At 68.3% G+C, this 57,164-nt stretch carries 51 protein-coding genes and 1 pseudogene; 19 read left to right on the plus strand and 33 right to left on the minus strand.

Annotated elements, in window-relative coordinates; translation table 11 throughout:
• Positions 1-203: 203 nt before the first annotated feature.
• On the minus strand, positions 204-950 hold the full coding sequence (locus AWB94_RS09040; protein ID WP_062658036.1) for a class I SAM-dependent methyltransferase: 747 nt from the start codon (positions 948-950) through the stop codon (positions 204-206).
• Between the two features lie 137 nt (positions 951-1,087).
• Here AWB94_RS09040 and AWB94_RS09045 point away from each other — a divergent pair, with 137 nt between their 5' ends.
• The gene (locus tag AWB94_RS09045) at positions 1,088-1,756 is read left to right on the plus strand and encodes a class I SAM-dependent DNA methyltransferase (RefSeq protein ID WP_165605355.1); all 669 of its coding nucleotides are present in this window, start codon (positions 1,088-1,090) and stop codon (positions 1,754-1,756) included.
• Positions 1,757-1,822: 66 nt separating this feature from the next.
• Here AWB94_RS09045 and AWB94_RS09050 read toward each other — a convergent pair whose 3' ends face one another.
• Both AWB94_RS09050 and AWB94_RS09055 read right to left on the minus strand, forming a co-directional pair.
• Positions 1,823-2,443 (minus strand): nucleotidyltransferase domain-containing protein, encoded by a 621-nt coding sequence (locus AWB94_RS09050; RefSeq protein WP_084395310.1) that lies wholly within the window; start codon positions 2,441-2,443, stop codon positions 1,823-1,825.
• 196 nt (positions 2,444-2,639) lie between these two features.
• Positions 2,640-2,846: a hypothetical protein gene (locus AWB94_RS09055; RefSeq protein WP_062658034.1), complete on the minus strand. Its 207-nt coding sequence runs from the start codon at positions 2,844-2,846 to the stop codon at positions 2,640-2,642.
• Positions 2,847-3,550: 704 nt separating this feature from the next.
• Between AWB94_RS09055 and AWB94_RS09060 the strand changes: the two genes are divergently transcribed.
• Both AWB94_RS09060 and AWB94_RS09065 read left to right on the plus strand, forming a co-directional pair.
• Positions 3,551-4,681, plus strand: a complete 1,131-nt coding sequence (locus AWB94_RS09060; RefSeq protein ID WP_109762406.1) for a glycosyltransferase family 4 protein — start codon at positions 3,551-3,553, stop codon at positions 4,679-4,681.
• Positions 4,678-6,789, plus strand: a complete 2,112-nt coding sequence (locus tag AWB94_RS09065) for an amylo-alpha-1,6-glucosidase (protein WP_062658032.1) — start codon at positions 4,678-4,680, stop codon at positions 6,787-6,789. Before AWB94_RS09060 ends, AWB94_RS09065 begins: the two co-directional genes overlap by 4 nt.
• Positions 6,790-6,847: 58 nt before the next feature.
• Here the strand turns inward: AWB94_RS09065 and AWB94_RS09070 are convergent, their stop codons facing one another.
• From AWB94_RS09070 to AWB94_RS09075, 3 genes are all read right to left on the minus strand, one after another.
• A complete protein-coding gene (locus AWB94_RS09070) occupies positions 6,848-7,645 on the minus strand; it encodes an adenylate/guanylate cyclase domain-containing protein (protein WP_062658048.1) in 798 nt (265 codons plus the stop codon).
• A 70-nt stretch (positions 7,646-7,715) separates the two neighbouring features.
• Positions 7,716-7,850, minus strand: a complete 135-nt coding sequence (locus AWB94_RS36085) for a hypothetical protein (protein ID WP_264022778.1) — start codon at positions 7,848-7,850, stop codon at positions 7,716-7,718.
• 28 nt (positions 7,851-7,878) lie between these two features.
• Positions 7,879-8,466 carry a TetR/AcrR family transcriptional regulator gene (locus AWB94_RS09075; RefSeq protein ID WP_062658047.1) on the minus strand — a complete coding sequence of 196 codons (588 nt, stop codon included), beginning with the start codon at positions 8,464-8,466 and terminating at the stop codon, positions 7,879-7,881.
• Positions 8,467-8,577: 111 nt separating this feature from the next.
• Between AWB94_RS09075 and AWB94_RS09080 the strand changes: the two genes are divergently transcribed.
• Together AWB94_RS09080 and AWB94_RS09085 are read left to right on the plus strand one after the other, a co-directional pair.
• Positions 8,578-9,417 carry an alpha/beta hydrolase gene (locus AWB94_RS09080; protein ID WP_062658031.1) on the plus strand — a complete coding sequence of 280 codons (840 nt, stop codon included), beginning with the start codon at positions 8,578-8,580 and terminating at the stop codon, positions 9,415-9,417.
• A gap of 67 nt (positions 9,418-9,484) precedes the next feature.
• Positions 9,485-10,378 (plus strand): manganese catalase family protein, encoded by an 894-nt coding sequence (locus AWB94_RS09085; RefSeq protein ID WP_062658030.1) that lies wholly within the window; start codon positions 9,485-9,487, stop codon positions 10,376-10,378.
• A gap of 58 nt (positions 10,379-10,436) precedes the next feature.
• Here the strand turns inward: AWB94_RS09085 and AWB94_RS09090 are convergent, their stop codons facing one another.
• Complete coding sequence (locus AWB94_RS09090; RefSeq protein WP_062658029.1) at positions 10,437-11,021, minus strand: hemerythrin domain-containing protein; 585 nt, start codon at positions 11,019-11,021, stop codon at positions 10,437-10,439.
• A gap of 249 nt (positions 11,022-11,270) precedes the next feature.
• Between AWB94_RS09090 and AWB94_RS09095 the strand changes: the two genes are divergently transcribed.
• Positions 11,271-12,182, plus strand: a complete 912-nt coding sequence (locus AWB94_RS09095; RefSeq protein ID WP_062658028.1) for a hypothetical protein — start codon at positions 11,271-11,273, stop codon at positions 12,180-12,182.
• Here AWB94_RS09095 and AWB94_RS09100 read toward each other — a convergent pair.
• The 4 genes from AWB94_RS09100 to AWB94_RS09115 form a co-directional block, all read right to left on the minus strand.
• Positions 12,157-12,429: a hypothetical protein gene (locus AWB94_RS09100; RefSeq protein ID WP_062658046.1), complete on the minus strand. Its 273-nt coding sequence runs from the start codon at positions 12,427-12,429 to the stop codon at positions 12,157-12,159. The genes AWB94_RS09095 and AWB94_RS09100 overlap by 26 nt on opposite strands.
• Positions 12,430-12,533: 104 nt before the next feature.
• Positions 12,534-15,419, minus strand: a complete 2,886-nt coding sequence (locus AWB94_RS09105) for an MMPL/RND family transporter (RefSeq protein ID WP_062658027.1) — start codon at positions 15,417-15,419, stop codon at positions 12,534-12,536.
• A gap of 132 nt (positions 15,420-15,551) precedes the next feature.
• Positions 15,552-17,006, minus strand: coding sequence for an FAD-dependent oxidoreductase (locus AWB94_RS09110; RefSeq protein ID WP_062658026.1), 1,455 nt, complete (start codon positions 17,004-17,006; stop codon positions 15,552-15,554).
• Positions 17,003-17,410 carry a hypothetical protein gene (locus tag AWB94_RS09115; protein ID WP_062658025.1) on the minus strand — a complete coding sequence of 136 codons (408 nt, stop codon included), beginning with the start codon at positions 17,408-17,410 and terminating at the stop codon, positions 17,003-17,005. The genes AWB94_RS09110 and AWB94_RS09115 overlap by 4 nt, the downstream gene beginning before the upstream one ends.
• A 98-nt stretch (positions 17,411-17,508) precedes the next feature.
• Here AWB94_RS09115 and AWB94_RS09120 point away from each other — a divergent pair, with 98 nt between their 5' ends.
• On the plus strand, positions 17,509-18,105 hold the full coding sequence (locus tag AWB94_RS09120) for a TetR/AcrR family transcriptional regulator (RefSeq protein ID WP_062658024.1): 597 nt from the start codon (positions 17,509-17,511) through the stop codon (positions 18,103-18,105).
• Here the strand turns inward: AWB94_RS09120 and AWB94_RS09125 are convergent.
• Together AWB94_RS09125 and AWB94_RS09130 are read right to left on the minus strand one after the other, a co-directional pair.
• The gene (locus AWB94_RS09125; RefSeq protein ID WP_062658045.1) at positions 18,078-21,218 is read right to left on the minus strand and encodes a bifunctional cytochrome P450/NADPH--P450 reductase; all 3,141 of its coding nucleotides are present in this window, start codon (positions 21,216-21,218) and stop codon (positions 18,078-18,080) included. The two genes, AWB94_RS09120 and AWB94_RS09125, sit on opposite strands and share 28 nt — an antisense overlap.
• 255 nt (positions 21,219-21,473) lie before the next feature.
• Positions 21,474-22,886, minus strand: coding sequence for an NCS2 family permease (locus AWB94_RS09130; RefSeq protein WP_062658023.1), 1,413 nt, complete (start codon positions 22,884-22,886; stop codon positions 21,474-21,476).
• 186 nt (positions 22,887-23,072) lie between these two features.
• Between AWB94_RS09130 and AWB94_RS09135 the strand changes: the two genes are divergently transcribed.
• Complete coding sequence (locus tag AWB94_RS09135) at positions 23,073-24,770, plus strand: hypothetical protein (protein WP_064961336.1); 1,698 nt, start codon at positions 23,073-23,075, stop codon at positions 24,768-24,770.
• A gap of 3 nt (positions 24,771-24,773) precedes the next feature.
• Here the strand turns inward: AWB94_RS09135 and AWB94_RS09140 are convergent, their stop codons facing one another.
• On the minus strand, positions 24,774-25,202 hold the full coding sequence (locus tag AWB94_RS09140) for a hypothetical protein (protein ID WP_062658021.1): 429 nt from the start codon (positions 25,200-25,202) through the stop codon (positions 24,774-24,776).
• A complete protein-coding gene (locus AWB94_RS09145; protein ID WP_062658020.1) occupies positions 25,202-25,942 on the minus strand; it encodes an SDR family NAD(P)-dependent oxidoreductase in 741 nt (246 codons plus the stop codon). Before AWB94_RS09145 ends, AWB94_RS09140 begins: the two co-directional genes overlap by 1 nt.
• A 63-nt stretch (positions 25,943-26,005) precedes the next feature.
• On the opposite strand from AWB94_RS09145, the gene AWB94_RS09150 reads away from it, so the two are divergent.
• The 5 genes from AWB94_RS09150 to AWB94_RS09170 are packed head-to-tail and all read left to right on the plus strand — an operon-like array spanning position 26,006 to position 31,597.
• Entirely contained in the window at positions 26,006-26,539 is a 534-nt protein-coding gene (locus AWB94_RS09150; RefSeq protein WP_062658019.1) for a hypothetical protein, read from the plus strand.
• A 28-nt stretch (positions 26,540-26,567) separates the two neighbouring features.
• A complete protein-coding gene (locus AWB94_RS09155; protein ID WP_062658018.1) occupies positions 26,568-27,293 on the plus strand; it encodes a potassium channel family protein in 726 nt (241 codons plus the stop codon).
• Positions 27,290-28,360: an NAD(P)H-dependent amine dehydrogenase family protein gene (locus AWB94_RS09160; RefSeq protein WP_062658017.1), complete on the plus strand. Its 1,071-nt coding sequence runs from the start codon at positions 27,290-27,292 to the stop codon at positions 28,358-28,360. The genes AWB94_RS09155 and AWB94_RS09160 overlap by 4 nt, the downstream gene beginning before the upstream one ends.
• Before the next feature lie 59 nt (positions 28,361-28,419).
• A complete protein-coding gene (locus AWB94_RS09165; RefSeq protein WP_085122416.1) occupies positions 28,420-30,045 on the plus strand; it encodes an Hsp70 family protein in 1,626 nt (541 codons plus the stop codon).
• A gap of 10 nt (positions 30,046-30,055) precedes the next feature.
• Positions 30,056-31,597, plus strand: a complete 1,542-nt coding sequence (locus tag AWB94_RS09170) for an acetolactate synthase large subunit (RefSeq protein WP_085122413.1) — start codon at positions 30,056-30,058, stop codon at positions 31,595-31,597.
• Here AWB94_RS09170 and AWB94_RS09175 read toward each other — a convergent pair.
• The 4 genes and pseudogenes from AWB94_RS09175 to AWB94_RS09190 form a co-directional block, all read right to left on the minus strand.
• Positions 31,594-32,694 carry a class I SAM-dependent methyltransferase gene (locus tag AWB94_RS09175; RefSeq protein ID WP_062658016.1) on the minus strand — a complete coding sequence of 367 codons (1,101 nt, stop codon included), beginning with the start codon at positions 32,692-32,694 and terminating at the stop codon, positions 31,594-31,596. The genes AWB94_RS09170 and AWB94_RS09175 overlap by 4 nt on opposite strands.
• Positions 32,695-32,764: 70 nt before the next feature.
• A complete protein-coding gene (locus tag AWB94_RS09180; protein ID WP_062658015.1) occupies positions 32,765-33,445 on the minus strand; it encodes an anti-sigma factor in 681 nt (226 codons plus the stop codon).
• A complete protein-coding gene (locus tag AWB94_RS09185) occupies positions 33,442-33,978 on the minus strand; it encodes a sigma-70 family RNA polymerase sigma factor (RefSeq protein ID WP_062658014.1) in 537 nt (178 codons plus the stop codon). The genes AWB94_RS09180 and AWB94_RS09185 overlap by 4 nt, the downstream gene beginning before the upstream one ends.
• Before the next feature lie 304 nt (positions 33,979-34,282).
• Positions 34,283-34,613 (minus strand): annotated as a pseudogene (locus AWB94_RS09190) (winged helix-turn-helix domain-containing protein); the annotation flags it as partial.
• Positions 34,614-34,773: 160 nt separating this feature from the next.
• Here AWB94_RS09190 and AWB94_RS09195 point away from each other — a divergent pair.
• Positions 34,774-35,490 (plus strand): SHOCT domain-containing protein, encoded by a 717-nt coding sequence (locus tag AWB94_RS09195; RefSeq protein ID WP_409365981.1) that lies wholly within the window; start codon positions 34,774-34,776, stop codon positions 35,488-35,490.
• Positions 35,491-35,602: 112 nt separating this feature from the next.
• On the opposite strand, the gene AWB94_RS09200 is transcribed toward AWB94_RS09195, so the two are convergent.
• Positions 35,603-36,226, minus strand: a complete 624-nt coding sequence (locus AWB94_RS09200) for an MBL fold metallo-hydrolase (protein ID WP_062658012.1) — start codon at positions 36,224-36,226, stop codon at positions 35,603-35,605.
• On the minus strand, positions 36,226-37,311 hold the full coding sequence (locus AWB94_RS09205; RefSeq protein WP_062658011.1) for an S-(hydroxymethyl)mycothiol dehydrogenase: 1,086 nt from the start codon (positions 37,309-37,311) through the stop codon (positions 36,226-36,228). Before AWB94_RS09205 ends, AWB94_RS09200 begins: the two co-directional genes overlap by 1 nt.
• A gap of 41 nt (positions 37,312-37,352) precedes the next feature.
• Here AWB94_RS09205 and AWB94_RS09210 point away from each other — a divergent pair, with 41 nt between their 5' ends.
• From AWB94_RS09210 to AWB94_RS09220, 3 genes are all read left to right on the plus strand, one after another.
• Entirely contained in the window at positions 37,353-38,192 is an 840-nt protein-coding gene (locus AWB94_RS09210) for a hypothetical protein (protein WP_062658010.1), read from the plus strand.
• A gap of 24 nt (positions 38,193-38,216) precedes the next feature.
• Positions 38,217-39,041 (plus strand): serine hydrolase domain-containing protein, encoded by an 825-nt coding sequence (locus AWB94_RS09215; protein ID WP_062658009.1) that lies wholly within the window; start codon positions 38,217-38,219, stop codon positions 39,039-39,041.
• A gap of 110 nt (positions 39,042-39,151) precedes the next feature.
• Positions 39,152-39,664: a DUF3145 domain-containing protein gene (locus tag AWB94_RS09220; RefSeq protein WP_036398559.1), complete on the plus strand. Its 513-nt coding sequence runs from the start codon at positions 39,152-39,154 to the stop codon at positions 39,662-39,664.
• A 13-nt stretch (positions 39,665-39,677) separates the two neighbouring features.
• On the opposite strand, the gene AWB94_RS09225 is transcribed toward AWB94_RS09220, so the two are convergent.
• The 4 genes from AWB94_RS09225 to AWB94_RS09240 form a co-directional block, all read right to left on the minus strand.
• On the minus strand, positions 39,678-40,607 hold the full coding sequence (locus AWB94_RS09225; protein ID WP_062658008.1) for an alpha/beta hydrolase: 930 nt from the start codon (positions 40,605-40,607) through the stop codon (positions 39,678-39,680).
• A gap of 64 nt (positions 40,608-40,671) precedes the next feature.
• Positions 40,672-42,135, minus strand: coding sequence for a flavin-containing monooxygenase (locus tag AWB94_RS09230; protein WP_062658041.1), 1,464 nt, complete (start codon positions 42,133-42,135; stop codon positions 40,672-40,674).
• Between the two features lie 53 nt (positions 42,136-42,188).
• Complete coding sequence (locus AWB94_RS09235; protein WP_062658007.1) at positions 42,189-43,079, minus strand: diacylglycerol kinase; 891 nt, start codon at positions 43,077-43,079, stop codon at positions 42,189-42,191.
• A complete protein-coding gene (locus AWB94_RS09240; protein ID WP_109762398.1) occupies positions 43,076-44,656 on the minus strand; it encodes an FAD-binding oxidoreductase in 1,581 nt (526 codons plus the stop codon). The genes AWB94_RS09235 and AWB94_RS09240 overlap by 4 nt, the downstream gene beginning before the upstream one ends.
• Before the next feature lie 50 nt (positions 44,657-44,706).
• Here AWB94_RS09240 and AWB94_RS09245 point away from each other — a divergent pair, with 50 nt between their 5' ends.
• Positions 44,707-45,282, plus strand: coding sequence for a TetR/AcrR family transcriptional regulator (locus tag AWB94_RS09245; protein ID WP_062658005.1), 576 nt, complete (start codon positions 44,707-44,709; stop codon positions 45,280-45,282).
• Positions 45,279-46,793, plus strand: a complete 1,515-nt coding sequence (locus tag AWB94_RS09250) for a glycerol-3-phosphate dehydrogenase/oxidase (RefSeq protein ID WP_062658004.1) — start codon at positions 45,279-45,281, stop codon at positions 46,791-46,793. Before AWB94_RS09245 ends, AWB94_RS09250 begins: the two co-directional genes overlap by 4 nt.
• A 9-nt stretch (positions 46,794-46,802) precedes the next feature.
• Here AWB94_RS09250 and AWB94_RS09255 read toward each other — a convergent pair whose 3' ends face one another.
• From AWB94_RS09255 to aceE, 8 genes are all read right to left on the minus strand, one after another.
• On the minus strand, positions 46,803-47,447 hold the full coding sequence (locus AWB94_RS09255; RefSeq protein WP_062658003.1) for a dihydrofolate reductase family protein: 645 nt from the start codon (positions 47,445-47,447) through the stop codon (positions 46,803-46,805).
• A gap of 86 nt (positions 47,448-47,533) precedes the next feature.
• Positions 47,534-48,955, minus strand: a complete 1,422-nt coding sequence (locus tag AWB94_RS09260) for an acyl-CoA carboxylase subunit beta (protein ID WP_062658002.1) — start codon at positions 48,953-48,955, stop codon at positions 47,534-47,536.
• A 34-nt stretch (positions 48,956-48,989) separates the two neighbouring features.
• Positions 48,990-50,252 carry a 3-oxoacyl-ACP synthase KasB gene (gene kasB / locus AWB94_RS09265; RefSeq protein ID WP_062658001.1) on the minus strand — a complete coding sequence of 421 codons (1,263 nt, stop codon included), beginning with the start codon at positions 50,250-50,252 and terminating at the stop codon, positions 48,990-48,992.
• Between the two features lie 24 nt (positions 50,253-50,276).
• Positions 50,277-51,527 carry a 3-oxoacyl-ACP synthase KasA gene (kasA, locus tag AWB94_RS09270; RefSeq protein WP_062658000.1) on the minus strand — a complete coding sequence of 417 codons (1,251 nt, stop codon included), beginning with the start codon at positions 51,525-51,527 and terminating at the stop codon, positions 50,277-50,279.
• On the minus strand, positions 51,524-51,817 hold the full coding sequence (gene acpM, locus AWB94_RS09275; RefSeq protein ID WP_036396784.1) for a meromycolate extension acyl carrier protein AcpM: 294 nt from the start codon (positions 51,815-51,817) through the stop codon (positions 51,524-51,526). The genes kasA and acpM overlap by 4 nt, the downstream gene beginning before the upstream one ends.
• An 82-nt stretch (positions 51,818-51,899) precedes the next feature.
• Positions 51,900-52,805, minus strand: coding sequence for an ACP S-malonyltransferase (locus AWB94_RS09280; RefSeq protein ID WP_201029573.1), 906 nt, complete (start codon positions 52,803-52,805; stop codon positions 51,900-51,902).
• A 128-nt stretch (positions 52,806-52,933) separates the two neighbouring features.
• Positions 52,934-54,220, minus strand: a complete 1,287-nt coding sequence (locus AWB94_RS09285; protein WP_084395308.1) for a PucR family transcriptional regulator — start codon at positions 54,218-54,220, stop codon at positions 52,934-52,936.
• 119 nt (positions 54,221-54,339) lie between these two features.
• Positions 54,340-57,129: a pyruvate dehydrogenase (acetyl-transferring), homodimeric type gene (gene aceE / locus AWB94_RS09290; RefSeq protein WP_062657998.1), complete on the minus strand. Its 2,790-nt coding sequence runs from the start codon at positions 57,127-57,129 to the stop codon at positions 54,340-54,342.
• Positions 57,130-57,164: the final 35 nt, after the last annotated feature.

Consider the following 57,164-nt stretch of genomic DNA (forward strand, 5'->3'; position numbering starts at 1 on the left):
GCACCGCCCGCTCACGCAGCTCCGGCGGGTACCTCCTCGACGAACCACCTGACATGACCCCATCCTTCCCAAAAAGGGAAGCATCCGGACACACCGGGGCGACTCAGACGGGTTGTCGATCAGTCAGGTGGCCAGCCCTCTGTTTCCGCCGTGGAGGAGGCTGACATGGTTCCCGCACCGGCCGGCCAGCTTCCACGACCCCGTTACAGATCGATCGTCACAGTGCAATAGCCAACGTCAAGAGCATCGAGCTGCAGTAGCTCTGCATGGGACTGATGCCATCGACCAGCATCGAGATCCTCCCTAAGCCGACCAAGACCAGGTGCCAGCGCTGCCGGATCAGTCTTTGCCAGCATCGATATGCCCGCGCGGACTTGAGGATCCAGATACGCCGCCGGGCGTCGCCAGTAGGCGGCGCCGAACCCGTCGATGCAATCGTGAGGAACCGGCACTGACACAATTCGGGGTTCAGACTCGGGAACTGCGGCAGCGAGAGCTTCGAGCGGCACGGCGACCTGAGCATCCGCGGCAGCTGCCGCCGGCAGGTACTCCCGTAACAACCAGAACTGGGCGATCACCTCGGGGCGCCAGGTAAAGAAGACGATGCGGCGGCGTGCCACCCGCCGCATTTCCCAAACACCTGTCGCGACGTCGGTCCAGTGATGAACCGTCAGCACCGCCAGCGCCGCATCGACGGACTTGTCGCGCAGAGGCAGAGCCTCTGCCACCGCGCGTACCACCGGCGCAGCGCCTGCACGCCGCTGCCCGATCATTACAGCACTTGGCTCGACAGCCACCACCGTGTTTGGCGGCTCGTAGGACCCCGCTCCGGCACCCACATTCACAACGCCTTTCGCGTCACCAAGGGCAGCCTGGATCGCCCGCGCTATCCGCGGGTCCGGCCGCCGCGTCTTCGCGTAGGTTGCACCGATGACGTCGTAGCTCACCACGTGCCGATCATCTCCCGATCATCTAGAGGTATCGAGTTTGGAGCACCGAGCCGCAGAACGCCAAGGCGTGAACCAAGATCGGCAAGTCCAATGTAGGGCTGCCCACTAACGTTGCAGCGATGGGTGGTGGAGCCGGTGTGAGCGATGGTAGCGATGACCTGTCTGCTCAAGTCCGGGTGACGTACGACACCGTGGCACGCGAATACGACAGGCAGCTTGGCGGCGAGTTGGCGAGTAAGCCGTTGGACCGAGCTCTGTTACGGGCGTTCGTGGAGTTGGCGGGCAGCGGAATGATCGCCGATGTGGGTTGCGGCCCGGGGCACGTGACACGCTTCCTGGCAGAACTCCACGCCGATGTTGTCGGCGTGGACCTGTCGCCTGCAATGATCGCAATCGCCCACGAGCGTGCCCCTGGGGTGAGGTTCAGCGTGGGATCGATGCTGCGACTTACCGAGGCCGACGGAGCTTGGACTGGGGCTGTTTCGCTTTACTCGATCATCCACCTGGCTCCGCATGAAAGGCTTACGGCATTTCGGGAATTCGCCAGAGTGATTCAGCCAGGTGGCTGGTTGCTGCTCGCATTCCACGTGGACAGCCCAGACTTCGCAATCGGACAGGTGAACCACATCACTGAGTGGTTCGGACATCACGTCGAACTCGACGGGTACTTCCTTGACCCCGAGGAGGTTGTTAGGCAGGTGACCGCCGCGGGGTTCTCGCTGATCGCCCGAACGGACCGGCTACCCACGTCGGGTGTCGAGTATCCAAGCCGACGCTGTTACCTCCTGCTGCAGCGCAGCAGCTGAACAGAACGGATGCCGTGGGCCACGGGTGAGTGCAGCTGTGATGGAGACGCCTGTTACATCCCGCACCTAGTGGCTGCCAGTTGTGAGTCTGTCGATCCACGGATGCCCCGGATGGAGGTGCGTTAACCAATTGGCGAGACGGTCCCTTCGGGCGTGACCCAGTCTCGGTAGGACTTTGTCGAAATCGAGCTGGTCCTTCCGACGCGAGTGCTTTGCTTTGAAAAGCAGAGCCACCTCTGGGATGACGTACGGAATGCCGGCATCTGTATGGCGGATAAGTTCGTTGTACGGCAGTCTGATTCGTGCGTCGCGTCGACATACCCACTGACTGTCGGAGCTCGGTTCGCGGAAGACATCGAGGCGGTAGATGCCGGTGGTGGGTTCGCGCAGCCAGGTTTGAAAGTGATTGGCGTGTTCTTCGGGGAATGGCCAGATCCGTCCGTCCCCGACGACATCCCATTGAAACTCCGGCAAGGCATCCATGATGTCGCGGAATCGTCGGGCTGGTACGGCGATTTCGATGTCGTCGTGGTCGCGGGAAGCAGCATCGGTGAATAAGTGCAAGGCCCAGCCGGCGGTCACGCACCATGGCGCCGCAACGCCAGCGAGTCGTTGCGCTACCTGCTCTGGGGTCCACGCGCGCCACCGCTGGGCGATTTCGCCGTCTGAAATGGGCTGCCCTGTCATCGTCACGCCGTCGCTCCCTTGTGCAGATAGATATGTGCGGCGCATCGGAGCGGCCGTTCATCGAACTGCTGGAGCCTATCGTCTTACACTTTGATGAGTGGTGAACGCAGATGGCCAAGGTCGAGCGCTGCGGAAGACCATCTGGTGGTCACAGCAGAATTGCGCTGCCCGAACCCTCTCCGCTGCCGCCCGGCCCCTACGCGATGTCCTCCAACTCCGCATACATCGGGTACTCGTCGTCGGGCAACACCACGACATCGCGCTGGTGCCAGTAGTCGGCCGGGTCCACTTCCATCGGGAGCGGGAAAGTGGCGGCGCCGTAGTCGAAGTCGTCGTCGATCACCGGCATCGCCTGCTCGGCGACGTCGGCTGGTTCTGCGTCGAGCGGCAGAGTCGTCACCATGGCTGTCTCCTTGTTGTCGAATGCGTTACCCGATCGGCGTCACCGAACATCGCAGACGCCCGCCCCGCTGACGTTGACGGTCCGGGGGCGGGTCGAGCTGCTATGGCTATGGGTCGTCCTCTGCTATGCCTCCTTTCCTGTTCCCTTGATCGACACCACCCGCACGGTGCGGGGGAGACCCGGCCGGGCGCCTGGGCCAGATGCGCCACCAGGTACCCGGGGTGCCGACGTGTCCGGCGGCGTGTGGGCCCGGGTGTTACGGGCCTGGCGCACAACGAATGGGATGAGGGTCTATGCCGCCGGAAGATCGGCCGTTCAGGTACGGACAGACCGTCTGGCGACACCAGCGATAGCGCCGCATGAGATGGATTGCTGCGTCATGGTCACCTCCACGATGGTTCCGAAGAGCTGATAACCGCATGTCCGACGATCTATGTCGTCTGGGATAGGTCCTATATAGCACGCCCCGCAGTAGGGGGCAAGGGTCTGTGCGGCCCCCCAACGAAACGGAGCGTCGCCGGCCCTGATGTCGAGTGTTCACTGTCGCAACGTGTTTGGCTTGCACACCCGTTCCGGTCGCCGCTAAATTGGCACTCGTCGGTTAAGAGTGCTAATGCTTACTGGTGACGCGGAAGGAGAGAAGTTACGTGAGCGGCTCCGACTTGGTCAGGGACAACACCGTGATCGACCCCCTGCGCATCGCGATGATCGCGCCTCCGTATTTCGACATCCCCCCGAAGGCCTATGGCGGCACCGAGGCGGTGGTTGCCGAGCTGGCCGACGCGCTCACATCCCGGGGGCACCACGTCACCGTGATCGGTGCCGGCGACGGCAGCGGCACGTCTGCCGACTTTCTTCCGGTGTGGGACAAGACGATCCCCGAACGGCTGGGGCAGCCCTACCCGGAGGTGATGCACGCCTTGAAGGTGCGCGACGCGGTGATGAAGCTGGCGGTGGACGAAGGGGTCGACATCGTCCACGACCACACCATGGCCGGTCCGCTCAACGCGTGGCTGTATGGGGCACTGGGCTTGCCGACGGTGGTCACCGTACACGGACCGCTGGATGACGACCTGCTGCCGTTCTACCGGCACCTGAAGAAGGATGCCGGGTTGATCGCCATCAGCGACCGCCAGCGTGAGCTTGCGCCGGATCTCAATTGGGTTGGTCGCGTGCACAACTCGCTGCGCGTCGAGGACTGGCCCTTTCAGCAGGAGAAGCAGGACTACGCGTTGTTCCTCGGGCGGTACGCCCCGTACAAGGGCGCGCACCTGGCCGTCGAAGCCGCCCACCAAGCGGGCATCCCACTGGTGCTGGCGGGCAAGTGCGACGAACCGGCCGAGAAAGCCTACTTCGAAGAACAGGTCGCACCGCTGCTGCGCGAGACCGACACCGTCTTCGGCGAAGCCGACGCCGTCAGCAAGCGCCGACTGCTGGCCAACGCCCGCTGCGTGCTGTTCCCGGTCCAATGGGAAGAGCCCTTCGGCATGGTGATGATCGAGGCGATGGCCTGCGGCACTCCGGTGGTCGCGCTGCGGGGCGGCGCGGTGCCCGAGGTGATCGACGACGGCGTCACGGGCATCATCTGCGACCATCCGGGTGAACTTGCCCCGGCCATCGATGCGGCACAGGCACTGGACCCGGCGGCGTGCCGGCGACATGTGGCCTCCCACTTCACCGTCTCGCAATTCGGTGCGGGGTACGAGGACATCTACTACCAGGTCAGCGGCCGCCGCCGCACCCGGCGCTCGGTGCCGCGCTGGCGGCGCCGTCGACTGGTCCCCGAATCGCCGCGGCGCCTCGATGCCGTGGTGCGATCGCGGGTGCGCGCATGACGCCCGGTGTCCTGAACGCGGGCCAGCCCGCCGACGCCATCGGCGGCGACACGGTGACGTTGGTCGAGGGCGGTACCTTCTGCTTGTCGGATCGTCACGGCGACATCACCCCCGGGCGGTCGCACGGGCTGTTCTTCCGCGACGCCCGCATCTTGTCGCGGTGGGAGTTGCGCCTCGACGGGGCCACCCCCGAACCGCTGGCGGCCCAGACGGCGGAAGCCTTTACCGGACAGTTCATCTCGCGGCGGGCACCGCACGCCGGCCGTGCCGACAGCACCCTGTTGCTCACCCGTGAGCGGCTGGTCGCCGACGGTATGCGCGAGACGATCACCGTGCACAACCTCGATCGGGAATCGACCGTCGTGACCCTGGTGCTGCACGCCGACGGCGACTTCGCCGACCTGTTCGCCGTCAAGGAGGGGCGGCCCGCCTCGAGCGGTGCCGACCTGTCGGTGGTCGACGGCGAGTTGATCCTGCGCGAGCGTGGCGAGTATGTGCGTGGGGTCAGTATCAGCGCCACCGGTGATCCGATCTTGGCGCCGGGATCGCTGACCTGGCGCGTGGTCATCGGTCCCGGCGAGCGGTGGCAGAGCGAGATCGTTGCCCAGCCGACGTGGGGAAATCAAAAGCTGAGCACTCGCTTTCAGCGGGGTCAGCGAGCTGACCGCAGTGGCCCCGGCCGCAAGATCGAGCATTGGCGCAACAGTGCGACCACCATCGAGACCGACAATCCGGCGTTGCGGGCGGTCCTGCAGCAGACCGAGAGCGACTTGGGTGCGTTGCTGATGCGCGCGGATGGCTCGAGCCGATCGTTCGTCGCCGCCGGCGCGCCATGGTTCATGACCCTGTTTGGCCGGGACAGCCTGCTCACCGCGTGGATGGCCCTGCCGTTGGATGTCACGTTGTCGCTGGGCACCCTGCAGCAGTTGGCGGCCACCCAGGGGCGCAGGGTCGATCCGATCACCGAAGAAGAACCGGGCCGCATTATGCACGAGGTGCGCCGCGGTCCGGACAACGCCGACATCCTTGGCGGCAGTGTCTATTACGGCTCGATCGACGCCACGCTGCTGTTCGTCATGCTGCTGGCCGAGGCGTGGCGCTGGGGCGCCGACGAGGACACCGTGCGCGCCCTGCTGCCGGCCGCCGACGCGGCGCTGCGGTGGGCCCGCGATTACGGTGACCGCGACGGTGACGGCTTCATCGAATACCAGCGCGCCACCGACCGTGGCTTGATCAACCAAGGCTGGAAGGACAGCTTCGACGGAATCAACGATGCGGCCGGGCGTATCGCCGATCCACCCCTGGCCTTGTGCGAAGTTCAGGGTTATCACTATGCGGCGTTGCTGGCCCGGGCGGAGCTCGCCCGACACTTCGGTGACCAGGCCCACGCTGAGCGGTTGACCGCCGAAGCCGATGCGCTGCGAACGAGATTCGCCGAGCGGTTCTGGCTCGCGGATCGCGGCTGGCTTGCCGTGGCGATCGACCGCGACAAGCGGCCGGTGGACGCGTTGACCAGCAATGTGGGCCATTGCCTGTGGACCGGCATCGTCGACGACCACCACGCGGCCGCGCTCATCGAGCGCTTGGCGGATCCGTCGATGGACAGCGGGTTCGGCTTGCGCACGCTGGCCGACGCGATGGGTGCGTTCAATCCCATGAGTTATCACAATGGTTCGGTCTGGCCGCACGACACCGCCATCGCGGTGGCCGGCCTGCTGCGGTGCCGTCACCTGCCGGGCGCGGTCGATCTGGCCGAGCGGCTGGCCTCCGGAATCATCGACGCCGCAGTTGCTTTCGGTGGCCGGCTGCCCGAACTGTACTGTGGCTTTCCCCGTGCACAGTTCGACGTTCCCGTCCCGTATCCCACCTCGTGCTCGCCGCAGGCCTGGGCCAGCGCGGCGCCGCTGTTGCTGATCCGCAGCTTCCTGGGACTGGAGGTCGACGCGCCGAGGCGCCGGCTCACGGTGTCACCGCTCCTGCCCGCGGGTTGGGGCCGGGTGGCCCTGACGGATCTGACCGTCGGCGACGTCACCGTCTGCGTGGAAGCGGAGGGGGAGACCGCCAAGGTGACCGGTCTGCCGCAGGGTTGGTCCGACGCGGCGGTGTGAACTGATCAAAGGACCTGGGGCCCAACGATCCCACCCATTGAGTGGGCCGTGCCGGCCGTTACCCGGTAGCGGCCGGCAGTGCCGCCGGTGCCTCTTCGATGGTCACCGGGTACACCGTGTGCCTGCCCTGCAAGCCCTTCAGTTCCACGTCGCGCGGCGGCCCGAACCCGATGCCCGGCAGACCCTGTACGGCTTCGTGCACCGGTTCGCTGATCAGCACCTCGCCGCCGGCGGCAAGCCCTGCCACCCGTGCCGCCACGGCGACGTTGCGGCCGAACAGATCGTCACCGCGGCGCACCGATGTCCCCATGTGGATGCCCATGCGCACCCGGATGTCGTCCCAGCGCTCGGGGGCGGCGCGCAACGCCCGCTGGACGTCGAGGCTGCACCGGACCGCCGCGTCGGCGGCGGCGAACGCGATCATGAAACCGTCACCCTGGGTCTTGACGACGTGACCGCCATGCTTTTCGACCTGCTTGTAGAACAGTTTGTTGTGCCGCTCAAGGAGTTTCACCCATTCGCGGTCACCCAGTGCGTCGTTGCGTTCGGTGGATCCTTCGATGTCGGAGAAGACGATCACCACCTGACCGTCGGCGGTGAGGCGGGCCAGATCGGGCCGCTCCACCTGGGCCCATCCGGCGAGATCTTCGATCGAGTTGCGCACGGTTGCCCGCACGCCCTTGCTGATCAGGGAGTCCGCGGTCTGCCAGACCGTCTTGATAGCCATGGGGGCAAGGCCGCGGGGCCGTCGTCGGCGCGGTTGCTCGCGCCGCAGCCGCTCCAGCTCTTGTCGGGTGCCGGTCAGCCGGCGGCGCGTCACGATGAACAGCACGGTCATGGTGATCAGCCCGGCCATCGCGGCGGCAACGATGACCCACGGGATGATGCTCGCGGCGACCGTCACCCGACCAGTATGGCCGCCACCATCAGGACAGAACCACGATGCCCAGCGCTACGACGAACGCCACGGTGACCACGAATGCCACCCACAGCCGCACCACCGGTGGTTGGCGCGTGCCGGGCGGGTACCTCCGCTCCGGGAAAATCGACGGCTCACGCATACGATTGCGTACCCGCGATGGCGGACGGTTACACCCCGCCGTGCTCGGAGTCGGCAGGTAGGCCGGCGGCCTCCCGGGCGGCGCGTACGAAGGCGGGTTTGGCGTACGCGACCCCGTCGAGGTAGCCGCCCACCAGTGCCGCGTCGCGCAGCAGCGCGAGCGAGGCCGCGATCTCGGGGGCGTTGGCGCGCCCGGCCGCGGCCTGTTCCAGAGCGGCCCGAAACCAGCGGCGATGCTCGGTGATGAGCCGGCGGATGCGACTGTCCGGGTCGGGGTACTCGGCGGCGGCGTTGATGAACGGACAGCCGCGGGTGTGGTAGCGCGTGATGTCCTCGGCGATCCCGTCGATGACGAGTTCGAGCAGGTCGGCATGGGGTCCGGCGGTGGCCTCCGCGGCGGTGAAGTAGCCGCGAATGATCTCGTCCTCCCCGGCCAGATATGCCTCGACCAGGTCTTCCTTGCCTTTGAAGTGCCGGTACATGGTGGCGCGGGTGACGCCGGCCTCGGCCAGGATGCGGTCGACGCCGACGGAGTGGATGCCCTCGCGATAGAAGAGGTCGGTGGCGGTGCTCAGCAGCCGTTCCCGGGGTGTCGACGCCGGCGCGGTGGTTGCCATGACCACGACGATACCGCTGGCCAGAACGTTCGTTCTGCTACACGGGAACAGACCGGGGGCCACGCCGGTTACAGCGGAAGAACGATCGTTCTTTCTATCGGAGGAGTAGACATGACCACCATCACCGCACGCGAACAAGCCGAGATCGACGCGGCCAACCGCTCCGGCGCCCAACCCGTCGTCTTCGTTCACGGGCTGTGGCTGCTGCCGGACAGCTGGGACGCCTGGCGCACGTTGTTCGAGGAGAACGGCTTCGCGACCCTGGCGCCGGGCTGGCCCGACGACCCGGCCGACACCGCCGCCGCCCGCCGCGACCCGTCGGTCTTCGCCGGGAAGGGGGTGGCCGCCATCACCGAGCACCATGCCGACGTCATCCGCGCGCTCGACCGCAAGCCGATCATCGTCGGGCACTCGTTCGGCGGCCTGATCACCCAACAACTCGCTGGCCTGGGCCTGGCCAAGGTCGCCGTCGCCATCGATCCGGCACCGTTCCGTGGGGTGCTGCCGCTCCCGTTGGCGGCACTGCGGTCCTCGTTCCCGGTGCTCGGCAACCCGCTGAACTACGGGCGGTCGATCGCGTTGACGCCCAAGCAGTTCCGCTACGCGTTCGGTAACGCGGTCTCCGAGGACGAGGCGAGCCGGCTCTACGACCGGTACTCGGTGGCCGGCGCGGGCAAGCCGCTGTTCCAGGCCGCCGTCGCCAATTTCAATCCCGCGTCCGAGACGAAGGTGGACACCAAGAACGTCGAACGTGGCCCGCTGCTGATCATCTCGGGCGAACTCGACCACACCGTCCCGTGGGCGATCGCCAACGCCACCTACAAGCTGCACAAGAAGAACCCGAACGCCACCGAGATCGTCGAGATCCCCGGCCGCGGGCATTCGTTGACCATCGACAGCGGTTGGCGGGAGGTCGCGGACACCGCACTGAAGTTCATCGCCCGGTTCTGAACGAGTTTGGCCGCTGGTGGCAGGGGTATGCGGGCCGGACACATCCCTGCTCAGCCCAAGGAGCCTCATGTTCGTGCACAACAAAGACCTGCAGTTCGACGTCCGGGTGAGCGCACCGGACCCCAGGTTCGCCACGATTCTGCAGGAGCAGTTCGGCGGGGCGAACGGCGAGTTGAAGGCCGCCATGCAGTACTTCACCCAGGCCTTCGTGCTGCGTCAGAAGAACCCCAAGATGTACGACCTGTTCATGGATATCGCCACCGAGGAGTTGAGCCACCTGGAAATGGTCGGCTCGATGATCACCATGCTTCTCGACGGTCTCAACGACGACCTCAAGCTGGCCAACGAGCGGTGTGACTGGATGCCGGCCGTGGCGAGCGCCGACGGCAGGGAGCAGGCCATTCACCAAGTAGCGGTCAACCCGTTGTACTTCGCGTTGACCGGTGGCGGACCGGATGTGAGCAACTCCGCGGGGGTGCCTTGGTCGGGTTCCTACGTCAACTCCAACGGTGACCCGTCGGTGGACTTGCGCAGCAATCTGGCGGCCGAATCACGGGCCAAGATCGTCTACGAATACCTCAAGCAGTTCACCGACGATCCCGGCGTCCAGGACACCCTGACGTTCCTGATGACCAGGGAGGTGGCGCACTACCAACAGTTCACGGCGGCGCTCAACGAGCTTCCGGTGAATTTCCCGCCGGGGACGCTGGCCGGTGATGACCGCTTCCAGAACGTGGCGTTCAACATGTCCAACGGCGACGGCGATGTGCGCGGTCCCTGGAACCAGGGGCAGGGCCCGTGGCCCGAGGGCATGAAATGGAAGTACATCAAGTCACCGGCGGACGATTGGCTCGGAACCTCCGCCCGGGAAAACAAGGGTGAGGAGCTCAACCCCGACGGTGGGCCCGCGGTGAACAGCGAGAAACCCTTCACACATGAGCAGCACACCGCCATGACGTGACGACCACCTGACACAACAATGGGGCCGGCACATTACCGGCCCCATTGTTGTCGGGGGTCTACTGCGGCGCCGGGTCCGGCGGGTTCTTCTCGTCGCGTCCGCTGAACGCATCCCGGACATGGTCGACGACGGCGGCGGCCGTCCCCATGGTCTTCTGGGTCGCGGCGTCCGACGGTGTATCGGGGTGCGGGCGGGTGGGTGCCACCTTCTTCGCGGCCTCCAGCCGTTCACCCAGCCTGACCAGTTCGGCCTGATCGACCGCTGCCGAGAGCCGCGGCCACACCACGTCCTGCTCATACTGGATGTGTTCGCGGGCGGCCTTGACGAATTCGCCCAGCGCGTCGTGATAGTCGGGTTCGCCGGGGAAGCCGTCCTCCAAGCGTTGCAACAGGTGCTTGGCTGCCGCCTCCTGCTGCACGGCGTGCTCGGCCAATGCGTCGCCGTCGTCCAGTGCCTTGCGCACAGCCGGCCAGAACAGCTGCTCCTCGATGGCCTCATGCTGCGATTCGGCGATGATCAGATTCGTCACCATGGTTTCCAAACCGCTCTCGGTGGCACCGTCGCCGCGCGGGGCGCCGTCGAGTACGTCGAGCATGCCGAGCACACTCTTGTGCTCGGCGCGAAGGAAAGTCAACGCATCCATAGATCCTCCTAGTCGGGTCGGACTCGGCATACCCGCGGCGAATGCGTCGAAACGAGACCCGGCCGCAGCCCGGCGCCGGGGCGCGGCCACTGGGAAAGGTGCGGCGGCCGAGTCGGATGCAATCACAGTCGGGCGGGTTCCCACTGGATGGGGGCCACAAAGACCGACACCGCCCGCAGGTGATGTGCGCCAAGGGGCGACGGAAACTCGGTTGAAGCGTGCGTTGGGGGTCGGCTTTACTTGTTGCCGATGTCCCTTGCCGCCGAGTGGTCCTCGCTACGCGACGAACTCGCGCTGGCCGACGCCCTCTACGGACCGCGCGGACCGGCGATGGTGGATCGTTGGTTCGCCGAACAGGTGGACCGCACCAGCGATATGAGCTTCGCGCGGGAATTTGCCGATCACATCGACCTGCCCGGAGTGCGTATGTCGGATTATCTGCACCGTCGCATCCGTTCCTCCGCCGGGAAACTGCTTGGCGGGATTCGCTTCTACGGGCGCGACATCACCCGCCCGTTCGTGGAAATCCTGGCCCACGACTTCGACGATCTGGACGCCTTACGTGCCTGCGTGCGTCGCGAGTGGGCGATGTTCGCTCCGCCGTTTCTGCGCGTCCGGGCGGCACCGGGACGGATCGCGGGCGCAGGTGTGCTGCTCGACGAAAGTGTCTTCGCCGCCCGCTACCGGGATATCCGGGCGGCCGGCGCCGAGGTTCGGTTGCGACGCTTCGACCGTGTCGAGGACGCCGAACGCATGGTGGCGCAACGATATGCGCGCCTCGGCGTCGACGATCCGGCGCTGGCGCGCAATATCTCACCCGCGAGCGCGGCCGATCTCCGGCAGTGGGATGCGCTGGATCAACTGCGTGCCCTGCACACCGCACACGGGATGGTCGGCTTACTGGCGGTGGCGCCCGGGCAGATCGATTGGATCACCGGGGATGTCATCAACGAAGAAGTGGTGTGCGTGGCGCACCGCGGTCACGGATTCGCCACCGCCGGGCAGGCCGCCTGGGCCGCCGAGCCCGGCCGGGATCCCGGTCAGTGGTTGATCGGGACCATCGACCGGTTGAACACCGCGTCACGGAAGACGGCGGTGGCGGCCGGGCGGCGCCGCGTGCTCGATGCGTTCTTCGTCAGCACGGATCCCCGGGCGGGGTGAAATACGGCACCCCTTCGACGGTGTAACACGGCACCTCGCCGGGGACGTAGGGGACATGTGCGGCGGCGATGGCCGCGCCGGTCGCGACATCGCCCGCGATATCGGTGCAGCCGCCCGCGGCGAAGTGTCTGCCGTCGGCGCCGGCGCACACGTCGGCACCGGCGGTGGGGGCGCTGATCAGGGGAAACAGTGCTGCGGCGGCGGCGAACGCCGTCGCAAGCAGTGCTGAGGTGGTACGTGCACTCATGACCATCTCCTTCTCCGGCAGCCCCGTCTGCACGCGTGTTGGTAGTGACGATTGTGGGGCGTGACGGCGTTCGCCGCTCGGTTTTGACGACAACGTCAGGATAGTCAGACCGAGGTGTTCTCCGTGGCCGGGCGGGTCTTCCAGCTGGGCAGGCTCCGCGCCGGACGCTGCCGGATCACCTGTGGCCACCAGAACCATTTGCCCATCAACGCCGCGATGGACGGTGTCATGAACGACCGGATCACCAGCGTGTCGAACAACAGACCCAAACCGATCGTCGAGCCGACCTGCGCCACCACGGTCATCTCACTGGCCACCATCGACATCATGGTGAACGCGAACACCAACCCGGCCGCGGTGACCACCGAACCGCTGCCGCCCATCGCCCGGATGATCCCGGTCTTGATACCCCCGTGCAGTTCCTCTTTCATGCGGGCCACCAACAGCAGGTTGTAGTCCGCGCCGACGGCCAGCAGCACGATCACCGTCATCGCCATCACCATGAAATGCAGCTCGATGCCGATAATGTGCTGCCACAACAGGATCGACAACCCGAATGACGTGCCCAGCGACACCACGACGGTGCCGACGATGACCGCGGCCGCGATGAGGCTGCGGGTGATGATCAGCATGATCACGAAGATCAGCGTCAGCGCGGCGATGCCGGCGATCATCAGGTCGTAGTTGTTGCCTTCCTGCATGTCCTTGAAGGCCGCGGCGATGCCACCGAGATAGATCCTGGAACCCTCCAGCGGGGTGCCCTTCACGGCTTCCTTGGCCGCCGCCTTGATGTCGTCGATCAGTTTGATGCCGTCGGCGGTCAGCGGGTCGCCGTCGTGAGAGATGATGAACCGCACCGATTTTCCGTCGGGGGAGATGAAGTTCTTCATGCCCCGCTTGAAGTCGGCGTTGTTGAAGGTATCCGGCGGCAGGTAGAACGTGTCGTCATTCTTGGAATTGTTGAAGGCGTCGCCCATCGCGGACTGGTTCGCCTGCATCTCGTTGGTCTGGTCCTGAATGCCCTTCTGGGTCTGGTACATCCGCAGCATCATGTCCCGCGAGGACTGCATGGTGGAGATCTGCGCCGGCAGGGTGGCCAGCATCTGCGGCATCAACTCGTCGATGCGGTGCAAATCGGGCAGCAGGTTCTGGAACTGGTCGGTGGTCGTGTCGATACCGTCCAGCGCGTCGAACACCGAACGCATGGAAAAGCACACCGGGATGTCGTAGCAGTGCGGTTCCCAGTACAGATAGTTGCGGATCGGGCGCAGGAAATCGTCGAAATCGGCGATGTGGTCCCGCAGTTCGGCGATGTCGACGGCCATCTCGGAGGTCTTGCCGACCATGCTGTGCGTCGTCGCGCTCATCTGGGTCATCAGCTCGATCATCCGGTTCATCGTGCCGATGGTGGTGTCCATGTCGCCGGCCTGCTTGAGCATCGTGGCGAACATGTCTTCCATGTACTTCTCGTTCATCTGCTGAGCCGTCCCGCCCATGCTCATCTGAGCCGGGATGGTGCTGAACTTCAGCGGCTTGCCGTCCGGGCGGGTGATGGCCTGCACGCTGCCGATCCCGGGGACACGGAATATGGCCTTGGCGACCTTGTCGATCACCAGGAAGTCCGCCGAATTGCGCAGGTCGTGATCGGACTCGATGAGCAGCAGCTCCGGGTTCATCCGGGCCACCGAGAAGTGCCGTTCGGCCGCGGCGTAGCCCTGGTTGGCGGGCAGATCGGCCGGCAGGTAATTGCGGTCGTTGTAGTTGGTGCGGTAGCCGGGCAGCGTGAGCAGACCGACCAGCGACAGGGCGACCGTGGCCATCAGCACCGGGCCGGGCCAGCGCACGACCATCGCCCCGATCTTGCGCCAGCCACGAATACGCATGGCGCGCCGGGGTTCCAACAGCTTGCGGAACCGGCTGGCCACCGTGATCACCGCCGGCCCGAGGGTCAGCGCCGCGACGACGGCCACCATCATGCCGACCGCCATCGGGATACCCAGCGTCTGGAAGTACGGCAGCTTCGTGAAATGCAGGCACAGCATCGCCCCGGCGATGGTCATGCCCGACGCCAGCACCACATGCGCGGTGCCGTGGAACATCGTGTAGTAGGCCGCTTCCCTGTCCTCGCCGAGGGTTCGGGCCTCCTGATACCGGCCGATGAGGAAGATGGCGTAGTCGGTGGAGGCCGCGATCGCCAGCGTGACCAGCAGTTGGGTCGCGAAGGTCGAGAGCCCGATCAGCTCGTGGTAGCCGAGGAAGGCCACCACGCCCCGGGCCGCCGACAGCTCCAACACCACCATCAGCAGCACGATGAGCACCGTGGCGATGGAGCGGTACACCAGCAGCAGCATGGTGATGATCACGACGAAGGTGACCATCTCGATCATCCGGACGCTGCGGTCACCGGCGATCTGTTGATCGGCGGCCAGCGCCGACGGCCCGGTGACGAACACCTTGACCCCGGGCGGCGGCGGTACCGCCTCGACCAGCTTCTTGGCCGCCTCCACTGATTCGTTGGCGAGTGACTCGCCCATGTTGCCGGCGAGATAGACCTGCACGTAGGCCGCTTTACCGTCCGGGCTTTGCGCCCCGGCTTCGGTGAGCGGATCGCCCCAGAAGTCCTGCACGTGTTCGACGTGCTTGGTGTCGGCCTCCAGCCGATCGACCATGGCGTTGTAGAAGTGATGCGCGTCGGGGCCCAGCTTGTTCTGGCCTTCCAGCACGATCATCACCGCGCTGTCGGATTTGAACTCGTCGAAGACCTGACCCACACGCTTCATCGCGATCACCGACGGCGCCGTCTGCGCGCTCATCGACACCGAGCGCATCTGCCCGACCACCTCCAGCGGCGGCACCGTCACGCTGAGCACGGCGACCAGGGCGATCCAGCCGATGATGACCGGGATGGCGAAGGTCCGGATCCATTTCGGGATACCGGTGCGCTTGTGCTGGGGCGGGGACGCGTCCGTCACCGAGGTTGGGGCGGGCACGTGCTGGCACTCTCCTGATTGCGTAGAGGTCGCCTCTTTCGTACCAGATGACGTCAGGTGATGGTGCGCTACGGCAGGACCGGGATCTGTTCTCGTTCACCACCGGGCCCACGTCGACCGCAGACGGCGGCGTCAGCCAGGTCTGACCGCCGAACTCGGAGCACTCCACCAGGCCAGGCAGGCCTGCCAGCCGGTCCGGTCGGACGACGGTCCGGTCCAGGCGACGTAGCCATCGGGCCGCACCAGCACCGCCGGGCCGTCGTCGGCGCGTTCGGCCTGGAGCAGGCCGGGTGCGTCGACGGGCGTCGCCCCGTGCTCGCGCACCAGAACGAAACCGGGAGTGCGCTGCACGACGGTGAGTCGGCTCTCAGTCAGCGGGATCTGCACGGCGCGGACGCCCACCGGCCCGCGTCCGTACCGCAGCCCGACCCCGGAGAAGCTGCCCGCCACCGCGTCTCGCACGGCGGGTGTCCGAAGCAGCCGCGGCGCAACGACATTGCGCAGGCCGCGGGCGACCCGCGGACGCAGGGTCACCCCGCGTGCCACCAGTCCGGACTGCCGCAGCACCCGCTTGCCGATCGGGTGCCGTTCGCTGTGGTAGGTGTCCAGCACGGCGTCGGGCGCGCCGCCGAGGACGGCGTCGAGTTTCCACGCCAGGTTCGCCGCGTCCTGGATGCCGGTGTTCATGCCTTGCCCACCCATGGGGGAGTGCACGTGCGCGGCATCGCCGGCCAGGAACACCCGGCCGTGCCGGTACTGCGTGACCTGCCTTTCGTCGCAATGGAATCGGGAATGGCAGCCGATCTCCCGGACGCCGGGGTCGACGTCCATGACCCGGGCCAGGATGTCGGTGATCTCATCGGCGTGCACCGGTGTGCTGTCGGGTACCTGGTGCGCGCGGTCCCACACCATGGTCCGATACCAGGCGCCGTCGGTGTCGCCGCGCCCGTAGGGAGCCAGGAACGCGAACACGTCCCGGGTGCTGCGCAGCGTGAGACCGTCACCGTCCGGCCCGTGCGCGAGTTTCACGTCGGCCAGCACGACCGAGGACAGGATCGTCTTGCCCGGGAAGTCGGCGCCGACCAGGGTGCGCACCGTGCTGTGTGCGCCGTCTGCCCCGACCAGATAACGGGCGCGCCAGGTGGTGAGGCTGCCGTCGGCCCGCGACCGTGCGGTAACCGTGACACCGTCGGTGTCCTGGGCCAGTGCGGTGATCTCGACTCCGCGCCGGATGTCGGCGCCCTGTTCGACGGCGTACCGGGCAAGGGCCGCATCGACATCGGTCTGCGGCGTGATCATCGCGAACGGATAGGCCGAATCGAGGTGGGTGAGGTCGATGCGGGCACCGCCGAAGACCGTCACTCCGGGCGTACGGTGCGCGTGGGCCAGCAGGTCGTCGGTCAGGCCGCGCGCGTCGAGCAGCTCCAGCGTGCGGGCCATGGTGGCGAATGCGCGGCTGGACGGATTGACCGAGGGCCGGCGTTCGAGCACGGTGACAGCGCGGCCCGCCCGCGCCAGATCACCGGCGGCGGTCAGCCCGGTGGGGCCGGCGCCGACCACGATCACGTCGGTGGTATTCGTCGTCATCGGGTCACCGCTTCCGGGTTCGGGTACCAGCGGCGGATGTCGTCCGGGGTGGCGACGGCGTCGGAGTTGAAGACGAACCGGCAGCCGGGCTGGCTGACGTGTGCGGCGTTGACGATCGATTCGAAGAGCAGGGTGTTGCCGGCGACCAGGCGCACGCCCGCGCCGATGAGCACCGCGTCGTAGCGGGCGGACTCCAGCCATTGTCGGGCCTTGGCCGCGCCGGCGTCGCCGAAGGGGATGAGGCAGTTGTCCACCCGATAGCCCGCGGCCCGCAGGCCCGCGACATTGTCGTCGTTGGCGGCGCGCAGCTTCTCGCGCGTCAGCCCCGGGAACCGGGCGAAATCGGGCGAGCTCACGTCGATGACGTCCGGGTCGAGCCCGATCTGGATGGCGGTGACGGTCATGGCAGCGACTCCTCCGTGCGTTGAGTTCAACAGTTGTTGAATCCGACGCTAGGCCCACCTATTGCCCATGTCAACACTTGTTGAATACGCTGTCCGGCATGGCGACGAAACCCCGCGACGGTGCAGCCACTCGGGCCGCGATCCTGGCAACCGCACAGACGCAATTCGGTGAGCAGGGGTTCGAGCGCACCACCATCCGCTCGGTCGCCACCGCGGCCGGCGTCGACCCGGCCCTGGTCATGCACTACTTCGGTAGCAAGGCCGGCCTGTTCGCCGCGGCGTCCCAGTTGGAGATCGCCTTCCCCGACCTATCCGGGGTTGCCCCGGGGCAGATCGCGAGTCTGCTCATCCCCCTGTTCGTCGACGTCTGGGGGCCGGAAGGGACTTTCTTGCCGCTGCTGCGTGCCGCTGCCACCAACCGAGAGGCCGCCGACACCTTGCTCGGCGTGTTCGCGGCGCAGGTCGCACCCGCGCTGGCCGCCGTGGTGCCCGACCGGCCGGCCGAACGCGCCGCGCTCGTCGGCGCGCAGTTACTCGGTGTCGCGGTGTCGCGCTACATTCTCGGCACGCCGCCGCTGGTGGACATGGCCGACGCCGAGCTGATCGACTGGCTGACCCCGGTGCTGGCACACCTTCTCACCGGTCCTGCTGCCGCCCCCCGCCCGCGTCAGCCCGCCCAGACGTCCTCGACGTAGCGGTCCGACTCGACCAGGCCGATGAGCCAGTCGCGGGCCTGATTCTCGTCGGCGCCGGTCCGGGTCCGGTAGATGTCGAGGAATGCCTGCCGCACCGACGGCGCCATCCGGGCTCCGTCACCGCAGACGTACACGTGCGTGTCCTTGGCCGGGTCACCCAGCAGCGCCCACACGTCATCGGCGTCCGCGGTGATCCGGTCCTGGACGTAGCGGACGCCGTTCTGCGGTGCCCTGGAGAAGGCCGGCCGCATCCGGACGATCCCGAGATCTTCGGCGAGGTCGAACTGGTCGCGGAAGATGTAGTCGACATCGGGGTCGCGGACACCGAAGAAGCACAGCGCCGGCGCGTACGGGGCGCCGTTCTGACGAGCCGCGAGCCGGTCACCGAGAAAGCCGCGGAACGGCGCGACACCGGTCCCGGCGCTCACCAGGATGACGTTCTTCGCCGGATCGGCACCGGCCCGGAACGCTTGTCGGGCCTGGTCGACCCTGGCGCGGATGTGCGCTCCTGGGCCCAGTGCGGCCAGATGGTTCGACGCCACGCCCTTGAACAGTCCCCGCCCGGATCGGGCCGGCGCATCGAGCACGCTGACCACCAGGGCGACGACCTTCGGGGACAGCAGCGAGGACGAGGCGATGGAATAGTGCCGCGGCGTCATCGGCTCCAGCAGCTCGAGCAGGTCCGCTCCGGTGACCGCGCACGCGGGGAATTCGAGCAGGCATTCGATGGGGCTGAGCGCACACGGTTCGGCCGACTCGGCCAGCGTTTCGAGCCGCTGCCGCTCGGGGGCGCACGGGTTCACTGCCGCAAGCCGGCGCAGCTGACTGCGGGTCGCGGGTTTGCGCAATTCGACGAAATGGGTCAGCAGCTCCCGCACGCTGACCTCGCGGTCGAGCGCGATGAGCCGCCGCGACGTGCGCCGTGGGTTGATCGACAACCGCAGCGCGGGATCGATCCCGAGTTGTTCGAGCACCATGTCGACCAACTCGGGCGGATTGTCCGCCAGGACGGTCAGATGGTCCCCGGTGTGATATTCGACGCCGTCGGGCAGGGCGATGCGGACGAAGTGTTTTGCCTGCCCCAGCGCGTTCTGATCGCTGACCAGTTCGGTGTTCTCCAGCACCGTCATCGGTGCCACAGCGAACCGGCCGTCGATGGCGGCGGTGAGCGGGCCGACGATGAGCCGCAGATCGTAGAGCGGCTCCTCGGCATCGGTCACCGCGACCGCGTCGGGATCACCGAACCGCTGCGACAACGCCGACCACAGTGCCGTGGAGAACTCTTCCAGCGTTCCGGTCAGGTCGCCGGAGGTGTCGGCCGCCGCGAGCGGAACCAGACGGGTACCGCCCAATGCGGTGAGCCGTTCGTCGATCCGCTTCGGCACCGCTTGATAGGTGTCCGCCCAGTTGTGGTCGCCGACGCCGAGCACCGCGAACAACGGGTTCCCGCCCAGGGTTGCATCCGGACCGGTGAGCCAGGACAGGAATTCGCGCGCGTCATCGGTCGGCTGCCCGTTGTAGGACGACGCCACGATCAGCAGCGCGTCGACCTCCGGGAGGCCGCCTGCGGCGTCGTCGAGCGGGCTTACCGTTGCGGCACAGCCGATATCGCCGGCCTCCTCGGCCAGTTGCTTGGCCAGCGCCCGGCAGGTGCCCAGATTCGACCCGTGCAGGACGGCCAAGGTGGTGCCGGGCTTCAGGGCGCGCACCGGCGCGGCCGGTGTCTGGTCGGCGATGACCGCGGTTGGGGTGGCGCTCACCCGATCGGCGGGGGTGCGCCGTTGCAGGCCCAGGCGGAAGCCGGCCGGGCGGCGGCTCAGCGGCCCATCCCAGCGCAATACGTAATGCTCGGTGTCGAGAAGCCGGTAGCGGTGCACGATCCGGGCGATCGCCATCGTCGCCTCGTGCAGCGCGAACTGCCGGCCGATACACGACCGCGCACCGGTGCCGAAGGGCTTGAACAACGCCGTCGAGCGTGCGGCCGCACTTTCCGGCTCGAACCGGTCCGGATCGAACAATTCGACGTTGTCGCCCCACGCCGGATCCCGGTGCAGGGCCCCGGTCAGCACCGTGACCGCCTCGCCCCGCTTGATGGGGTAGGCGCCACCGAACACCGTGTCCGCCAACGCCATCCGGTCGAAGCTGAGTACCGGCGGGGACAGTCGCAACGTTTCGTTGATGACCTGCCGCAGGAAGGTGAACTTGCCGATGTCGTCATAGCCGGGCAGCCGGTCGTCATCGGTGCCGAAGACGCCGTCGGCCTCGGCCCGTACCCGGGCCAGCACCGCGGGATGATGCACCAAGTTGTAGAGGGTGTTGGGCATCAACTCCGATGTGGTCAGCTGACCGGCGATCAGGAACGTCATGATCTGGTTGCGGATGTTCGGCTCGTCCAGCCCCGGATCGCCGAGCATCAGATACAGCAGATCGTCGGCACCCTCGTCGCGGCCCGCGCGATGCCCGGCGATGAGTTCGTCGAAGTACGCCGTCAGTGTCGCCCGTTCAGCCTCGAATCGCGCTGTCGTCTCGCCCTTTCCGAGTTCGCCGAGGGCGTCGGTGAAGCTCTGCGGGATGGGTGCCAGACCGTCGTAATCATAGGACTCGAACCGGGCGCCGAAGCCGGCCAGCGCGACGGTGTCCATGGCCAGCTTCTGCAGATCACCCGAGACGTCCACGGGTTGTCGGCCGGCCTGGGCATCCCAGCGCTCGATCATCCGGCAGTTGATATCGAGCATCGCGCCGTGATAGTTGCGCAGCCCGGCATAGCTGAAGCCCGGCAGCAGAACATCGTGTGCCTTCTGCCAATTCGGCTCGCCGTAGAACGCGGTGAACAATCCGTCACCGGCCAGCGGGCGCACCCTGGCCAGCGAAGGCGTCAGATTCTTGGCGAACCGCGCCTCGTCGCAAAGTTCCTCGACCAACTCCGGCGAGCACACGTAGAGCTTGCGGAAACCGCTGTAGTCGGCATAGAAGATCGGCCCGTGCAGTTCGCCGAGGATGTCCACCGGCAGCGCGTACGGCCGTCCGGCAAGGTCGGCCGGGCCGGGTAGTGCACCTTGGGCGGAGGGGACGTCCGCCAGCTCGGGGGCGAGGGACGGTGCGAAGTCGGACATGCCGGGCAGCATAGGTGCGAAAAGCCGTCGGCGGACCGGATCTTGGGCGGCCGGCAGATCTTTTCTGCCGCTACGATCGTCGGCACGACGGCGTCGGCGGGTGCGCAGAGAATTGCCGGCAAAGCATGAGCGTCCACGCGCCCGCGGTTGTCCAGCTCTTCACGCACTCGTGGGCGCAATTGCGTGCTGCGGCCAGCGAACTCGGTCTCGATCGACAAGCCACCGGCACCGGGCCCGTACCTCAAGGCCCGGGAGTCAGACCCCGATCAGCGTGTCGATCCAGCCGCGGGCGAAGTACAGCAGGAAGCCGGCCGCGACGATCCACAACAACGGGCTGATCTCGCGGCCCTTGCCCGCCGCGGTGCGCACCACCGCCCACGAGATGAATCCGACGCCGATGCCGTTGGCGATCGAATAGCTCAGCGGCATGACCGCGACGGTGAGCACCACCGGCAGCGCGATCGAGAAGTCGGCCAGGTCGATCTCGCGCAGATGCGAGGCCATCATGGCGCCGACGATCACCAGCGCCGCGGCCGCGACCTCCGATGGCACGATGGCCGCCAGCGGTGTGAGAAACATTGCGGCGAGGAACAATCCGCCGGTAACCAGGCTGGCCAGCCCGGTACGGGCGCCTTCCCCGATGCCGGTGCCGGACTCGATGAAGACCGTGTTGGACGAGGCCGACACCGCGCCGCCGACCACCGCACCGGCGCCCTCGACGACCAACGCGGACTGCAGCCGCGGGAAGTTGCCCTGCGCGTCGGCGACCCCGGCCTGCCGGGACAATCCGGTGAAGGTGCCCATCGCGTCGAAGAAGTTGGTGAACACCAGGGTGAACACCAGCATGACGGCGGCCAGGATGCCGATCCGGCCGAAACTGTCCAGGCTGAACGCGCCGACCAGGGACAGATCGGGAATCGAGAACGGCGCCCCCTGCAGGGTTGGCACCGACAGACCCCAGCCGCCGGGCTTCTCCTGGGCCGACCCGAGGTGCCAGATGGCCTCGATGACGACGGCCACCAGGGTGCCGATGATGAGCCCGACGAGGATGCCGCCGCGCACCTTGCGGGCCACCAGGACGCCGGTGAGCAGCAGCGTGAAGGCGAACACCACGGTCGGGATGCTGGTGATGGAGCCGGCGCCGTGCCCGCCCAGGCCGACCGGCGGCGACGGCCCGCCGGTGGACGCCACGAACCCGGCGTCCACCAGGCCGATGAACAGGATGAACAAGCCGATCCCGGCGGTGATCGCCAGTTTCAACGGCATCGGCACGGCGTCGAAGATCAGCCTGCGCAGCCCGGTGACCGCGAACAGCACGATGATCAGGCCGTTGATCACCACCAGGCCCATCGCCTCGGGCCAGGTGAGCGAACCCACCACCGAGGACGCCAGGAACGAGTTGATGCCCAGGCCAGCCGCGAACGCGAACGGCAACCGGGCGATCACCCCGAACAGGATGGTCATCACCCCGGCGGCCAGCGAGGTCACCGCCGACACCTGGGTGAAGCCCAGTTTGGCGCCGGTGACGTCGGTGCCGCCGGACAGGATGATCGGGTTCAGCACGATGATGTACGCCATCGCGATGAAGGTGACGACGCCACCACGCAGTTCGGCGGCGACGCTCGAGCCACGGGCACTGATATCGAAGAAGCGGTCCAGCCGGTTCACGGTTCGACCTTAGAGGCACCGGGACCGCGACGCGGGTAGGCGGGCTCCTGTAACGCCTCCGGCGTTGTGGCGATGAACCATGCGAGACAGCTGCTGGCCCGGGGCCAGTGTCGGGGGAGATGGCTGCAACTTGGCAGCAGTGGCTGGATGCCACGCTCCTTGGACTTTTTAAGGAGTGGATGCACGGTGCGTGCAACGCGTGAACTGTTCCCCCGCCGACACGTCGTCGCCGGTGTGGCGTCGAGCCTGATCATCTCGATGACTGCGCTGATCTCGGGACTGGCGCCCGCGGCGGCGTCGCCCGACACCAAAGCCGATCCCTCGGCGCCGACGACGACCCTCGTCGAGGCGCCGGAACCGGCGGCCCCGCAGTCGCAGGCCCCGAAATCCGAGCAGGGCGGCCGCGAGCCGCAATTGCCCACGGCCGCACCGCAACCGGAGCCTTTGCCCGAGGTGGTGGTGCCCACCCAGGCCCCGCCCACGCAGCCCAAGCCTGCCCGGACACCGACGGCCACGCCGACGGTCGAGGTGCCCGCTGAGCCGGCGCCGCCGACCACCCACGCCACGACCACCGCGGCGCCGCTGCCTGCGACCACCGAGGCACCGCAGCCCGCGACCACCACCCCGGTGCCGACCACCCACACCTCGACCACCAAGGTCGCCGAACCGACGACCGCCGCCCCCACGTCGACGCCGAAGGCCACCCCGACCGCAACGCCGGCCGAGCCCAGCCCACCGCCCCGGGTGGCCCGCACCGAGGATCGGCCGGCTGCCGCGGAGCCGTCCCCGGCACCGCCGGTGGACCCGACCGCTCCCGCCGCGCCGACGCCGACCACTCCCATGGCGCCCACCACGCCGCCGACCCCGGCCGACCCGGCCGCCGAGGTGGCCGCCACCCCCACCGTCACCGGTGTGCCGTCGAGCACCGAGACGTCGTCGACCGCCACCAAGGCCGCCCGACCCATCGAGACGGTGCGGCCGCAGACACTCGACGCGCCCGAGGCGGATGTCGAATTGGCCCGCAACGCCAAGCCGATCGAGCAGCAGCCCGAGCCGGCGCCGCAGCAGGACATCGCCGCACTCGCGGTGTCGCTCAACGTGACCCATCGCGACGACGACCGGGACTGGAACCGGCCCGATTTCGTAACCAGCCACCGCGATGGCCGGGACTGGGACCGCAAGGTGCGGCAGTGGCGGCCGGAGTGGGTCCAATACGACGAGCACTACCGCCCGATCATCTTCAACCCGTACCGGGATCCGGTGCGTGTCGTGTACGTGTACCAGAATTCACCGCGGATCGTGACGATCAACCCGCTGCAACGGGTGGTGCTCTACGCCGCCGAGTTGGCCGCCTACAGCTTCACCGCCGTGGTGGTCAACGCACTCAACACGGCCGTCAACGTCGCCGTCGGTAGCTTCTTCGGCGGTGGTTTCATCCCCGCCGTCGGGGTGGCGCTCCCGCCGCCCCCGCCCCCGGTGTGGCGCTACGACAACGTGCCCGTCCAGGTGCGGTACTCGCGCGCCGTCTACGAACCGTTCCGGGTGCAGCGCATCGTCGACGTCGGCGACGACACCCGCTACGGCGAGCGTAAGGTCCTGCTCGACGGCGTCACCCCGGCCTGGGGTGTCTGGACGCAAACCGCCACGGGTGAACGGCAATTCGAGGTGCACCGCACCCAGCAGTTCCCGGGTCTCGACGAACCGCGCGAAGCGCCGTTGCCGGGCGACTACCGGATGCAGCTCGTCGCAGACAACACCACCGAGGCGTCGAATGGGTTGGACCGCAACCAGATCTATCTGATGGCGGCGGCGGTGGCCTGCTCGGTGCTCAGCCTCGGCGCGGTGGGCCTGGTGGTGCTGATGGGCCGCCGGCGCGGACTGTAGGAATCAGGCGTGCACGTTGCGCAAGCCGACGGCACCGCGCAGACCCGAGCAGTTGACGCAGCCGACGCAGCCCACACAGTCGGTGCACGCGACGCAGGCCACGCAGGCTCGGCATTTCCGGCAGGCCACACACGCCAGGCAGCACGCGCAGCCGACGAGGGCCGCACACAGGATGGTGAAGGCGCTGGCGAACACGGCGAAACTGCCTGCCACGCCGGCACTTGCGCCGGTGGCGATGGAGCCGGCCACACCCGCGCTGTTCGCCGTGGCGATCGAACCGGCCACCGCGGCGCTGCCGACGGTGGCGATCGAACCCGCGACCGCCGCACTGCCCACCGTGGCGATCGAACCGCCCACCCCGGCGCTGCCGACGGTGCCGACGGAATCCGTGACGGCGGAGTTACCTCCCGGCCCAAGGTTCGTCGGTTCCACTAGTCCGCTCCCTTCCCGTTGTCTACGCGGTACACCGCACCGTGGATGGCCGCCGCGTCCGCGCTGGCCAGGAACGCGATGGTCGTGGCGACGTCGACAGGATCCATGAAACCGCGCGGGGCGGCGATCCGCATGATCAGCTCCCAATCCGCGTCGTCCGGGGCGGCGAAGTCGGTCACCTGCGGGGTGAGCATCCCGCCCGGGCACACCGCGTTGATCCGCACCTTCTCCTTGGTGAACTCCACGGCCAGCGCCCGAGTCAGCCCGACCAGCCCGTGTTTGGCGGCGCAGTAACCCGCCGAGTAGACCTCACCCTCGACACCGGCCACCGACGCGACGTTGACGATATTGCCGCCGGTTTCCAGCAGATGCGGCAGCGCGGCCCGGCACAGGTAGAACGGCCCGTTCAGGTTGACCGCCAGATCATGCTCCCATTCCGCGTCGGTCAGCGTGATGGTGCGGCGCATCTGGTGGAAGCCGGCCACATTGGCCAGCACGTCCAGACGCCCGAACGCGGCCACACAGTCGGCGACGGCCTGGCGGCAGGCCGCGGCGGAACCGATGTCCACCGAGGCGTACCGTCCGCCGGGCACGTCGGCGAACACCTCGGCCAGCCGGCCGGTATCGCGCGCGATGCCGAACACCGTCGCGCCCCGTTCGGCGAAAACCTTCACCGTCGCCGCTCCCAATCCAGACGACGCTCCGGTCACCAACGCCACTTTGCCGTCGAGTGCAGTCATGCGGCTGACTCTCTCACGGTACAAAGCCGGGACGTGTCCGAAGCGCCCTGTAATACTGCGACGGTGAGGAAGTACTTTTCCGCATTGGTCGGTGCGCTGCTGACGGGCGCGGCGCTGGTGGCATTTGCCGGCCCGGCGCGCGCGGACCAGCAGGTGATGGAGGGCGTCTACACCTTCCACCAAGAGGGACTACCGGATGCGACATGGTCCATCTGGCCGTCCTGTGTGCCGGTGGTGGGGGATCTGCGCGCCGAGATCCACGACCCGGTGGCGTGCCGCCTGCACGTCAGCTCGACCCCGAACGCGGTTGCCAAGGGCGGTGACGCGGTGCTGACCGACGGCCTGTGGGCGTACAACATCAGCTCGGTGGACGGTCTGACCTGCCCGGACGGCAGCACCGAGGCGCTGATGGAAACCTTCCGCTTCGACAGCAACACGTTGAGCGGCACCCGCATCATCTCGCACAACCAGGTGTGCGGGCTGCCCGCGACCCTGGACAAGAGGCCGTTCACGCTGTCCTATCAGGGGCCGCTGCCGATACCGGTGGAGCAGTACCCGTTGATCTGTGAGCCGGGCGGACTGCGCCGCTGCTTCTGATCCGCACCGGAGTTATCCTCACCGCTTGATGAGCGATCAAACCCGGCTGCAGCGGTTCGAACACCGGACCGAGTGGCTGCTCGCGGCCGTCGCGTTGCTGTTCCTGGCCTGCTACTCGATCCGGGTGCTGGCCCAGCCGCGCGGATTCGGCGGCGCCGTCCTGCACGTCCTCATGGTGACGCTGTACCTGTTGTTCGTCGCGGACTATCTGGTGCGCTTCTATCTCGCCGAACCGCGGGGCCGGTGGTTCGTGCGCAACCTGCTCGACCTGGCCATCGTCGCTCTGCCGATGCTGCGCCCGCTGCGCCTGCTCAGCTTGGCGGTGGTGCTGGAGGTGTTGCAACGCGTCATCGGGCACAGCATCCGCGGCCGCGTCGCCACCTACACCGCGGGCGGCGTGGTGACCATCGTCTACACCGCCTCGCTGGCGGTGCTCGACGTCGAACGCGACGCACCCCACGCCCAGATCACGTCATTCGGCGACGCGCTGTGGTGGGCCATCAGTACCGTGACCACCGTCGGCTACGGCGACCTCGCCCCGGTGACGTTCAGCGGCCGGCTGATCGCGGTGGCGCTGATGATCGCCGGGATCAGTCTGCTGGGCATCGTCACCGCCACGCTTGCCTCGTGGATCGTCGAACGTGTTGCCGAGGAGGACGACGCCAACCGGGCCGCCACGGCCCGGCAGATCGAGGAACTGCGCGAAGAGATCCGCGGGCTGCACCGCAGCCGAGAAAGGGACAGCACGACATGAAACGAATAGTGGTGTGGGGTACCGGATTCGTCGGAACCATGGTGATCGCCGAGATCGTCAAACACCCACTGTTCGAACTCGTCGGCGTCGGCGTCAGCAACCCCGACAAGGTGGACCGCGATGTCGGCGAGATCTGCGGCCTGGATGCTCCCCTCGGACTGACCGCCACCGATGACGTCGACGCGCTGATCGCACTGAAACCCGACGCCCTGGTGCACTACGGGCCCACCGCCGCGCAGGCCGACGCCAACATCGACCTCATCACCCGCTTCCTGCGGGCCGGGATCGATGTCTGCTCGACGGCGATGACGCCATGGGTGTGGCCGCACATGTCGCTCAACCCGCCATCGTGGATCAGCCCGATCGACGAGGCCTGTGCCGCCGGGGGAGCGTCGTGCTTCACCACCGGGATCGACCCCGGATTCGCCAACGACCTGTTCCCGATGACCCTGATGGGTCTGTGCTCGGAGGTGCGCCGGGTGCGCGCCTCGGAGCTGCTCGACTACACCAACTACACCGGTGACTACGAGTTCGAGATGGGAATCGGCAAGCCGCCGGAGTACCGGCCGCTGCTGGAGCACCGCGACATCCTGGTGATGTCCTGGGGTGCCACCGTGCCGATGATCGCGCACGCGGCCGGCATCACCCTCGACGAGATCACCACCACCTGGGAGAAGTGGGTGACACCGGAAGACCGCAAGTCCGCCAAGGGGATCATCCCGGCCGGCCATGTGGCAGCGGTCCGGTTCACCATCAACGGCCGCTACCGCGACGAGACCCGCATCCAGCTCGAACACGTCAACCGGATCGGGCTGGACGCGGCGCCGGACTGGCCGACGGGCAACGACAACGACGTGTACCGGGTCGACATCGAAGGCACCCCGAGCATCTCCCAGGAGACCGCCTTCCGGTTCACCGACGGCTCGGGCCGCGACGCGGCGGCCGCGGGTTGCCTGGCAACGGGTCTGCGCGCCCTCAACGCCGTACCCGCGGTCAACGATCTGCCACCGGGTTGGGTCACCGCGCTGGACCTTCCGCTGATCCCGGGCGCCGGCACCATCCGCTAGTAACGTCTGCCCGGCAAATTCAGATGGACAACCCGATAGGGTTGCTGAAGGCGGGTGTGATGACTGAGTCGGTAGGGCTGTCGATTGGTGCCACCAATCTGGCGGCCGTGACGGTGGGCCGGGCCGCGGTGACGCGGCCGGCGGTGCTGACGCGTGAAACGGGTCTGGTGTTCACCGACTTCGTGGACCGCGTCGGCGATCCGGTCGGCGTCGTCGCTGCCGACGGCACCACCCACCGGCCCGAGGCGCTGCTCACCGAAGCGCTGCGGGCACTGCACCGCACCGTTCCGCCCGGCCCACGCACCGGCATCAGTCACCCCGCGCACTGGCACCCCCGCCACGTGGCGGCGCTGCGCACGGCGCTGGCCGCCGACCAGGAACTGCGCAGTGCGCCATTGTTTTCCGACGCGGTCACCGCGCTGGCGGCGCTGAGCGACAACCCCGGGCTGCCGGCCCGCGGCATCGTCGTGCTGTGCGACTTCGGCGGCACCGGTACCAGCATCACGGTCGCCGACGCGGCCAACGGCCATCAGCCGATCGCCCCCACGGTGCGCTACCCCGAACTGTCCGGCGCGCTCATCGACCAGGCGCTGCTGACCCATGTGCTCGCCGGTGTTCCCGGTGCGGCCGACGCCGCCGGCACCTCCGCGATCGGATCGCTGACCAGGTTGCGGGCCGAGTGCCGGATCGCCAAGGAGCGGCTCTCCGGTGCCGCCGCCGCGGCGGTGCCGGTGGACCTGCCCGGCCATCGCACCGAGGTGCGGGTCACCCGCGACGAACTCGACGGTATGCTGCGCACCTCGCTCGGCGAGTTTCTCGCCGTGCTGCGCGACACGTTGCAGCGCAGCGGAATTCGGGCCGCGGACCTGGCGGCGGTGGCCTCGGTGGGCGGTGGTGCCCGCGTCCCCGCGGTGACGGCGGCACTGTCCGACCAGTTCCGGGTGCCGGTCGTGACGTTGCCGCAGCCGGAACTCGCCGCGGCGATCGGCGCCGGCATCAGGGCCGCGCGCCCTGCCGCAGACGAGGGAGTCACCACGGTCGCGCCGGTCCCGCCCGTCGTGCCCGCGCCGGACCCGGCGGTCGTGCCCGCGCCGGACCCGGCGATGTCGAGCACCTTCCGCGCCCTGGCCTGGTCACAGGACACCGACGAGGTGCCCGGCGCCCAACCGTTCGTGGTGGACCACCCGATCGACGGTGATCCCTCCCATAGCTTCGCCGGCCTCGATGCCCGGCCGCAGGTGCAATTCGCCGAACACGAAGAACCCGAGCCCGAACCGACTCCCTGGTACCGGCGGCCCGCCCTGCTGATCGGGGCGGGTGCCGCCGTCGTGCTGGTGGTATGTGTGGCCGCGGCCGTCTTCGTGATGCGCACCGACCAATCCCAGACGCCCACCTCGCAGACCACCACGGCAACGGCGACGGCCAACCCGGCCACCCCGTCCGCCGTCCCGCAACAGCCCTCACCGGCGGAGGCGCCCGCGCCGGCGACGGAGGCGCCACCCCAGACCAGGACCGTCACCCGGCAGGCACCCGTCACGCAAGCCCCGCCGGCACCGGCCACCGAAGCCCCCGCGCCGACGACACCGCCGCCGTTGATCCCGACGATCCCGACCATCCCGCCGATCCCCACCATTCCCGGCTTGCCGCCGTTCATCCCGCAACCGGGGCAACAGCTTCCGCACTAGGGTGGGACCGATGAGCACCGGTGCCGATGTGGTGATCGGCCGATTACTGGCCGGCGGAGTCGACGTCTGTTTCGCCAATCCGGGTACGTCCGAGATGCACTTCGTGGCCGCCCTGGACCACACTCCGGCGCTGCGCGCGGTGTTGTGCTTGTTCGAGGGGGTGGCCACCGGCGCCGCCGACGGCTACGCCCGAATCGCGGGGACACCCGCGGCCACGCTGCTGCACCTGGGTCCGGGGCTGGCCAACGGCCTGGCCAACCTGCACAACGCGCGACGCGCCCACAGCCCGGTCGTCAACATCGTCGGCGACCACGCCACCTACCACGCGGAGTTCGACGCGCCGCTGCAATCCGATATCGACGCCCTCGCCGGCTGGCCCGACGGAGTGGTCGTGCGGCCCGCGACCGCGTCGGCACTGGCCGTCTCGGTGGACGAGGCGATCACCGCCGCGGTCGGTCCGCCCGGCCGGGTCGCCACCGTGATCCTGCCTGCCGACTACTCCTGGAGCACCGCGGAGGACGTTGCCGTTGTGCCACCCGCCGCACCGGTAACCGACGGGCCGGCCCCCGCCGACCTCGAGCCCATCGCCGAGCTGCTGCGCTCGCACGGCGCGAGCAGCGTCCTGTTGCTCGGGGGAGCGGCCACCGATGCGGCGGGACTCACTGCGGCCGCGCGGATTTCGTCGGCGGTCGGCGCCAGGGCGCTGGTGGAGACGTTCCCTGCCCGGCTGTCCCGCGGAGCCGGTGTCCCGCCCGTCGAACGACTGGCCTACCTTGCCGAACAAGCCGAGCAGCAGCTGGCGGGCATCTCGCATCTGGTTCTGGTCGGCGCGCGTTCACCGGTTGCTTTCTTCGCCTATCCGGGAAAACCGAGCGGGTTGGTGCCGCGGGGCACGCACATCCACACCGTGGAGCCTGCCGACCTGGACCGGCTTGTCGACGCGCTCGCCGCCCCCGGGTTGCCGCCCGCCCCCGTGGTGCCGCCGACGCTGCCCGCGGGGCCGCTGACCGTCGCCAACTGGGTCGAGGTGATCGGGGCGCTGTTGCCCGAGCGCGCCGTGATCGTGGACGAGGCCAACACCAGCGGGCTGCTGTTGCCGGCCGCCACGGCGGCCTCGCCGCGGCACGAGGTGCTGACGCTGACCGGCGGCGCGATCGGCCAGGGGCTACCCGTCGCGGTGGGTGCCGCGGTCGCGGCCCCGGACCGGCCGATCATCGCACTGCAAGCCGATGGCAGTGCGCTGTACACCATTTCGGCGCTGTGGACGATGGCACGCGAACAACTCGACATCACCGTGGTGATCCTGAACAACCACGCCTACGCCATTCTGCAGCTGGAGCTGGCGCGGGTGGGCTCGGCCGCGACCGGCCCGCAGTCCCGCTCGCTGTTGGATCTGGGCAATCCGGATATCGATTTCGTCGCCATCGCAACGGGTTTCGGCGTGCCCGCCAGTCGCGCGACGACGGCCGAGGACCTCGCCGAGCAGTTCCGGACCGCGGTGCGGCAGCCCGGCCCGCACCTCATCGACGCGGCGATTCCGGCCTGGGGCTAGAGCGTCCTGGGCCGCTTGTGCAGGACGACCAGCGCCATCGGAATCCGCATCTGCTCCGGTTCGGCGGCCAGCCGGGCCGCCACCCCGGCTTCGAGCACATCGCAGAAGGTGCTACGCCGCTCCTCCGGTAGCACCGCCGCGAGCGTCGGGAACACCGCCGCCCGCGCGAACGCCGCCCATTCGGCACCGAAATGCGCTGCATCCCTGTCTAATTGGTAGCGCTGCCAGAACCGATCCTCAGCGTCGAACACCTCGAGATGTTCGATGCTGAGCTGTTCCAGCCGACCGGACGGGGCGAACGGCGCCAGGAAGTCGCCCGTTCGCCGGCCGACGATCGGCAGGTTCATCCGGACCACGTCGGCTTCGGTGATCATGCCGCGGGCCACCAGTTCGGTGAGCTCGGCCATCACGGCCTGTAGCACCGGCCGGTAGCCGAACTCGCCGTCATCGGACACCGCCATGGTGATCACCACGGCGCGGCCGCCCGGGCACAGTTCGCGGCCACGGAACGCCACGAATTCGTGCCAATCGAACGCCGCCTGCTTGTCGTGGGCGGCCCGCACACCGGCGTCGGCGCTGAAGGTGGCGTGGATGTGATCGGGCACCGGGCAGGGCAACCGGCCCAGCCACAGCACCGCCCACGCCGACCAGCCCAGGTTCACGCTGTTGGACGGGATGATCTGGGTGTAGAAGGACCGCCCCACGGCCGAGGCGTAGGTGGCGTGATCCTTCTTCAGGTAGCTGTCCGGATCCTCGTCGAGCACGCGGAACAGCGCGCTGAAGTCGTTGTCCGGAACGTCGGTGTGGGTCACCAGGATCGAGTGCTCGGGGCGGGTCCGCTTCCGCAGCACCGTGATGGCCGCTGAGATCGGCAGCAGCGAGTTGTGCCCGTTGGCCGCGCCGTAGTCGGCGATCACGATCGGCCGGGGTGGGGACGGGATCGGGACGACCTGCGCGGTCTGCTCGAAGAGTTCGATGGCGCGTTTCAGGCCGGCCGCCTGCAGCCGGGAACCGGCGGTGTAGAACCCACTCCCCGGTGGGATCGGTCGCACCACCACACTGGATTCGCGGCTGGGTCCGGGCCTCGAACTGGACACGGTGAAAACGGTAGTCCACGCCGCCGTCCACCGAGATCTGAGTGAGCTGGGGACGGAGGCGGTTTGTCCGTCAGCCGAGCGTGGTCACCGCCAATGGCACCTTGGTGTCGGCGACCCGGATGTCGACCGTGCGGATGTTGGCGGCGGGAATGGCGGTGGCGGCGGCGAGGTTCGACGCCTCGTTGCCTGACGGGCTCCAGGACGCGATGGTCGATTCCCGGCCGTCCTTGGTGGTGACGACCAGGTCGTATCTGGCCACGGTGGTGGCCCAGTCCTTGGTGTACTGGCATTGCCAATCCAGCCGCGTCCCCCATGATTCGGCCGATACCGCCAGCGCCGCGGTCACCCCGGCGCGCTGCCCGGTGCCCATCGCCTGCAGCGCGGGTCCCGCCGGCTGCTGCGGGCCCAGGACCAGATGGCCGACGAAGCCGCCGATGATGAGACATGCAGCGGCAGAAGCAATGCCGGTGGCCACCCGCACCCGCTGGGCCCGGCGCTGCCGCTTCCGGGCGGCCGTGGCCAACGTCACCAGGTTGGGTGCCGATTCGGCATCCTCGTCGAGCAGCGCCAGTGCCTCCTCCCGGGGCAGGACATCCATGATGGCGGGCAGGCCCGCCAACGAGTCCAGACCGGCCTCCTGATCGGGGTGCTCGGCCAGGTAGCGCTCGTATTCGACGGTCTCTTCCGGGGTGAGAGCGCCCAAGAGATAGGCGGCGTCCCACTCGGACGGGTCGTGGTCGGCGGCGCTCATTGCACCACCCCCCTTTCTGCCAGGGCGACGCGCAGCGCACGGACCGCATAGTGCAGCCGGGATTTGACCGTCCCCGCTGGGATGTTCTCGTGGCGGCCGATTTCGGCCGCGGTCTCGCCGAGGTAATGCGCCCGTACCAGCACGGTGCGGTGCTCACGGCTCAGGGACCGCAAGGCGTCGGCGACGATCCACGAGTCGACGGCCGGTCCCAAGGTGTCGGGGGCGCGCTGCTCGGGGACGGTGTCCGTGCGCAGTTCACGTTTGAAGCGGTGGCTGCGGCGATCGTCGATGACGAGGTTGCGGGCCACGGTGTACAGCCAGGCCCGCACCGAGTCGACAGAACCCGTGGTCAGGATGTCGGGCTTCTGCCACAGCCGCAGCAGCGATTCCTGCACCACGTCCTCGGCGAACTCGTGGTCGCCGCGGGTGAGGCGCAGGACATAGCGCTGCAGCGCGGGGCCGTGCTCGTCGTGAATACCGCGCAGCAAGTCGGCGGCACCATCGTGCGGCCCGGAAGGACCGGAGTCTGTCATGACGAGTGGTTTCCTCGGTTGGTGTGCGTGCGACCGGCCCGGCGCGTCCTCGTCATGTCTCGATTCTCGCTTACCGGACCGGTCTGCGGTGTCACCCGCACCCCGGATCGTCCGGGTCGCGACGGCGGCAGGCACCGTTACCTCGGCGGACCGTTCAGGCAACGACGCGCCTGGCGCCGCCGCTGACGCGTGGTCCAGCGCGCCGCGACCCGCATGCCCGGCGTGGCGGCGGAGCCGCAGAACACCACGTGACCGCCTCCCGGCACCTCCACGCGCACCTCGGGCTGCTCCGCCTCGGCCACGAAGACCCCGACGAACTGATAGCCGCGGCCGCGCACCGTCCTGATGTAACGCTGGGTTTCACCGTCGTCGCCGAGTGCACGTCGGGCCGCCTTGATGCGGCTGGTCAGCGCCGCCTCCCCGACGAACCGACCGCCCCACACCGAGTCGAACAGCTCGTTCTTGGTGACCACGCGCTGGTGGTGGCTGACCAACTGGATCAACACGTCGAAAACCTGGGGTTCCATCGGGACGGCGACATCGTTGCGGCGCAGTTCGAATCGCGGCAGATCCAACACGAAGTCATCGAACCGCCATACCTGCGGCTCGGCGGTTGTCGTGGCCGCCGGAAGCATCGAGTTCAAGGTCACGGTCGTTCCCTTCTGTCAGCGCCGTGTGGCGCGGTCAGCAGGAACGACGGGCGAGCATCGCCAAGGGTTCAGTTCTCGGGAAAATTTTCGGCCCGGTGCGTTCCACCAGGTGTTTCCCGCCGTCCGACGTGACAGACTGCGCGATGTGAGCCGGTCGACAGCACCCAGATTCCTCACCGTCATCGCGGTGGTGACCATGATCGTCTCGGGTGTCGGGTTCGTGGTGGCGTTGATGCTCAACGCGTTCGTGTTCGACGAGTACGACGCCTACGGCGAGGTGCCGATCCCGGGCCGCGGCACGGTACACCTGCCGGCCGGTGAGGTGAATGTCAGCTTCCACACCCAGATCATCGGCAGCACCACCGGGGGAGGGTTGCCGATCCCGAATCTGCGGTGGCGCGCCGACCCGCCGGCCGGCGTTGCCGAGCCCGAGGTCACCGAGTCCATCGGCAGCACCACCACCGTCAACAATGATGCGCGGGTGCGGGTGTGGGTGGCCCGCATCGCGCAGGAGGGCGACTATCGCATCAGCACCGAGGGCAATGTCAGCGCCTTCCTCAGCCCGCGGCTGGCCTTCGGTCACGGCAGCCCGGTGCCCGACCTGCCGTGGTGGCTCGCCGCGGTGTTCGGCCTGGCGGTCGTCGACCTGATCATCGCGCGGGTGTGGGCGGCCAAGGTGCGCCGCCGCCCGACTCCGGTGGGGCTGATGCCCACCTTCACCATCGATGCCGGGCCGGCCTTCACGCCCACCGACGACGGCATCCGCATCCAGCAACTGAAAACCCTTGCCGCGCTGCGTGACTCCGGCGCTCTGACCCAGGACGAATTCGACGCCGAGAAGCGCCGGCTGCTGGGGTCCTAGTCAGGCCGCGGCACCTCCGGCGACAGGGACTGGCTCAGCGTGATCGCAAAGGGCCAGTGGCCGCGCTGTTGGGCCACGGCCCTCAGCACTGCTCGTTCCTCGCAGCGCTACGTCAGTGGCCGCGCGCCACCCACTCGTCGTAGTGCACCAGTTCGCCGCCGATGGTGGTGGTGTCGCCGTGGCCGGTGTAGACGTGGGTCTCGTCGGGCAGGGTGCCCAGTTTGGTGGAGATGGATTCCAGGATGGTGGGGAAGCTGGAGTAGGACCGGCCGGTGGCGCCGGGGCCGCCCTGGAACAGGGTGTCACCGGAGATGACGGCGTTCAGCGCCGGGGCCGACCAGCACACCGAGCCAGGGGAGTGCCCCGGGGTGTGCAGCGCATGCACCTCGATGCCGCCCGCGGTCAGCACCAGCCCGTCGTCGACACTGCGGAAATCCTTGTCCGGGTGGATCTCCCGCCACAGCATCTCGTCGGCCGGGTGCAGGAACACCGGGGCGTCCAGGGTGGTGCCGAGTTCGGGGGCCACGGTGATGTGGTCGTTGTGGCCGTGGGTGCAGATGACGGCGACGACGTTGCGCCCGGCGACGGCCTCGACGATGGGGGCGGCGGTGTGCGCGGCGTCGAAGACGATCACATCGTGGTCGTCACCGACGATCCAGATGTTGTTGTCGACATCCCAGGTGCCGCCGTCGAGGGAGAAGGTGCCGCTGGTGACCACACGGGTGATGGCACCCATCAGAGGATGACCACCGAGCGCAGCACCTCACCGGCGTGCATCTTGTGGAAGGCGTCCTCGATGGCATCCAGGCCGATGCGTTCGGAGACGAACTTCTCCAGCGGCAGCCGGCCTTGGCGGTACAGGCTGATGAGGGTGGGGAAGTCGCGTTCGGGCAGGCAGTCGCCGTACCAGGACGACTTGAGTGATCCGCCGCGGGAGAAGAAGTCCACCAACGGCATCTCCAGGGTCATCTCCGGTGTCGGGACACCGACCAGCACCACGGTGCCGGCCAGATCGCGGGCGTAGAAAGCCTGCTTCCAGGTTTCGGGGCGCCCGACGGCGTCGATCACCACGTCGGCGCCGAACCCGTCGGTCAGATCCTGAATCGTCTGCACGGGGTCGAGTTCTTTGGCGTTGATGGTGTGGGTGGCCCCGAACCCGCGCGCCCAATCGAGCTTCCGGTTGTCGGTGTCGATGGCGATGATCTTCTTGGCACCGACCAGTGCCGCGCCGGCGATGGCGGCATCACCCACCCCGCCGCAGCCGATCACCGCGACGGTGTCATCACGACCCACATTGCCGGTGTTGATGGCCGCGCCGATCCCGGCCATCACCCCGCAACCGAGCAGACCGGCCACCGCCGGGTCGGCCTCGGGATCCACTTTGGTGCACTGGCCCTGATGCACCAGGGTCTTGTCGGCGAACGCACCGATCCCCAGGGCGGGGGTCAGTTCGGTGCCGTCGGTCAGGGTCATCTTCTGGGTGGCGTTGAAGGTGTCGAAACACAACTGCGGGCGGCCGCGCTTGCAGGCCCGGCATTCGCCGCACACCGCGCGCCAGTTCAGGATCACGAAATCACCCACCGCCACATGGGTGACACCCTGGCCGACCGCCTCGACCGTGCCGGCGGCCTCATGCCCCAACAAGAACGGGTACTCGTCGTTGATCCCGCCCTCGCGGTAGGTCAGATCCGTATGGCACACCCCGCACGCGATGATGTCGACCACCACCTCACCCGGACCCGGATCCGGGATCACGATGTCGACCAACTCGACGGGCTGCTTCTTCGACCGGGAAATGACACCACGCACTGTCTGAGGCATGCGTACAACCTAATGCCTCGTTTCACGCGCTACCGTGGGCCATGGTGTTGGTGTCGGTTGACCACGGAGTCGAACTTCTCGTCGTTGCGCGCTCGGCGTACCGGCGCAGCGACTGGCGCACGACGTACGAGACGTTCGGGCGCGTCGAGAGCGTGCAACGGCTGGCCACCGACGACTTGGCCGCCTATGCCGCCGCGGCCTGGCGGCTGGGCCACGGCCGTGAGGCCGTCCGGATCAACGAACGCGTGCACACCTTACTGGTACGTACCGATCCGATGCAGGCAGCGGTCAAAGCCGCCGAACTCGGGCTGGCCTGGTTGGCCCGCGGGCATGTGGCGGTGGCCCAAAGCTGGGCCGACCGCGCGGCGCTGTTACTCCGCGGGACGGCGGAGAGCGCCGCGCACGGATACGTCGCCTATCTCGGTGTCGCTCTCGCGCCCGACGGCCCTGCCGCGGCCGAGTTGGGCGGCATCGCCACACGGGTGGGCGATCCGACCCTGATCGCCCTGGCCCGCGCCGCCCAGGGGATCGCCGCCCTGGCGCGACAGCGGTTCGCCGAGGGCTACGCCGCGCTCGACGACGCGCTGCTACCGATGCTGGACGAACGCGTACCGATGGAGTGGGCTGCCGATGTCTACCGGCGCGCGCTGATGTCGGCCGCCGACAATGCCGACGTCGACCGACTGCGAGCCTGGTCCGAGTCGGCGCTGAGGTGGGCCGAGGCGACCGACGCGGTGACCTACCGGGCGATCGTCGATGTGCTGCGGTCACATGCCGGCCTGGGTCCGGCGCGCGGCCGCCTCGGGGAGCTGCGCCGGGTGGTCGCCGAGGTGGATGCGGCGGTCGCCGGACTGCTCGACGATCTGCTGGCGCGGCGGTAGCTCTCTCCAGCTAGATTGGCGCCCGTGAGCGCCCTCGATGTGCTGTCGGATTGGCCGGTCGATACCGCAGCGGCCGCGGTGATCGGGGGAGCCGGCGTGCTGGCCACCCACGGCGATGTCGGCGGCGTGTTCCGGCTGGCCTCGGTGACCAAGCCGCTGGTCGCCCGCGCCGCACAGGTCGCCGTCGAGGAGGGCGTCTTCGAACTGGACACCCCGGCGGGTCCGCCGGGTGCGACGGTGCGCCACCTGCTGGCGCACACCTCGGGTGTGTCGATGCAGTCGGCCCAACAGATGGCCGCGCCCGGCACCCGGCGGATCTACTCCAACTACGGCTTCACCTTGCTGGCTGCCGCGCTGCAGGACGCAGCGGGTATCGAGTTCGGCGCGTATCTGCGCGAAGCGGTGTTCGAGCCGCTCGGGATGACGAGCTCCGATCTGGTCGGCGGCGCCGACGCCGCGGGGTATGGCGGCCGGTCCACCGTGGCCGACCTCAGCGCTTTCGCCGGTGAGCTGCTGCGTCCGACGCTGGTGTCGCCGCAGATGCATGCCGAGGCCGTGTCGGTGCAGTTCCCCGGGCTGGCCGGGGTGCTGCCCGGGTTCGGGTCGCAGCGCCCGAACGACTGGGGGCTGGGGTTCGAGATCAGGGACGGCAAGTCACCGCATTGGACCGGGGCGCTCAACTCGCCGCGCACGTTCGGGCATTTCGGCCAGTCGGGGACGTTTCTGTGGGTCGATCCGGTCGCTGACATGGCGTTGGTGGTGCTGACCGACCGCGATTTCGGGGAGTGGACCTATCCGCTGTGGCCCGCAATCTCTGATGAGGTCCTGAGAGAATTCCGCGCAGACTAGCGCAACACTGGTCCCACGAGGCACAATAGACACGCACGAAACAACTGCATCTATTCGGTAACACCAGGTCGTTGGGGAAGACGTCCCTCGTGGAGCCGAAGGAGCAGATGATGCGTGCGTTGAACCAGTTCGCCGATGCGACGACTGGCGTGGTTTACGTTCACGCCTCGCCCGCGGCGGTATGCCCACACGTGGAGTGGGCGCTTTCGTCGACCCTGTCGGCGCGGGCGAACCTGAAATGGACGCCCCAACCGGCCATGCCGGGGCAGCTTCGTGCTGTCACGAATTGGGTGGGGCCGGTCGGTACCGGCGCGCAGCTGGCCAATGCCCTGCGCTCGTGGTCGGTGCTGCGCTTCGAGGTGACCGAGGATCCCAGCGAGGGCGTGGACGGCCACCGCTGGTGCCACACCCCGCAGCTGGGTCTGTGGAGCGGTGCGATGAGCGCCAACGGTGATGTCATGGTCGGCGAGCAGCGGCTGCGCAGCCTGATGGCCTCGGGCGCGGATACGCTCGCCGCCGAATTGGACACGGTGCTGGGCACCGCCTGGGACGAGTCGCTGGAGCCCTACCGCGGTGGCGGCGATACCGGCGAGATGACCTGGCTCAATAGGGGTGTCGGGTAGCCGAAGCCAGACCTCAGTGCAGGCGCGCCGCCAGGAAATCGGCGGCCAGCTCGGCCGGCTGGGCCGGGTCGGCGGCGAAGACGTGATCCTGGCCGGGTAGCTCATGCAGTTCAGCGTCGCGGAACACCGTCACGAATTGCTCTGAGGCGGCGGGCGGCACCGCCCGGTCGTCGGCGCCTTGGATGAGGGTGACCGGTCCGGCGTACTGGGAGGCGACCTGCTCCAAGGGGAGCGTCTGCGCGCTGAGGATGTAGGCGCGGCCGACCCGGTAGTCGTTGACCGATGTGATCACGTCGGGCGGGTTGTTCGGATCGAATTGTGCGCCCAGGATGCTGCCCGACCGGGTGGCCTCGGGGATGATGCTGGCCGGCGCGAAAAGTGCCATGGCCGAGACGTTGTCGCCGAGGTGGCCGGCGAGCATCGAGGCCACCACCCCGCCCTGGGAGTGCCCGGCCAGGCCGATGGTGGACACGAACGGTAGGCCGCGCGCGTAGTCGTAGACCACCTGGGCGTCGGCGATCTCGCCGGGGACGGTCATGTCTTCCTGTCGGCCGCCGCTGGCGCCGTGACCGTCGAAATCGAAACGCAGCGTGGCGATGCGCGCATTGTGCAACGCCTCGGCGGTCGCACGGATCAAGGGTTCGTTTTGATTACCGCTGAAGCCGTGCATCACGATCACCAGCGGTACACGTTCACCGGGCGCAAGACGCGGGACTTCCAGCGTGCCGGCCAGCCGGATATCGTCGCGCCACAGTTCGATCCGTTGCACCTCGGCCGGTGCCGGTGCGGCGGTGACGGTGACCGGCTGCACCTCGAGAGCGGGTCGGCCACCGCCGGCCATCACCGGCCGTGTCTCGGCAGCGCACCCGGCGGCCACGAGGGCGAGTGCGGCCACGACGCCGGCGGCGCGGCGGCGGTGCTTGCTGGACATGGCTTCCCCCATGCTGTGCAAGCCTACGTCGCCGCCGCGGTGGCGACGTTCGGCGCAGCTTGCCTACCCGCGCTGCTCACCTGCCGAAGGCTCGGCCGACCCGGTAATGCGCCGGGTCCGGCTCGGCGAGCATCCGGGTCAGTGTGGCCCGGTCGAACGGCCACAGGTCGACGGTGCCATCCTCGGTGAGATACCAGGAATTGCAGCCGGTGTTCCACACCGTCGGACCGAGGGCCTCGGCCACCGCGGCGTTGAATTCGGTGGTGGCCTCATCGGTGACCTCCACCTCGTCGATCTCCCCGTCGCGAAATCGCTTGAGCCAGTGCACGATATAGCGTGCGGTGGCCTCGGCCGAGTACTGCAGCGGGATCGACCCGGTGGGGGAGTTCGGGCCGAGCACCGTGAACAGGTTCGGGAAGCCCGGAATCGCGGTCATCCGGTAGGCGCGGGGGCCTTTCACCCAGGCCTCGTCGAGGGTGATCCCGTCGCGGCCGACGATCGACATCGGCCGCATGTAGTTGTGCGCGTGGAAACCCGTGGCCAGCACCACCACGTCGACGTCGTGCTGGGCGCCGTCGGCCGTCCTGATACCGGTCGCGGTCAGCTCGGTGATCGGTTCGGTGACCAGCCGCGCGTTGGGCCGGGTGATGGCGCGGTAATAGCTGCCCGAGACCACCTGGCGTTTGCACAGCGGCTGATAGTCGGGCGTCAGCGTGGCGCGCAGGTCTGGGTCGCGGATCTGCGCCCGCAAGCTCAGCCGGGCATAGGCCTGCACCAGGCTGCGCCGCCACGACGGCGTGGTGACGACATCGGCGAGGATGTTCGACATCCATTGCAGGCGGTCGAAGGTGAATCCGTGCAGGGCCGGCCAGCGCCGCAGCGCCGCCGAGAGCGTGCGCGGTTGGCGCAGCCACATCGGTGCCCACAGAATCCACTGCGGCGACCTGGCGAAGTGCAACACCGTCTCGGCTTCGGGCTGCAGCGCCGAAACGACCTGCACCCCGGTCGATCCCGTACCGATCACGGCCACGCGCCGACCGCTGGTGCGCACCTCGGAATCCCATCGCGCGGTGTGCAGCACGGCTCCCTGGAAGCGATCCATACCGGGGATGTCCGGAATGAACGGGTGGTGCAGGACGCCGGTGGCGCAGACCACGAAATCTGCGGTCAGAGTGTCGCCGCCCGACGTGGTCAGCGTCCAGCCGCCACTGCCGTATTGCGCCGCGGTGATCTCGGTGTTCAGCCGTAGATGTGGTGCCAAGCCGAATCGGTCGACGACGTCGCGGTGGTAGCGCTGGATGTCGGCGCCGGATGCCCACAGGTGGCTCCAGTCCGGTTTCGGCGCGAACCCGAATTGGTAGATCTGCGAAGGCACATCGCAGGTGAGGCCGGGATAGCGATTCCAGTGCCAGACGCCACCGACGTCGGATCCCTTCTCCACGATGGTGAAATCGGTGAAGCCGGCCTGCCGGAACGTGTGGGCGGCGGCGATGCCGGCCATCCCGGCACCGATGATGACGATGCGTGCGGTGCGCGTCATGACAGCACCGCACCGGCCACCCTGGGGCACCTCGACACCGTCATCACCCGAAACTACCTGCACAGCAACGTCAATGCGCGTGGCACTGCCGAGACCGTCACCGGCAGCGGGCAGGCGAAGTCGCCGTCGGCATAGGCGTTGATGCCGGGGGAGTCGACGACGATCCGCGCTGCCCGTTTGGTGGTCACCTCCGGCAAGTTGACGTGCGTGCCCTTGAAGACCGTGGGGAACAGCCGGATCAGCTTGGTGCGCGACGCCGAATGCACCATGGTGACGTCGAGCAGGCCGTCGGTCGGGTCGGCGCCGGGGCAGATCAGCATGCCGCCGCCGTAACTGCGGGTATTGCCGAACGCGGCCAGCGTGAGTTCGGTGACGATCTCGGGCCCGTCGTCGAACGTCAGCCGGAAGGGCAGCAACCGCAGCTTGGACAGCTCGGCGACCATGGCGACGTTGTAACGCATCCGCCCGTGCGGCCAGCTCATCCGATTGGTGCGATCGCTGACCAGTGAATCGAACCCGGCGGCCATCACGGTGCCGAACCATTTGACCGCGCCGTCGGCGTCGACGATGCGGCCCAGGTCGATGGTCTCGGTGCGGCCGTCGACCACCACGTCGGCCGCTGCCTCCGGATCTCCGGTCGGAATCCCGAATTCCCGGGCGTGATCGTTGCCGGTGCCGGCCGGGATGATGCCCAACGGTACGGTCCCCAGCGCCAGGGCTTGCAACGCCACCGAGATGATGCCGTCGCCGCCGACCACCACCAGGGCATCGGTGCCGCGCGCGAGTTCCTCGTCGACGAGCCGGCGGGCGTGCGCGGCATCGGTGCCGACCACCTCGCACACGTCGATCCCACGCTGCTGGAATCGTGCGATGGCGCGCTCGGCGGCATGCGGCGCGTTGCCGTGTCCGGATGCCGGGTTGGTCAGGACCGAGATCCGCTTCACGGAATCAGCTTGCCGGGGTTGAGGATTCCGGTGGGGTCGAGCACCGCCTTCACCGCGCGCAACACCTCGACGCCGAGGTCGCCGATCTCGGCGCGCATCCACGGCCGGTGGTCGGCGCCGACGGCGTGATGATGGGTGATGGTCGCCCCGGTGCGCACCATGGCCTCCGACGCGGCGGCCTTGGCCCTGCTCCACTGTTCGATCGGGTTGCCGCGCTGGGCGGCCACCACGGTGAAGTACAACGACGCGCCGGTGGGATACACGTGCGAAATGTGGCACATCACCAGCGCTTGCGTGCCGGATTCGGCGAGTGAATCCGTCAGTGCCGCGGTCACGGCGGCCTTGACGGCGGCGATATTCGACCACGAGGTCGCGGTTTCCAGGGTCTCGCACAGTGCCCCGGCTGTCAGCAGCGAGTCCCGTAGATAGGGTGCGCCGAACCGGCCGTGCTCCCACGCCCGTGCCGGCGGCTCACCCAGCGACGTGCCGCCGTGGGCGGACAAGATGGCGGCGGTCTCGGCGTGCCGGCTCGCGGTGTGTGCGGCCGATCCTTCGAAAACGGTGATCGCCAGGCATCCGCCGGTGATGCGCTGTTCGCCGATGCTCTCGGTGGTGGCCAGGTTGATCCCGGTCTCCACTTCGTCGGAAAGCCGGATCACCGTCGGACCGGTTCCGGTCTGGGTGACCGCGCGCAGCGCGGCCGCCCCGGTCGGGAAATCCGGGAACGACCAGGCCTCGTAGCGGGTGGACTCCGGGACCGGATGCACGCGGACCCGGATGGCGGTGATCACGCCGAACACCCCCTCGGATCCCACCAGGAGCTGGCGCAGGTCGGGCCCGGCCGCCGAGGCCGGCGCGCGGCCAAGGTCGAGGATCCCGGCCGGGGTCACGGCGCGCACGCCGCGGACCATATCGTCGAAACGGCCGTAACCGGCGGAATCCTGTCCCGACGACCGGGTGGCCGCGAAGCCGCCGATGGTGGCGAACTGGAAGCTCTGCGGGAAATGACCGAGCGAGAATCCGCTCTCGCCGAGCAACCGCTCGGCGTCGGGGCCGGTCACCCCGGCCTGCAGCACGGCCTCACCGGACACCTCGTCGAGGTGCAGCAGCCGGTTCAGGCGGCGCAGGTCCAGCGACACGACCGCGGTGAAGTCGCCGCGTACCGGATCCAGCCCGCCGACCACGCTGGTACCGCCGCCGAACGGGACAACGGCGATCCGGTGTTCGACGCAGGCCGCCAGGATCGCCGCGATCTCCTCCTCGGTGCCGGGTAGCAGCACCGCGTCCGGTGCGTCCTGTGCTCCGGTGTCCTTGCGCCGCAACAGGTCCAGCGTCGACTTGCCGCCGGCCCGCAGCAGCCGGTCGAGGTCGTCGACCCGGCAGTGTGCGGCACCGACGATGTCGGCCAACGCCTCGCGCGCGGCGGCCGACAGCCGCGATGGCCGCAGCGTCACCTGCTCGGCGGTGATGTCGGGGGTGCCGGACTCCTCGATGCCCAACGCCTGCTTGAGCAGGGCGCGGATGCCGTCGGACAGCGGCTTGGCGGCCGCGGGATCACCCCAGGCGTTCCATTTCATCGGGGGTAAGAGCGTCACGTCCGGACCAGTCATGCGTTACAGTATTACATATGGTGTCAATCAGTAACGACGATTCTCTCGAGGATCGGATCCTGGAGGCGGCCGCTAGCTGCGTGCTGGCCTACGGGATCGATCGGGTGACGGTCGCCGAGATCGCCCGTCGGGCGGGCGTGAGCCGGCCGACGGTGTACCGGCGCTGGCCCGACACCCGCGCGATCCTCGCCGCGCTGCTGACCGCCCGGATCGTGCGCGTGCTGACGGAGGTGGGGGAGCACGGCGACGGCCGGGTGGCCCTGGTGCAGCGCATGGTCGCGGTGGCCGAACGGCTGCGCCACGACGACATCGTGATGTCGGTGCTGCACACCGCACCCGATCTGGCCATGGTGTACATCGCCGAGCGGTTGGGCACCAGCCAACAGGTACTGATCGACGCCCTGGCCGGCCAGCTCAAACTCGCTCAGGAGCACGGCAGTGTGCGGGCCGGTGATCCGCGGCAACTGGCCGCCATGTGCCTGCTGATCACCCAGTCGGCGGTGCAGTCCGCGCAGATGGTCGCCCCCATCCTGGACGCCGACGCGCTGGCCGTCGAACTCGAACACTCGCTGAACGGATATCTCAAACCATGACCACCGCCCTCAACGCCGCCCGCCGGCGAGGCGAACTCGCGGCGCTGGCCGACGCCGGCCGGGTCGACATCGTCGTCATCGGCGGCGGCATCACCGGGGCCGGCATCGCACTGGATGCCGCCAGTCGCGGCCTGTCCGTCGCGCTGGTCGAGAAGCACGACCTGGCCTTCGGGACCAGCCGCTGGAGCTCCAAACTGGTGCACGGCGGGCTGCGGTACCTGGCCACCGGCAACGTCGGCATAGCCCGGCGCAGCGCGATCGAACGCGGAATCCTGATGTCGCGCAATGCTCCTCATCTGGTGAAGGCGATGCCGCAACTGGTACCGCTGCTGCCGTCGATGAGCCGGGCCGCCCGCGCGCTGGTGCGCACCGGCTTCGTCGCCGGGGACGGCCTGCGCCGACTGGCCGGCACCCCGGCCACCATCCTGCCGCGGTCACGCCGGGTGGACGCCGCCCGGGCGGTCGAACTCGCGCCGACCGTGCGCCGCGCCGGCCTGGACGGTGGATTCCTGGCCTACGACGGGCAATTGATCGACGACGCCCGGCTGGTCACCGCGGTGGCCCGCACCGCCGCCGGGCACGGGGCGGTCATCCTCACCCGGGTGGCGGCGTCGGCGGCCACCGGCACCACCGTCACCCTGACCGACGAGCTCACCGGAGAAACGTTCGGCGTGACCGCACGGGCGGTCATCAACGCCGCCGGTGTCTGGGCAGGTGAGGTGGATCCCTCGATCAGGCTGCGGCCCAGCCGCGGGACCCATCTGGTGTTCGACGCCGCGGCGTTCGGCAATCCCACTGCCGCGCTGACCATTCCGATACCCGGTGAGTTGAACCGGTTCGTGTTCGCGATGCCCGAGCAGTTGGGCCGGGTGTACCTGGGGCTGACCGACGAAGAGGCGCCGGGCCCGATTCCCGACGTGCCGCAGGCGACACCGCAGGAGGTGGCGTTCCTGTTGGACACCGTCAACACCGCGTTGCAGACCGAACTGGGCCACGGCGATGTCCTCGGGGCTTATGCGGGGCTGCGCCCGTTGATCGACACCGACACCGGCAGGACCGCCGACGTGTCCCGGGAACACGCCGTCACCGAATCCCCGTCCGGTGTGCTCAGCGTGATCGGCGGCAAGCTGACCGAATACCGCTACATGGCCGAGGACGTCCTGGACCGGGCTGTCGCGCTGCGCGGGATCACCGCGGCGCCGTGCCGGACCCGTGACCTCCCGCTGGTCGGGGCGACCCGGGAAACCGTTGCCGGACTGCCCGATTCATTGATCAGGCGGTTCGGCGCGGAAGCGGTGCAGGTGCTCGCCGAGGCGAACTGTGCGCGGGCCGCCGAACCGGTCGCCGACGGAATCGACGTGCTGCGCGCGGAATTCGAGTTCGCCGTCACCCACGAGGGTGCGCTGACGGCCGAGGACATCCTGGACCGGCGCACCCGCATCGGGTTGGTGCCGGCCGACCGGGAGCGGGCGGCGCAGGCGGCGGCGGAGTTCGTGGCCGCGGTCCAGTAGTGGCCCGGCTCAGCGCCGCCAGAAGAGGTGATGGGTGACCCCGCTCGGGCTGGGCACGACGTCGCAGTGGAAGCGGTCGAGCAGCTCATCGGGGCTCTCCCACAGACGTGACCCGGCGCCCAGCGTCACCGGCGAGACCGCCACATGCAGGGTGTCGACGAGGTCGGCGTCCAGAAATGCCCGGACGGTCGTCGCACCGCCCCCGAGCCGGACATCCTTGCCGCAAGCGGCCTCACGCGCCTGCGCCAGCACCGTCGCGGGTTCGCCGGCGACGAAGTGAAAGGTCGTGTCACCCAACGCGAACGACGGCCGTTCGTGATGCGTCATGACGAACACCGGGGTGTGGAAGGGCGGCTCGTCACCCCACCAGCCGGTCCATTCGTGGTCAACCCAGGGCCCGCGGTGCGGGCTGAACTTGTTGCGGCCCATGATCTCGGCGCCGATGTTGTGGTGGAAATCCCTGGTGAGGTAGTCGTCCAGACCGCGGGTGCCCCCCGGCTCGGTGCGGTTGGGCCAGCTCGCGGTGGCACCGCACCAACTGAACATCGTGGCCGGGTCGGCGTGTCCGAACGGACGCTCGAAGCTCTGGCCGACGCCCGCGCCGAAGCCGTCCTGGGAGACGTTGAAGTTCTGGACCTTGAGTAGCTGCACCATGGCCGAATAGACCGCCGCGGACGGTGAAACTCATCGAAAACGACGGATGGCCCGGGGCGAACCCCAGGCCATCCGGTGACGAGTCCTTACAGCGGGATGTTCTTGTGCCGGCCACGCCGGTGCGGGGCCTCGGCCAGCGCCTGCGTGATCTTGCTGCGGGTGTGCGCCGGGTCGATCTTCTCGTCGACCACCCCGATCTCGATCGCGGAGTCCACGCCACCGGCGATCCGCTCGTGCTCGGCGGCCAGTTCCTCGTGCAGCGCGTCGCGCTCGTGATCCGGCGCGGCGGCCAGCTTGCGCTTGTGCAGGATGCCGACGGCGGCCTTGGCGCCCATCACGGCGACCTCGGCGTCCGGCCAGGCGAACACCTTGGTGGCGTTCAGCGAGCGGGAGTTCATCGCGATGTACGCGCCGCCGTAGATCTTGCGGGTCACCAGCGTGACGCGCGGAACCGTGGCCTCACCGAAGGCGTGCAGCAGCTTCGCGCCGCGGCGCACCACGCCACCCCACTCCTGATCCACACCGGGCAGGTAGCCGGGCACGTCCACCACCACGACCAGCGGGATGCCGAAGGCATCGCACAGCCGCACGAAACGCGCCGACTTCTCCGCACTTTCGGAGTTCAGGCAGCCACCCAGGCGCAGCGGGTTGTTGGCGATCACGCCGATGGTCCGCCCGGCCAGCCGTCCCAGGCCCACCACGATCGAAGGGGCCCAACGGGATTGGAACTCCTCGAACGGCACGCCCTCGTCGAGCAGGGCCTCGATGATCGGGTGCACGTCGTAGGCGCGGCGCGCGGACTCCGGCATCAGGGCCTTGAGGTCGGTGTCGCCGGCCTCGGCCTTGCTGCGGTCGAAATGACCCTGCTGGGAGAACAGCCCGACCAGGCGACGGCCACGCTCGTAGGCATCCAGCTCGTCGTCGGCGACGATGTGGCACACACCGGACTTCTTGTGGTGGGCCTCCGGACCACCGAGGGACACCATGTCGACGTCCTCACCGGTGACACTGCGCACCACGTCGGGGCCCGTCACGAAGACCTTGCTGTCCGGCGCCATAACGATGACGTCGGTCAGGGCCGGACCGTAGGCGGCGCCGCCTGCGGCGAAGCCGACCACCACCGAGATCTGCGGGATGTAACCGGAGGCCCGGATCATCGCCTCGAACACCAGACCGACCGCGTGCAGCGCCTTGACGCCCTCGGCCAGCCGCGCACCACCGGAGTGCCAGATGCCGACGATCGGGGACTGCTCCTCGATGGCGACGTCGTACGCGTTGACGATGTGCGCGCAGCCCTCGACGCCCATCGCACCGCCCATGACGGTGCCGTCGGTGCAGAACGCGACGGTGCGCACGCCGTTGACGGTGCCCGCGGCGGCCAGCACCCCGGACTTGTCCCGCTCGTGCAGCAGTTCCACGGCGCCGTCGTCGAAGAAGGTCGACAACCGCAGCAGCGGGTCGCGGGGATCAAGGGATTCGGCAGCCGCCTCGGGGGCCATGGTCGTCATGTGGGGGTTCTCCTTGATCTCCGCGATGAGCGGATCAGTACTTGCCGAAGGCGAGTGCCACGTTGTGCCCGCCGAAACCGAACGAATTGTTGATTGCGTAGTGGTAGTCGCCGTAGCGCGGTTCACCGGCCACCACGTCGAGGTCGATCGCCGGATCCAGGTTCTTCAGATTCAGCGTGGGCGGTATGACGCCATCGCGCAAGGCGAGCACCGTCAGGATGGATTCGACCGCGCCGACTGCGCCCACCGAGTGCCCCAGCGCCGACTTGGGTGCGTACACCGCCGGCCGGTGGCCGCCCATCGCGTTGTTGATGGCCTGCCCCTCGGCGACGTCGCCGACGTTGGTACCGGTGGCGTGGGCGTTGATGTGGTCGATGTCCGACGGCTGCAGCCCCGCCAGCTGGATCGCCCGGGTCATGGCGTAACCGGCCTGCTCACCGTTGGGGTCCGGCGCGACGATGTGATAGCCGTCCGAGGTGACGCTGGCGCCCATGATGCGGGCCAGGATGTTGGCGCCGCGGGCCTTGGCGTGCTCCTCGGTCTCGATGACCAGCAGCGCGCCGCCCTCACCGAACACGAAGCCGTTGCGGTCCTTGTCGAACGGGCGACAGGCGCCTTCCGGGTCGTCGTTGCTGGTGGACAGCACGATGCGCATCTGGGCGAAACCGGCGATCGGGACCGCCTCGATCTTGGTCTCGACACCGCCGGCGATGGCGATATCGGCCTCACCCAGCACGATGTTGCGCCAGGCGTTCGCGATCGCCTCCGAACCCGAGGCGCAGGCCGACACCAGGGTGCTGACCCCGGCCCTGGCCTTGCGCTCGAGTCCGATGGCGGCCGCAGCCCCGTTGGGCATGTACATCTGCACGACGAGCGGCGAGACGGCCTTGAGGCCGCGCTCACGCATCCCGTCGTAGGCGAACAGGAGTTCCTCGGTGGATCCCAGCCCGGTGCCGACGGAAACCATCAGCCGGCGGGGATCCACCTCGGGTGCACCCGCGTTGTCCCAGACGCGACGGCCCAGGACCGTTGCCATCTTCTGGAGGTAGGACAGGCGCCTCTTCTCGACACGTGTCAGGTCGTCTTCAAAATCCTCGTGGAGATGTCCACCGATGCGGACCGGAAGGTCGTATTGCTCGACGAACGGATCGTCGAGCTTACGGATGCCGCTTTCTCCGTTGAGCAGCTTTTTCCAGGTGCCTTCAGCATCGGTTGCCAACGCCGTCGACATCGCAATGCCAGTGACGACCACATTGGGCAGACCGTTCCCCGTCGAGACGCCGGTGACTCCCGCCATTTGCCGAGCTGTTCCTTCCGTACCTCAGTACCGCCCGAAGGCCAGGGCCACATTGTGGCCACCGAACCCGAACGAGTTGTTGATGGCGTACTGGTATTCGCCGTATCGAGGCTCGCCCGCAACGACATCGAGATCGATCTCGGGGTCGGGCGTCTCGTAGTTGAGCGTCGGCGGGATGACGCCGTCGCGCAGGGCGAGCACCGTCAGGATCGACTCCAGGGCGCCGACGGCGCCGATCGAGTGACCCAGTGCCGACTTGGGCGCGTACACCGCGGCGTGTTCCACACCGGCCACGCGCAGGGCGTTGGCCTCCGCGGTGTCACCGATCGGGGTGGCCGTGGCGTGCGCGTTGACGTGGTCGATGTCCTTGGGGGACAGGCCCGCCGTCTCCAACGCCCGCTTCACGGCCGCACCGGCCCGCACACCGTCGGGGGCCGGAGCCACCATGTGGAAGGCGTCCGAGGTGATGCCGGCACCGAGCAGGCGGGCCAGCGGCTTGGCGCCACGGGCCTTGGCATGCTCCTCGGTCTCGATGACCATCACGGCACCGGCCTCGCCGAACACGAATCCGTCGCGGTCCTTGTCGAACGGGCGCGACGCACCGGCCGGGTCGTCGTTGCGGGTGGACATGGCGCGCATCATCGAGAACGCCGCGATCGGCAGCGCCTCGATACCGCCCTCGACACCACCGCACACGGCGATATCGGCGTCACCCATGACGATCTGGCGCCACGCGTGCGCGATGGCCTCCGAGCCCGAAGAACACGCCGAGACCGGAGTGATGACACCGGCGCGGGCCCCGAGTTCGAGGCCGACGACGGCGGCAGCGCCGTTGGGCATGATCATCTGCACGGCCAGCGGCGACACCTTGCGGGGGCCGCCCTCGTTCATCGCGTCGTAGGTCTCGACGATCTTCTCGCCGCCGCCCAGACCGGTGCCGATCACGACCGAGAACCGGTCGGGATCGACCTCGGGCCGGCCGGTGCTGTCCCACAACTGGTTGCCGATGTACTTGGCCATCCGCTGCACATACGACATGCGTCGCATTTCCAGCCGCGTCATCTTCTCGTCGATGGACTCGACGAGGTGGCCGCCGATGCGCACCGGAAGGTCCCACTTGGTGACGAAATCGTCTTCGAGGACCCGGATGCCGCTCTCGCCGGCCAGCAGGCCCTTCCACGTGCTCTCGATGTCCGCAGCGACGGAAGTAGTTGCCGTAACGGCGGTCACCACAACGCTGGGGAAACCGCCGTTAGCAGTGGAAGGTCGGGTCACTTGCCGAACTTATCGCGCAGTGCGGCGGCGGCCTCGGGGTTCTCTTCCTCGAGCTTCTGGATGTAGGCGACGACGTCACCGACGGTGCGCAGGCCGGCCAGGTCCTCGTCCGGGATCTTCACGCCGTACTTGTCCTCGGTCTGCACGGCGATCTCGACCATCGACAGCGAGTCGATGTCCAGGTCGTCGACGAAGCTCTTCTCCAGGGTCACCTCGGAAGGCTCGATGCCGGTGACCTCTTCGATGATCTCGGCGAGGCCGGCGATGATTTCTTCTTGACTGGCGGCCACGATGGCTCCTTCTATCTTTGGTTACTTCACTCCGGCGGTCGGAGTGTCTTGGGTAGAACGTCTTGCGGGTTGGAACAACCGGTCAGAGCTCGGCGAGCCCGTCCAGGTCTGAGGGGGCCTTCACCGCGTGCGTCGGCGTGCCCTTCAGCTCTCGTTTGGCGATGCCGACCAGCGTCCCGGCGGGCGGGAACTCGACGATCGCCTTCACCTGCAGACCACGCAGGGTCTCGTTGCACAGGTCCCAGCGCACCGGCCGGGTCATCTGGGCCACCAGCTTGGCCATCGCGTCCGCCGCGTCGGCGACGGGCTGGCCGTCGGCGTTGGACAGCAGGGTGGCCGTCGGCTCGTTGGTGGGGACGGTCGCGGCCGCGGCGGCGTAGCCCTCGGCGGCGGGTGCCATGTAGTGGGTGTGGAAGGCGCCGGCGGTGGCCAGCACCCGAACCCGGGCCTTGGCCGGCGGATCCTCGGCGAGTTTCTCCAGCGCGGCGACCGCACCGGCGGCCACGATCTGGCCGGCGGCGTTGCGGTTGGCCGGGATCAGGTCCAGCGATTCCAGCCGGGCTAGCACCTCGGCCTCGTCGCCACCGAGAACGGCGGCCATCCCGGTGGGCTCCAGCGCGCAGGCCTTGGCCATCTCGGCGCCGCGGGTGGCGGCCAGCTTGATCGCGTCGTCGGCGGAGATGACACCGGCGATCGCGTAGGCGGCGATCTCGCCGACCGAGTGGCCGGCGACGGTGGTGTCGTCGTTGATCAGGTTGCGCTTGGTCAGCTCCTGGTGGGCCAGCAGCGTGGCGGCCACGACCAGTGGCTGTGTCACCGCGGTGTCGGTGATCTCCTCGGCCGTGGCGGTGGTGCCCAGCCGGGCCAGGTCCAGCCCGGCGATCTCCGACCATGCGGCCAGGCGCTCGGCCGCACCGGGCAGCTCGAGCCATGGGGTGAGCATGCCGGGGGTCTGGGATCCCTGTCCGGGAGCGAGCATTGCAAGCACGGGATTAAGAAAACACTGTGGAGTCGTCTCCGCGCCGTGTAAGAGATTATGAACCTTGTCTTATTCTTTTGTGGAGTTTCTACAAAAGTGCACGTGATGCGACCCCGCCGAGACCGCTTCGCGATCTGTTATGTCGGAATCTGGCTCCCCAACTTCGTGGTTTGGCCGCCCTGCGGCGCGATTGTGCTGCTGATTGACCCGTTGAAGTGGCCTGTGTCACGCCGCAATCGGCCCACCGTGGTGGCCACCCGCAGGACGTACGCGTCGCGTGGAACCGTCGGATCGCGACCGGTGAAGTCGGCGATCCGTTTCAGGCGGTAGCGCACCGTGTTTGGATGAACGAACAATTTGCGTGCGCACGCTTCGATCGCGCCGCCGGAATCCAGGTAGGTGTCCAGCGTTTCGGTCAGCGCCGGGCCGGCGTCGGCCAGCGGACGCATCACCTCGGTCTCCAGGGCGGCCAGTGCGAGGGCGTCGCCCAGCAGTGCCCGCTCGGGCAGCAGTTCCCGGGACGACACCGGGCGGGGTGCGCCACCCCATCCGGTGACGGCGCGCATGCCCGCGATCGCCTCGGATGCGCTGCGGTACAAGGTGGTCAGGGTCGGCGCGGTGGGGCCGATCACCACCGGGCCGTCGGCGAACACCTTCATCAGGTCGGCCAGGAACCGGTCGGTCGGCGACAGCGATCCCGACACGATGGTCACCAGCCAGGTGCCGTGCACATCGGACAGGGCGGTGCGACCGTTGCGCATCGCCACGTCGTGCACGTCCCCGCTGGCCAGGTCGATCCGGTCGGGGTGCGGATAGCCCACGATCACCGTCGCCGGTGCGGTGGCGTCCCAGTTCAGCGCGGCCGCCTGGGACTGCAGGGCCGGGCCGGTGTCGCCGCGGACCACGGCGTCGACGATGTTGGCCTCCATCCGGGTGTCCCAGGCGCCACGCGCCTCGGCGGCGTCGGCGTAGGCGGTGGCGGCGGCGAAGGCCAGGTCGCGGCTGTAGCGCAGGATGCCCGCGGTCAGCGCGCTCAGTTGTTCGTCGGTGCGGGCCAGCAGCGGCACCACCTCTTCGAAGAACTCCATGGTGACCCGCACCATCTCGACGGTGTGCCGCAGCGCGATCCGCCGGCGCAGATCCTGGGGGACGACGTCGAAGGCCTGGGCGGTGTAGCTGACATCGCTGGTGGGGTCACGCATCCACTCGACGAAGTTGACCACCGCGGTCTGCACCACCAGGTGCACGCTGGCGCGCTGGGAGGCCTCCAGGTCGGCGAAGAACGGCAAGCGTTCCTCCAGCGCATGTACCGCCTCGGTGGCCAGCCGGCCCGAATACTGCTTGAGCCGGCGCAACGCGGAATCCGGCACCGTCTGCAGCACGCCCAGCGTGGACGGCGGCGGGATGGTGCGTTTGTCGGGCATCTCTAAAATCTACGCCGGTCTTTTGTAAGAGCGGCACGCGTAAGGCCGTGCCCCGCGTTTGTGCGGTTTCATACGCGACGCGCCGGGCGAGGCGTATGAAACCGCACGAACGGCCGGGTCTAGGCGCTGCCGGTGTCGACGAACGACACCTCGGCCGCGGCCACGTCGTCGATGCGGTACTGCTTGGCCGCCGCGACGGCCACCGACGGATCGATCTCACCGTCGCGGGCCAGCGCCTCCAGCACCGCCACCACCACCGACTCGGCGTCGGTGTTGAAGTAGCGCCGCGCGGCCGGGCGGGTGTCGGAGAAGCCGAACCCGTCGGTGCCCAGCGTCACGTAGGTGTTGGGCACCCACGGGCGGATCTGCTCGGACACCGCCCGCATCCAATCCGACACCGCGACGACCGGGCCCGCCGTCTGCGCCAGCGCCTGGGTGACATACGCGGTCGGGGCCGGCTGGTCCGGATGGCGCAGCCGCTGCTTCTCCACCGCCACGCCGTCGCGGTTGAGTTCGCCCCAGCTGGTCACCGACCAGACATCGGCGGCCACATCCCACTCCGCTGCCAGCATGTCCGCCGCGCGCAGCGCCTCGGACATGGCCACACCCGACGCCAGGATCTGCGCGGTGCTGGTGCGCTTCTCGGCGGCCGCCCGGTAGCGGTACATGCCCTTGAGCAGACCTTCGGGATCGAAGTTCGCCGGCTCGGCGGGCTGGACATACGGCTCGTTGTAGATGGTGATGTAGAAGAAGATGTTCTCCGGATCCTCGCCGTACATCCGCTTCAGGCCGCTCTCGATGATGTAGGCGATCTCGTAGGCGAACGCCGGGTCGTAGGTGACGGCCGCCGGGTTGGTCGAGGCCAGCAGCAGCGAATGCCCGTCGGCGTGCTGCAGGCCCTCACCGGTCAGCGTGGTGCGCCCGGCCGTGGCACCGAGCACGAAACCCTTGGCCATCTGGTCGGCGGCCGCCCACAGCCCGTCACCGGTGCGCTGGAACCCGAACATCGAATAGAAGATGTAGATCGGGATCATGGGCACGTTGTGGGTGGCGTACGACGTCCCGACCGCGGTGAACGAGGCCGTCGAGCCCGCCTCGTTGATGCCCTCGTGCAGGATCTGGCCGATCTCGGATTCCTTGTAGGCCAACATCAATTCGGAATCCACGGCGGTGTAGAGCTGCCCGTTGCGGTTGTAGATCTTCAGGCTGGGGAACCACGAGTCCATGCCGAAGGTGCGTGCCTCGTCCGGGATGATCGGGACCAGTCGCGGCCCGATTTCTTTGTCCCGCAACAGTTCCTTGAACGTGCGCACGGTCGCCATGGTGGTGGCCACGGCCTGGTTGCCGGAGCCCTTCTTCAGCGGCTTGTAGGCGTCGCTGCCCGGCAGGTTGAGCGCCTTGGTTCTGGTGCGGCGTTCGGGAACGAAACCGCCCAGGGTGCGCCGGCGGTCCAGCAGGTAGCGGATCTCCGGGGCGTTGGGGCCGGGGTGGTAGTACGGCGGCAGGTACGGGTTCTCTTCCAGCTGGGCGTCGCTGACCGGCACCCGGGTGACATCGCGGAAGTTCTTGAGATCTTGCAGCGCAAGCTTTTTCATCTGGTGCGTGGCGTTTCGGCCCTCGAAGTGTTGCCCCAGCGTGTAGCCCTTGATGGTCTTGGCCAGGATGATCGTCGGCTGGCCCTTGTGCTCCATCGCGGCGCGGTAGGCGGCATACAGCTTGCGGTAGTCGTGCCCGCCCCGCTTGAGGTTCCAGATCTCGGTGTCGGTCATCGGGTCCACCAGCGCCTTGGTGCGCGGGTCGCGGCCGAAGAAATGGTCGCGGACGTAGGCGCCGTCGTTGGCCTTGTAGGTCTGGTAGTCCCCGTCGGGGGTGGTGTTCATCAGGTTCACCAGGGCGCCGTCGCGGTCGGCGTGCAGCAGCGCGTCCCACTCGCGGCCCCAGACGACCTTGATGACGTTCCAGCCCGCGCCGCGGAAGAACGACTCCAGTTCCTGGATGATCTTGCCGTTGCCGCGCACCGGGCCGTCCAGACGCTGCAGGTTGCAGTTGACCACGAAGGTCAGGTTGTCCAACGCCTCGTTGGCGGCCACCTGGATCAGGCCGCGGCTCTCCGGCTCGTCCATCTCGCCGTCGCCCAGGAAGGCCCACACGTGCTGATCCGAGGTGTCCTTGATACCGCGGTCGTGCAGGTAGTGGTTGAACCGGGCCTGGTAGATGGCGTTCATCGGGCCCAGGCCCATCGACACCGTCGGGAATTCCCAGAAGTCGGGCATCAGGCGCGGGTGCGGGTAGGACGGCAGGCCACCGCCGGCGTGACTGTGCTCCTGGCGGAAACCGTCCAACTGGTTGGCGGTCAGCCGGCCCTCGAGGAAGGCGCGCGCGTAGATGCCGGGGGAGGCGTGGCCCTGGATGAAGACCTGATCGCCGCCGCCGGGATGGGACTTGCCGCGGAAGAAGTGGTTGAACCCGACCTCGTACAGCGACGCCGACGAGGCGTAGGTCGAAATGTGGCCGCCCACACCGACTCCCGGCCGCTGCGCGCGGTGCACCATGATGGCCGCGTTCCAGCGGATCCAGGCCCGGTAGCGGCGCTCGACGTCCTCGTCACCGGGGAACCAGGGCTCCAGTTCGGTGGGGATGGTGTTGACGTAGTCGGTGGAGGTCAGGGCGGGGATGGCGACGCGCTTCTCCCTCGATCGCTCCAGCAGGCGCAACATCAGATAGCGCGCGCGGGCAGACCCGTGCCGTTCGAGCATGTCGTCGAACGACTCCAGCCATTCGGCCGTCTCGTCGGGATCGATGTCGGGCAAATAGGAGGCAACGCCTTCGCGGATCACGCGGACCCGGTCGGGTTCGCCTGCGTTACCGGAGTTTTGGGCCAGGTCTTGGCGCGCGAACTCGGTGGTCAACTGCGGCTCCTTGGTTAACGGTGCTTCGTAGTGCG

The organism is Mycolicibacterium canariasense (genome assembly GCF_002101555.1).
GTDB lineage: Bacteria > Actinomycetota > Actinomycetes > Mycobacteriales > Mycobacteriaceae > Mycobacterium > Mycobacterium canariasense.

Excerpts from the sequence above, each read along its gene's own strand:
- AWB94_RS09155 (WP_062658018.1), top strand. The coding sequence starts at position 26,568 with ATGAGCGATCAAACCCGGCTGCAGCGGTTCGAACACCGGACCGAGTGG.
- AWB94_RS09230 (WP_062658041.1), bottom strand. The coding sequence starts at position 42,135 with ATGACGCGCACCGCACGCATCGTCATCATCGGTGCCGGGATGGCCGGC.
- AWB94_RS09250 (WP_062658004.1), top strand. The coding sequence starts at position 45,279 with ATGACCACCGCCCTCAACGCCGCCCGCCGGCGAGGCGAACTCGCGGCG.
- AWB94_RS09200 (WP_062658012.1), bottom strand. The coding sequence starts at position 36,226 with ATGGGTGCCATCACCCGTGTGGTCACCAGCGGCACCTTCTCCCTCGAC.
- AWB94_RS09075 (WP_062658047.1), bottom strand. The coding sequence starts at position 8,466 with ATGGCAACCACCGCGCCGGCGTCGACACCCCGGGAACGGCTGCTGAGC.
- AWB94_RS09050 (WP_084395310.1), bottom strand. The coding sequence starts at position 2,443 with ATGACAGGGCAGCCCATTTCAGACGGCGAAATCGCCCAGCGGTGGCGC.
- kasB (WP_062658001.1), bottom strand. The coding sequence starts at position 50,252 with ATGGCGGGAGTCACCGGCGTCTCGACGGGGAACGGTCTGCCCAATGTG.
- AWB94_RS09125 (WP_062658045.1), bottom strand. The coding sequence starts at position 21,218 with ATGTCCGACTTCGCACCGTCCCTCGCCCCCGAGCTGGCGGACGTCCCC.
- AWB94_RS09055 (WP_062658034.1), bottom strand. The coding sequence starts at position 2,846 with ATGGTGACGACTCTGCCGCTCGACGCAGAACCAGCCGACGTCGCCGAG.
- AWB94_RS09080 (WP_062658031.1), top strand. The coding sequence starts at position 8,578 with ATGACCACCATCACCGCACGCGAACAAGCCGAGATCGACGCGGCCAAC.
- AWB94_RS09065 (WP_062658032.1), top strand. The coding sequence starts at position 4,678 with ATGACGCCCGGTGTCCTGAACGCGGGCCAGCCCGCCGACGCCATCGGC.
- AWB94_RS09160 (WP_062658017.1), top strand. The coding sequence starts at position 27,290 with ATGAAACGAATAGTGGTGTGGGGTACCGGATTCGTCGGAACCATGGTG.
- AWB94_RS09120 (WP_062658024.1), top strand. The coding sequence starts at position 17,509 with ATGGCGACGAAACCCCGCGACGGTGCAGCCACTCGGGCCGCGATCCTG.
- AWB94_RS09245 (WP_062658005.1), top strand. The coding sequence starts at position 44,707 with ATGGTGTCAATCAGTAACGACGATTCTCTCGAGGATCGGATCCTGGAG.
- AWB94_RS09205 (WP_062658011.1), bottom strand. The coding sequence starts at position 37,311 with ATGCCTCAGACAGTGCGTGGTGTCATTTCCCGGTCGAAGAAGCAGCCC.
- AWB94_RS09060 (WP_109762406.1), top strand. The coding sequence starts at position 3,551 with ATGATCGCGCCTCCGTATTTCGACATCCCCCCGAAGGCCTATGGCGGC.
- AWB94_RS09145 (WP_062658020.1), bottom strand. The coding sequence starts at position 25,942 with ATGACTGCACTCGACGGCAAAGTGGCGTTGGTGACCGGAGCGTCGTCT.
- AWB94_RS09110 (WP_062658026.1), bottom strand. The coding sequence starts at position 17,006 with ATGACGACGAATACCACCGACGTGATCGTGGTCGGCGCCGGCCCCACC.
- AWB94_RS36085 (WP_264022778.1), bottom strand. The coding sequence starts at position 7,850 with ATGCGTGAGCCGTCGATTTTCCCGGAGCGGAGGTACCCGCCCGGCACG.
- AWB94_RS09180 (WP_062658015.1), bottom strand. The coding sequence starts at position 33,445 with ATGAGCGCCGCCGACCACGACCCGTCCGAGTGGGACGCCGCCTATCTC.
- AWB94_RS09165 (WP_085122416.1), top strand. The coding sequence starts at position 28,420 with ATGACTGAGTCGGTAGGGCTGTCGATTGGTGCCACCAATCTGGCGGCC.
- AWB94_RS09285 (WP_084395308.1), bottom strand. The coding sequence starts at position 54,220 with ATGCCCGACAAACGCACCATCCCGCCGCCGTCCACGCTGGGCGTGCTG.
- AWB94_RS09095 (WP_062658028.1), top strand. The coding sequence starts at position 11,271 with ATGTCCCTTGCCGCCGAGTGGTCCTCGCTACGCGACGAACTCGCGCTG.
- AWB94_RS09210 (WP_062658010.1), top strand. The coding sequence starts at position 37,353 with ATGGTGTTGGTGTCGGTTGACCACGGAGTCGAACTTCTCGTCGTTGCG.
- AWB94_RS09070 (WP_062658048.1), bottom strand. The coding sequence starts at position 7,645 with ATGGCCGGGCTGATCACCATGACCGTGCTGTTCATCGTGACGCGCCGC.
- AWB94_RS09260 (WP_062658002.1), bottom strand. The coding sequence starts at position 48,955 with ATGACGACCATGGCCCCCGAGGCGGCTGCCGAATCCCTTGATCCCCGC.
- AWB94_RS09170 (WP_085122413.1), top strand. The coding sequence starts at position 30,056 with ATGAGCACCGGTGCCGATGTGGTGATCGGCCGATTACTGGCCGGCGGA.
- AWB94_RS09100 (WP_062658046.1), bottom strand. The coding sequence starts at position 12,429 with ATGAGTGCACGTACCACCTCAGCACTGCTTGCGACGGCGTTCGCCGCC.
- AWB94_RS09220 (WP_036398559.1), top strand. The coding sequence starts at position 39,152 with ATGCGTGCGTTGAACCAGTTCGCCGATGCGACGACTGGCGTGGTTTAC.
- AWB94_RS09085 (WP_062658030.1), top strand. The coding sequence starts at position 9,485 with ATGTTCGTGCACAACAAAGACCTGCAGTTCGACGTCCGGGTGAGCGCA.
- AWB94_RS09225 (WP_062658008.1), bottom strand. The coding sequence starts at position 40,607 with ATGGGGGAAGCCATGTCCAGCAAGCACCGCCGCCGCGCCGCCGGCGTC.
- AWB94_RS09115 (WP_062658025.1), bottom strand. The coding sequence starts at position 17,410 with ATGACCGTCACCGCCATCCAGATCGGGCTCGACCCGGACGTCATCGAC.
- AWB94_RS09090 (WP_062658029.1), bottom strand. The coding sequence starts at position 11,021 with ATGGATGCGTTGACTTTCCTTCGCGCCGAGCACAAGAGTGTGCTCGGC.
- AWB94_RS09185 (WP_062658014.1), bottom strand. The coding sequence starts at position 33,978 with ATGACAGACTCCGGTCCTTCCGGGCCGCACGATGGTGCCGCCGACTTG.
- AWB94_RS09240 (WP_109762398.1), bottom strand. The coding sequence starts at position 44,656 with ATGAAATGGAACGCCTGGGGTGATCCCGCGGCCGCCAAGCCGCTGTCC.
- AWB94_RS09255 (WP_062658003.1), bottom strand. The coding sequence starts at position 47,447 with ATGGTGCAGCTACTCAAGGTCCAGAACTTCAACGTCTCCCAGGACGGC.